At 38.0% G+C, this 57671-nt stretch carries 65 protein-coding genes and 1 pseudogene (2 of these 66 running past the window's edge); 52 read left to right on the top strand and 14 right to left on the bottom strand.

Translation table 11 applies throughout. From position 1 onward, the window contains the following. Both hcp and M0R16_02600 read left to right on the top strand, forming a co-directional pair. Nucleotides 1-628 carry the 3' portion of a hydroxylamine reductase gene (hcp, locus tag M0R16_02605; GenBank protein ID MCK9611773.1) on the top strand. 1019 nt of this gene lie to the left of the window's left edge, so 628 of the gene's 1647 nt are visible here — the last part of the coding sequence; its start codon lies off the left edge, out of view; the stop codon is at nt 626-628. A 272-nt stretch (nt 629-900) separates the two neighbouring features. Continuing rightward, nucleotides 901-1923, top strand: coding sequence for a branched-chain amino acid aminotransferase (locus tag M0R16_02600; protein ID MCK9611772.1), 1023 nt, complete (start codon nt 901-903; stop codon nt 1921-1923). Between the two features lie 13 nt (nt 1924-1936). Here the strand turns inward: M0R16_02600 and lpxD are convergent, their stop codons facing one another. The 3 genes from lpxD to htpG form a co-directional block, all read right to left on the bottom strand. After that, on the bottom strand, nt 1937-2989 hold the full coding sequence (gene lpxD, locus M0R16_02595; GenBank protein MCK9611771.1) for a UDP-3-O-(3-hydroxymyristoyl)glucosamine N-acyltransferase: 1053 nt from the start codon (nt 2987-2989) through the stop codon (nt 1937-1939). A gap of 145 nt (nt 2990-3134) precedes the next feature. After that, nucleotides 3135-4091 carry an alpha/beta hydrolase gene (locus M0R16_02590; protein ID MCK9611770.1) on the bottom strand — a complete coding sequence of 319 codons (957 nt, stop codon included), beginning with the start codon at nt 4089-4091 and terminating at the stop codon, nt 3135-3137. Between the two features lie 234 nt (nt 4092-4325). Further along, a complete protein-coding gene (htpG, locus tag M0R16_02585) occupies nt 4326-6230 on the bottom strand; it encodes a molecular chaperone HtpG (GenBank protein ID MCK9611769.1) in 1905 nt (634 codons plus the stop codon). Nucleotides 6231-6361: 131 nt separating this feature from the next. Here htpG and dacB point away from each other — a divergent pair, with 131 nt between their 5' ends. Together dacB and dnaK are read left to right on the top strand one after the other, a co-directional pair. Continuing rightward, on the top strand, nt 6362-7879 hold the full coding sequence (gene dacB / locus M0R16_02580; protein ID MCK9611768.1) for a D-alanyl-D-alanine carboxypeptidase/D-alanyl-D-alanine-endopeptidase: 1518 nt from the start codon (nt 6362-6364) through the stop codon (nt 7877-7879). 166 nt (nt 7880-8045) lie between these two features. Then, complete coding sequence (gene dnaK, locus M0R16_02575) at nt 8046-9965, top strand: molecular chaperone DnaK (protein MCK9611767.1); 1920 nt, start codon at nt 8046-8048, stop codon at nt 9963-9965. Between the two features lie 55 nt (nt 9966-10020). Here the strand turns inward: dnaK and M0R16_02570 are convergent, their stop codons facing one another. Both M0R16_02570 and coaD read right to left on the bottom strand, forming a co-directional pair. After that, complete coding sequence (locus M0R16_02570; GenBank protein MCK9611766.1) at nt 10021-11421, bottom strand: TlpA family protein disulfide reductase; 1401 nt, start codon at nt 11419-11421, stop codon at nt 10021-10023. A 39-nt stretch (nt 11422-11460) separates the two neighbouring features. Continuing rightward, nucleotides 11461-11931 carry a pantetheine-phosphate adenylyltransferase gene (gene coaD / locus M0R16_02565; protein MCK9611765.1) on the bottom strand — a complete coding sequence of 157 codons (471 nt, stop codon included), beginning with the start codon at nt 11929-11931 and terminating at the stop codon, nt 11461-11463. Between the two features lie 252 nt (nt 11932-12183). Here coaD and rpsL point away from each other — a divergent pair, with 252 nt between their 5' ends. From rpsL to eno, 34 genes and pseudogenes are all read left to right on the top strand, one after another. Beyond that, the gene (gene rpsL, locus M0R16_02560; GenBank protein ID MCK9611764.1) at nt 12184-12573 is read left to right on the top strand and encodes a 30S ribosomal protein S12; all 390 of its coding nucleotides are present in this window, start codon (nt 12184-12186) and stop codon (nt 12571-12573) included. A gap of 30 nt (nt 12574-12603) precedes the next feature. Then, entirely contained in the window at nt 12604-13071 is a 468-nt protein-coding gene (gene rpsG, locus M0R16_02555) for a 30S ribosomal protein S7 (protein ID MCK9611763.1), read from the top strand. 35 nt (nt 13072-13106) lie between these two features. Then, the gene (gene fusA / locus M0R16_02550; GenBank protein ID MCK9611762.1) at nt 13107-15215 is read left to right on the top strand and encodes an elongation factor G; all 2109 of its coding nucleotides are present in this window, start codon (nt 13107-13109) and stop codon (nt 15213-15215) included. Between the two features lie 16 nt (nt 15216-15231). Continuing rightward, complete coding sequence (gene rpsJ / locus M0R16_02545) at nt 15232-15537, top strand: 30S ribosomal protein S10 (GenBank protein MCK9611761.1); 306 nt, start codon at nt 15232-15234, stop codon at nt 15535-15537. A gap of 28 nt (nt 15538-15565) precedes the next feature. After that, nucleotides 15566-16195: a 50S ribosomal protein L3 gene (gene rplC, locus M0R16_02540; GenBank protein ID MCK9611760.1), complete on the top strand. Its 630-nt coding sequence runs from the start codon at nt 15566-15568 to the stop codon at nt 16193-16195. After that, nucleotides 16186-16815 (top strand): 50S ribosomal protein L4, encoded by a 630-nt coding sequence (rplD, locus tag M0R16_02535; GenBank protein MCK9611759.1) that lies wholly within the window; start codon nt 16186-16188, stop codon nt 16813-16815. The genes rplC and rplD overlap by 10 nt, the downstream gene beginning before the upstream one ends. An 11-nt stretch (nt 16816-16826) precedes the next feature. Then, nucleotides 16827-17117: a 50S ribosomal protein L23 gene (gene rplW, locus M0R16_02530; protein ID MCK9611758.1), complete on the top strand. Its 291-nt coding sequence runs from the start codon at nt 16827-16829 to the stop codon at nt 17115-17117. A 5-nt stretch (nt 17118-17122) separates the two neighbouring features. Beyond that, a complete protein-coding gene (gene rplB / locus M0R16_02525; GenBank protein MCK9611757.1) occupies nt 17123-17947 on the top strand; it encodes a 50S ribosomal protein L2 in 825 nt (274 codons plus the stop codon). Nucleotides 17948-17973: 26 nt separating this feature from the next. Beyond that, a complete protein-coding gene (gene rpsS, locus M0R16_02520; protein MCK9611756.1) occupies nt 17974-18246 on the top strand; it encodes a 30S ribosomal protein S19 in 273 nt (90 codons plus the stop codon). A gap of 28 nt (nt 18247-18274) precedes the next feature. Then, nucleotides 18275-18664: pseudogene (gene rplV, locus M0R16_02515) on the top strand (50S ribosomal protein L22). 231 nt (nt 18665-18895) lie between these two features. Further along, complete coding sequence (gene rpsC, locus M0R16_02510) at nt 18896-19615, top strand: 30S ribosomal protein S3 (GenBank protein ID MCK9611755.1); 720 nt, start codon at nt 18896-18898, stop codon at nt 19613-19615. A 35-nt stretch (nt 19616-19650) separates the two neighbouring features. Next, nucleotides 19651-20073 carry a 50S ribosomal protein L16 gene (rplP, locus tag M0R16_02505; GenBank protein ID MCK9611754.1) on the top strand — a complete coding sequence of 141 codons (423 nt, stop codon included), beginning with the start codon at nt 19651-19653 and terminating at the stop codon, nt 20071-20073. A gap of 10 nt (nt 20074-20083) precedes the next feature. Then, nucleotides 20084-20329 carry a 50S ribosomal protein L29 gene (gene rpmC, locus M0R16_02500; GenBank protein ID MCK9611753.1) on the top strand — a complete coding sequence of 82 codons (246 nt, stop codon included), beginning with the start codon at nt 20084-20086 and terminating at the stop codon, nt 20327-20329. A 6-nt stretch (nt 20330-20335) separates the two neighbouring features. After that, entirely contained in the window at nt 20336-20590 is a 255-nt protein-coding gene (rpsQ, locus tag M0R16_02495; GenBank protein MCK9611752.1) for a 30S ribosomal protein S17, read from the top strand. A 1-nt stretch (nt 20591) separates the two neighbouring features. Then, nucleotides 20592-20960: a 50S ribosomal protein L14 gene (gene rplN / locus M0R16_02490; GenBank protein ID MCK9611751.1), complete on the top strand. Its 369-nt coding sequence runs from the start codon at nt 20592-20594 to the stop codon at nt 20958-20960. A gap of 13 nt (nt 20961-20973) precedes the next feature. Further along, nucleotides 20974-21303 carry a 50S ribosomal protein L24 gene (gene rplX / locus M0R16_02485; GenBank protein ID MCK9611750.1) on the top strand — a complete coding sequence of 110 codons (330 nt, stop codon included), beginning with the start codon at nt 20974-20976 and terminating at the stop codon, nt 21301-21303. After that, nucleotides 21303-21857 carry a 50S ribosomal protein L5 gene (gene rplE / locus M0R16_02480; GenBank protein ID MCK9611749.1) on the top strand — a complete coding sequence of 185 codons (555 nt, stop codon included), beginning with the start codon at nt 21303-21305 and terminating at the stop codon, nt 21855-21857. Before rplX ends, rplE begins: the two co-directional genes overlap by 1 nt. Nucleotide 21858: 1 nt before the next feature. Further along, complete coding sequence (gene rpsN, locus M0R16_02475) at nt 21859-22128, top strand: 30S ribosomal protein S14 (GenBank protein MCK9611748.1); 270 nt, start codon at nt 21859-21861, stop codon at nt 22126-22128. A gap of 33 nt (nt 22129-22161) precedes the next feature. Then, complete coding sequence (gene rpsH / locus M0R16_02470; GenBank protein MCK9611747.1) at nt 22162-22560, top strand: 30S ribosomal protein S8; 399 nt, start codon at nt 22162-22164, stop codon at nt 22558-22560. Between the two features lie 17 nt (nt 22561-22577). Beyond that, entirely contained in the window at nt 22578-23129 is a 552-nt protein-coding gene (gene rplF / locus M0R16_02465; GenBank protein ID MCK9611746.1) for a 50S ribosomal protein L6, read from the top strand. A gap of 26 nt (nt 23130-23155) precedes the next feature. Beyond that, nucleotides 23156-23518, top strand: coding sequence for a 50S ribosomal protein L18 (gene rplR, locus M0R16_02460; protein ID MCK9611745.1), 363 nt, complete (start codon nt 23156-23158; stop codon nt 23516-23518). 6 nt (nt 23519-23524) lie between these two features. Further along, complete coding sequence (gene rpsE, locus M0R16_02455) at nt 23525-24043, top strand: 30S ribosomal protein S5 (protein ID MCK9611744.1); 519 nt, start codon at nt 23525-23527, stop codon at nt 24041-24043. 22 nt (nt 24044-24065) lie between these two features. Then, on the top strand, nt 24066-24245 hold the full coding sequence (gene rpmD / locus M0R16_02450; protein ID MCK9611743.1) for a 50S ribosomal protein L30: 180 nt from the start codon (nt 24066-24068) through the stop codon (nt 24243-24245). Between the two features lie 26 nt (nt 24246-24271). Next, nucleotides 24272-24718 (top strand): 50S ribosomal protein L15, encoded by a 447-nt coding sequence (rplO, locus tag M0R16_02445; GenBank protein MCK9611742.1) that lies wholly within the window; start codon nt 24272-24274, stop codon nt 24716-24718. 3 nt (nt 24719-24721) lie between these two features. Continuing rightward, on the top strand, nt 24722-26083 hold the full coding sequence (secY, locus tag M0R16_02440; protein MCK9611741.1) for a preprotein translocase subunit SecY: 1362 nt from the start codon (nt 24722-24724) through the stop codon (nt 26081-26083). Between the two features lie 15 nt (nt 26084-26098). Then, complete coding sequence (map, locus tag M0R16_02435; protein MCK9611740.1) at nt 26099-26890, top strand: type I methionyl aminopeptidase; 792 nt, start codon at nt 26099-26101, stop codon at nt 26888-26890. 8 nt (nt 26891-26898) lie between these two features. Continuing rightward, a complete protein-coding gene (gene infA / locus M0R16_02430; protein MCK9611739.1) occupies nt 26899-27117 on the top strand; it encodes a translation initiation factor IF-1 in 219 nt (72 codons plus the stop codon). A 7-nt stretch (nt 27118-27124) separates the two neighbouring features. Then, complete coding sequence (gene rpmJ, locus M0R16_02425; GenBank protein MCK9611738.1) at nt 27125-27241, top strand: 50S ribosomal protein L36; 117 nt, start codon at nt 27125-27127, stop codon at nt 27239-27241. 29 nt (nt 27242-27270) lie between these two features. Beyond that, nucleotides 27271-27651, top strand: coding sequence for a 30S ribosomal protein S13 (gene rpsM / locus M0R16_02420; GenBank protein ID MCK9611737.1), 381 nt, complete (start codon nt 27271-27273; stop codon nt 27649-27651). A gap of 33 nt (nt 27652-27684) precedes the next feature. After that, nucleotides 27685-28077, top strand: coding sequence for a 30S ribosomal protein S11 (gene rpsK / locus M0R16_02415; protein ID MCK9611736.1), 393 nt, complete (start codon nt 27685-27687; stop codon nt 28075-28077). Between the two features lie 23 nt (nt 28078-28100). Then, nucleotides 28101-28706, top strand: a complete 606-nt coding sequence (gene rpsD / locus M0R16_02410; protein ID MCK9611735.1) for a 30S ribosomal protein S4 — start codon at nt 28101-28103, stop codon at nt 28704-28706. 44 nt (nt 28707-28750) lie between these two features. Continuing rightward, nucleotides 28751-29743 (top strand): DNA-directed RNA polymerase subunit alpha, encoded by a 993-nt coding sequence (locus M0R16_02405; protein MCK9611734.1) that lies wholly within the window; start codon nt 28751-28753, stop codon nt 29741-29743. Nucleotides 29744-29748: 5 nt separating this feature from the next. Continuing rightward, entirely contained in the window at nt 29749-30402 is a 654-nt protein-coding gene (rplQ, locus tag M0R16_02400) for a 50S ribosomal protein L17 (GenBank protein ID MCK9611733.1), read from the top strand. Nucleotides 30403-30489: 87 nt separating this feature from the next. Then, nucleotides 30490-31785, top strand: coding sequence for a phosphopyruvate hydratase (gene eno, locus M0R16_02395; protein MCK9611732.1), 1296 nt, complete (start codon nt 30490-30492; stop codon nt 31783-31785). Nucleotides 31786-31808: 23 nt separating this feature from the next. Here eno and mtnP read toward each other — a convergent pair whose 3' ends face one another. After that, entirely contained in the window at nt 31809-32564 is a 756-nt protein-coding gene (gene mtnP / locus M0R16_02390) for an S-methyl-5'-thioadenosine phosphorylase (GenBank protein MCK9611731.1), read from the bottom strand. 97 nt (nt 32565-32661) lie between these two features. Here mtnP and moaC point away from each other — a divergent pair, with 97 nt between their 5' ends. After that, nucleotides 32662-33117, top strand: coding sequence for a cyclic pyranopterin monophosphate synthase MoaC (moaC, locus tag M0R16_02385; protein MCK9611730.1), 456 nt, complete (start codon nt 32662-32664; stop codon nt 33115-33117). Between the two features lie 15 nt (nt 33118-33132). Here the strand turns inward: moaC and M0R16_02380 are convergent, their stop codons facing one another. Then, nucleotides 33133-33732 carry a DUF2846 domain-containing protein gene (locus tag M0R16_02380; protein MCK9611729.1) on the bottom strand — a complete coding sequence of 200 codons (600 nt, stop codon included), beginning with the start codon at nt 33730-33732 and terminating at the stop codon, nt 33133-33135. A gap of 176 nt (nt 33733-33908) precedes the next feature. Here M0R16_02380 and rbfA point away from each other — a divergent pair, with 176 nt between their 5' ends. Both rbfA and M0R16_02370 read left to right on the top strand, forming a co-directional pair. Continuing rightward, entirely contained in the window at nt 33909-34247 is a 339-nt protein-coding gene (gene rbfA / locus M0R16_02375; protein ID MCK9611728.1) for a 30S ribosome-binding factor RbfA, read from the top strand. Nucleotide 34248: 1 nt separating this feature from the next. Then, complete coding sequence (locus tag M0R16_02370; protein ID MCK9611727.1) at nt 34249-35478, top strand: FtsX-like permease family protein; 1230 nt, start codon at nt 34249-34251, stop codon at nt 35476-35478. 5 nt (nt 35479-35483) lie between these two features. Here the strand turns inward: M0R16_02370 and M0R16_02365 are convergent, their stop codons facing one another. Continuing rightward, on the bottom strand, nt 35484-36734 hold the full coding sequence (locus tag M0R16_02365; GenBank protein MCK9611726.1) for an ABC transporter permease: 1251 nt from the start codon (nt 36732-36734) through the stop codon (nt 35484-35486). A 211-nt stretch (nt 36735-36945) separates the two neighbouring features. On the opposite strand from M0R16_02365, the gene purH reads away from it, so the two are divergent. From purH to M0R16_02345, 4 genes are read left to right on the top strand one after another with little or no spacing between them, the layout of a single operon-like run. After that, a complete protein-coding gene (gene purH, locus M0R16_02360; GenBank protein ID MCK9611725.1) occupies nt 36946-38463 on the top strand; it encodes a bifunctional phosphoribosylaminoimidazolecarboxamide formyltransferase/IMP cyclohydrolase in 1518 nt (505 codons plus the stop codon). 15 nt (nt 38464-38478) lie between these two features. Then, nucleotides 38479-39501: a rod shape-determining protein gene (locus M0R16_02355; GenBank protein ID MCK9611724.1), complete on the top strand. Its 1023-nt coding sequence runs from the start codon at nt 38479-38481 to the stop codon at nt 39499-39501. A gap of 54 nt (nt 39502-39555) precedes the next feature. Further along, entirely contained in the window at nt 39556-40398 is an 843-nt protein-coding gene (gene mreC / locus M0R16_02350; GenBank protein MCK9611723.1) for a rod shape-determining protein MreC, read from the top strand. Further along, nucleotides 40379-40888 (top strand): hypothetical protein, encoded by a 510-nt coding sequence (locus M0R16_02345; protein ID MCK9611722.1) that lies wholly within the window; start codon nt 40379-40381, stop codon nt 40886-40888. The genes mreC and M0R16_02345 overlap by 20 nt, the downstream gene beginning before the upstream one ends. 12 nt (nt 40889-40900) lie before the next feature. On the opposite strand, the gene M0R16_02340 is transcribed toward M0R16_02345, so the two are convergent. Continuing rightward, on the bottom strand, nt 40901-41332 hold the full coding sequence (locus tag M0R16_02340; protein MCK9611721.1) for a hypothetical protein: 432 nt from the start codon (nt 41330-41332) through the stop codon (nt 40901-40903). A 131-nt stretch (nt 41333-41463) separates the two neighbouring features. On the opposite strand from M0R16_02340, the gene M0R16_02335 reads away from it, so the two are divergent. The 6 genes from M0R16_02335 to M0R16_02310 all read left to right on the top strand — a co-directional run bounded on the left by M0R16_02335 (nt 41464) and on the right by M0R16_02310 (nt 52751). Continuing rightward, complete coding sequence (locus M0R16_02335; protein ID MCK9611720.1) at nt 41464-41970, top strand: hypothetical protein; 507 nt, start codon at nt 41464-41466, stop codon at nt 41968-41970. A 6-nt stretch (nt 41971-41976) separates the two neighbouring features. After that, on the top strand, nt 41977-44766 hold the full coding sequence (locus M0R16_02330) for a gliding motility-associated C-terminal domain-containing protein (GenBank protein ID MCK9611719.1): 2790 nt from the start codon (nt 41977-41979) through the stop codon (nt 44764-44766). A gap of 22 nt (nt 44767-44788) precedes the next feature. Next, on the top strand, nt 44789-48829 hold the full coding sequence (locus M0R16_02325) for a T9SS type A sorting domain-containing protein (protein ID MCK9611718.1): 4041 nt from the start codon (nt 44789-44791) through the stop codon (nt 48827-48829). 113 nt (nt 48830-48942) lie between these two features. After that, the gene (locus tag M0R16_02320) at nt 48943-49497 is read left to right on the top strand and encodes a hypothetical protein (GenBank protein ID MCK9611717.1); all 555 of its coding nucleotides are present in this window, start codon (nt 48943-48945) and stop codon (nt 49495-49497) included. A 16-nt stretch (nt 49498-49513) separates the two neighbouring features. Then, on the top strand, nt 49514-52312 hold the full coding sequence (locus M0R16_02315) for a gliding motility-associated C-terminal domain-containing protein (protein ID MCK9611716.1): 2799 nt from the start codon (nt 49514-49516) through the stop codon (nt 52310-52312). 109 nt (nt 52313-52421) lie between these two features. Next, the gene (locus M0R16_02310) at nt 52422-52751 is read left to right on the top strand and encodes a hypothetical protein (GenBank protein ID MCK9611715.1); all 330 of its coding nucleotides are present in this window, start codon (nt 52422-52424) and stop codon (nt 52749-52751) included. Between the two features lie 22 nt (nt 52752-52773). Here M0R16_02310 and M0R16_02305 read toward each other — a convergent pair whose 3' ends face one another. From M0R16_02305 to M0R16_02285, 5 genes are all read right to left on the bottom strand, one after another. Next, entirely contained in the window at nt 52774-53247 is a 474-nt protein-coding gene (locus M0R16_02305) for a GNAT family N-acetyltransferase (GenBank protein MCK9611714.1), read from the bottom strand. Between the two features lie 10 nt (nt 53248-53257). After that, the gene (locus M0R16_02300; GenBank protein MCK9611713.1) at nt 53258-53824 is read right to left on the bottom strand and encodes an HDIG domain-containing protein; all 567 of its coding nucleotides are present in this window, start codon (nt 53822-53824) and stop codon (nt 53258-53260) included. A 48-nt stretch (nt 53825-53872) separates the two neighbouring features. Next, nucleotides 53873-54799: a molybdopterin-binding protein gene (locus M0R16_02295; protein MCK9611712.1), complete on the bottom strand. Its 927-nt coding sequence runs from the start codon at nt 54797-54799 to the stop codon at nt 53873-53875. A 36-nt stretch (nt 54800-54835) separates the two neighbouring features. Next, a complete protein-coding gene (locus M0R16_02290) occupies nt 54836-55996 on the bottom strand; it encodes a beta-lactamase family protein (GenBank protein ID MCK9611711.1) in 1161 nt (386 codons plus the stop codon). Nucleotides 55997-56170: 174 nt separating this feature from the next. Continuing rightward, the gene (locus M0R16_02285) at nt 56171-56860 is read right to left on the bottom strand and encodes a hypothetical protein (protein MCK9611710.1); all 690 of its coding nucleotides are present in this window, start codon (nt 56858-56860) and stop codon (nt 56171-56173) included. Between the two features lie 466 nt (nt 56861-57326). Between M0R16_02285 and pfkA the strand changes: the two genes are divergently transcribed. After that, nucleotides 57327-57671, top strand: the 5' end (the start) of a protein-coding gene (gene pfkA, locus M0R16_02280; GenBank protein ID MCK9611709.1) for a 6-phosphofructokinase. 636 nt of this gene lie beyond the right edge of the window; 345 of the gene's 981 nt are visible here — the first part of the coding sequence; its start codon is at nt 57327-57329; its stop codon lies beyond the right edge, outside the window.

Here is a 57671-nt window from a genome sequence, read left to right as displayed (position 1 = left end):
TGAAAACGGAGGAAAAAAAGATTTTTCTGAAATCATTGAGCATGCAAAAAAATGCAATCCACCTACCGCCATTGAAAATGGTGAGATTATTGGCGGGTTTGCCCATGCTCAGGTAATTGCTCTTGCCGATAAAGTGGTGGAAGCCGTGAAAAGCGGATCCATACGTAAATTCATCGTTATGGCCGGCTGCGACGGAAGAATGAAAGACAGGGATTATTATACTCAGTTTGCTCAAAAACTCCCCAATGATACTATTATCCTTACTGCGGGTTGTGCCAAATATCGATACAACAAACTTCCGCTTGGTGAAATCAATGGTATTCCAAGGGTATTGGATGCCGGGCAATGTAATGATTCTTATTCGTTAGCAGTGATTGCACTAAAACTAAAAGAAGTGTTTAATCTTAACAATATCAACGATTTACCCATAGTTTATAACATAGCATGGTACGAGCAAAAGGCAGTAATTGTTTTATTATCACTTCTTTACCTCGGTGTCAAAAATATTCATCTGGGGCCCACTCTTCCCGCTTTTCTGTCACCGAATGTTGCAAAAGTTTTGGTTGAGAACTTTAACATTTCAGGAATTACAACACCGGATGAAGATATCAAAATACTGCTGAACTAAACACATTATCATTTGGTTATTTATTCAAAGCAGCAGTCTCAGCATTGTTGTTTATTTCATTTGGCCATCACTGTTTTCCCAGTTGATTTGCCCTCCAATTTCCTATCGCCAAACAGATAATTTTTAACGACAAGCTAAGTAAAAGAAACTATAAAATCAAATTGTGAACTTTCTATGTAAATTTGTGTATTACAAAAATTTTTATCGCAATTTTCGTTTTTTGCATTGAGAATATGCATAAATTAGCACACGTTTATTAAAAATCTAAAGTTATGATAAATATTGACTGGAAAAATTTGTCATTCGGTTATCAAAAAACCGATTATAATGTACGCTGTTACTGGCGTAATGGAAAATGGGGAAAAGTGGAAGTTTCTTCCTCCGAATCAATTAATATTCATATGGCAGCCACTTGCCTGCATTATGGGCAGGAAGCATTTGAAGGCATGAAAGCCTTCTGTTGTAAAGATGGGAAAATTCGTGTTTTTCGCTGGGAGGAAAATGCAAAAAGGTTACAGCGTTCTGCTGCCGGAATAATGATGCAAGCCGTACCACTTGAACTTTTTAAAGAAGCTCTGGAAAAAGTTATTAAACTTAATACTGCTTATATTCCCCCATACGGAACAGGTTCTTCGTTATATATACGCCCCCTGCTGATTGGTAGCGGAGCAAAAGTGGGCGTTCAGCCTTCCGATGAATACTTGTTTATGATATTCGTTACGCCTGTCGGGCCTTATTTTAAAGAAGGATTTAAACCCGTTACTGCGCAAATTATCAGGGATTATGACCGTGCAGCCCCTCTGGGAACCGGAACTATAAAAGTGGGTGGAAATTATGCAGCAAGCCTTATAGCCGGTCAGCGAGCCCACGACGAAGGTTATTCCACAGCATTATTTCTCGATGCCAAAGAAAAGAAATACATTGATGAAGCCGGCCCGGCAAATTTCTTTGCTATAAAAGGCAATAAATATATCACTCCGAAATCGGCATCTATATTACCTTCCATTACAAATATGAGTTTACGTACTCTTGCTGAAGATATGGGCTTGGTGGTCGAACAACGGCCTGTTGCTGTCGAAGAACTCAGCGATTTCGACGAAGTGGGCGCCTGCGGCACCGCGGCAGTAATTTCGCCTCTGAAAAAGATACAGGACCGCGATACGGGAAAGGTTTACGAATATTGTAAAGACGGCAATGCCGGCCCGGTTTCCACAAAACTATATAACCGGTTACGCGCCATACAATACGGCGAAGAACCCGACAAGTTCGGATGGAACCTTGTAATTGAAGAGTAAAATATTACTTACATTACTGCTGAGCTGAAAGTTTTTCTTTCAGCTCTTTTATTTCCTTTTCCATCTCGTCTAAGCGTTTGATGTGCTTCGAAAGGTTGCGGAAATGAACATAAGCACGGCGGTACTCGTTGATATCGAAAGCCGGAGAGCCTTGAACGACAGCATTTTCTGTATTAATGCTGCTGTTGATTCCTGATTGTGCCTGTATCTTCACACCATCAGCAATGTTAACGTGCTGCACCATGCCAGCTTGTCCGCCAATCATGCAATTTTTTCCGATTTTTACAGAACCTGCAATACCCACCTGAGCGACAAGTATGGTATTTTCTCCGATGTCCACATTATGAGCAATCATCACTAAATTGTTGATTTTACACCCTTTGCGAATGATGGTTGACCCAAGCATGGCACGGTCTATACAGGTGTTAGGACCTATATCCACATTGTCTTCTATCACCACATTTCCTGTTTGCGGAATCTTCTTGTACGACTGGTCGTCCTGCTGTATATAACCGTAACCTTCAGCACCTATTACTACACCCGACTGCAGTTTGCAATTGCTGCCTATCACATTATCGGAATAAATGCAAACCGTGGCATACAGGGTGGTGTTGTCTTTAATCTTCACATTATCGCCTATATAGCAGAGGGGATAAATTTTCACGTTATCACCAATCTCTACATTTTCTCCTATAAAAGCCATATCGCCAATGTAACAGTTCTTGCCAATTTTTGCGCTGGGAGAAATACTTGCCTTTGCAGAAATCCCATTTTTGTTTTCTTTTATCTGGTTATACATTTCAAGCAAGGTTGAGAAAGCATCATAAGGGCTGTCCACGCGTATCATGGTGGCGCTGACAGTTTGCTCAGGGACAAAATCTTTTGTGACAATAACAATGCTAGCCTTTGAGTTGTAAACATAGTGCGTGAAAGCGGGGTTTGACAAAAATATCAGCGAGCCCTCTTCGCTTTCTTCTATCTTGGCAAGTTTCCAAACTGTTGCTTCGGGATTGCCTTCCACGGTTCCTTTAAGAACCTGAGCTAATTGTTGTGCGGTAAATTTCATGAGAAATGGTTTGATGAAGCAAAAATAATTGCTTTATTTGAAATAGAGGATTGAAATTTTAGAAGTTTTCAATAGCAAGCTGTTTATTAGACATTTGAAACTTTACAAAATAATTGTTATGATACAGAAAACAGGTTAATTAATTTCAACTACCCGTAATCAATGAACATATCTGAGACATGGCTTGTTTTGATTCCTTTAAAGAAACAAGCATCACCCAGTCGTGAAACATTTTCGGATATTCAAAATAATTCATCGGAACACCCTGCTGCACTGCCATGGATTTCAGCTTGCGGCAATCGGCAATTAATATATCGTATGTACCAATAAATATGCTGATACGGGGAAGGCCTTGCAATGAACCGTAAACGGGGCTAATCAAATAATCAGCAGGGTCGGATGTGCCGGCCCAGGTCTTGCCGGCCAATATTAAATTGTCGGCTCGCAAGGTAACATCTTTCTTCTGTATGTCTTTAATTTCAGGGTTTGTCATTGTTACGTCCAGCCATGGCGATAAAAGAATGAGCTGTTCCGGCAGTTTGTTTCCTTCAAGTTTTTGTTGTTGGGCAAAAGCAAGGGCAAGTCCTCCACCTGCTGAATCGCCCATAAAGATGATGTTTTCAGCGCCTGCCCTGGACAACAAGCTTTTGTAAACGGCAGAGAGCATGGCAAAGGCCTCAGAGTAATTGGAAGCAGGCGCCAGAGGATAATCGGGTACTATAAAAGTACAATGAGTTTCACGCACAATCTTTGCAACAAAATTCCAGTGCTGGCTAAAAATATTATTAATATACGCACCTCCATGAAGAAACAAAACGTATTTACCCGCTTTTTTATCTTTGTGTGCAAAAGTATAAACATTGCGTCCTTGAACTTTTATTGTGTCAATCTGAAATTCTTTCACTATTTTTTTGGGGATGGGCGCTGCATCAGACACATAGTCCTCTCTGGCAAGTTTCCGAGGGATGCTGTTTTTTGGCAAAAACAATTTTGCTGCACATTTTAAAATGCGTGCACCAAAACCTTGAGAAACCTGATGAGTGTAGTGGTAAGATGAGTCTGTAACCGCTTGGGCATCAACTTTAAGTATAAATGAAAACATACTTAATGCAACAACTGTAGTTATAATGTATAACTTTATTTTTTTAAAACTATAAGCGGTTTTAAAAATCGGGCTTTGCATTTTTAAGGGCTTGCATTTCAGCTTGATGTCAAACTATTTACAAACTTAAAAAAATATACAGACACGATGCTCAATATTCAAATATCAGTTCAAATGGCTTGCGGCAAAATAACTACTTGTGATTTTCATCCAAAAATACAAAATAGTAATTCGTCAAACTATCAGCGATATGCTCCTTTTTATAAAACCCGTCAGATCTTCGCCTTTCAGCAGGTTCTGCGCCAGTTTTGCCAGGTCAAAAAACTGTTTTATTAAATCGTTCTGTTTGCTTTCTTCCGCTTCATTGAGAATTTTCAGCATAAAATCATTATTGGTATTTACAACCAGATTGTACATTTCGGGATAGTTGCTCATAAATGGCATACTGCTTCCAATGGCTGCCATATCTTTCATGCGTCTTAAAAATTCAGGCTGAACAATAGTAAAAGGCATATCATCGGATTGCAGGGACTCAAAAACAACCTGAAATTTTTCTTTTGGAATATTACGTTCTATAATTTCTTTCAGTTTGTTTTTTTCATCTTCGTTAATTTTCGAAATAGCGGCCTCTTCTTTTTTCACTAATTTATCTAATGTGTCCGAGTCAACCCGGGCAAAAGAAGAATTGTCCATCTTATGTTCAATCATATTAACAAAATGCATGTCAAGCGGACTGTCCATCACAAGTACATCATAACCGCGTTCGTATGCCGCACTGATAAAACCATGCTGTTCTTCTTTATCAGAAGCATAAAGATATACAAGCTTTTTGTCTTTATCAGTCTGCAAAGGTTCGATATGTTTTTTATACTCTTCTATCGTAAAATACTTATCTTTTGTATTTTTAAAAAGGAAGAATTTTTCGGCGCGTTCATAAAACTTCTCATCCGTTACCATGCCGTAAATAATAAATATTTTCAGGTCATCCCATTTCTTTTCAAAATCTTCGCGCTTATTTTTAAACAACTCTTCCAGTTTATCGGCCACCTTTTTCATGATGTGTGATGAAATCTTCTTGACATTGGGGTCGCTTTGCAGATAGGACCGGGAAACATTCAACGGAATATCGGGCGAGTCAAGAACGCCATGCAGCAGTGTTAGAAAATCTGGCACTATGCCTTCGACGGAATCGGTAACAAAAACCTGATTACAATAAAGCTGTATCTTGTCCCTCTGAACTTCAAAGTTGCGTTTTACCTTGGGAAAGTAAAGAATTCCTGTAAGTTTAAAGGGATAATCCACATTAAGATGAATATAAAACATCGGCTCTTCAAAATTCATCGGGTAGAGTTCATGGTAAAAGCTGTTGTAATCCTCTTCTTTCAGGTCAGCAGGTTTTTTGGTCCAGGCAGGGCTTACATTATTTATAATGCGCGGGTTTTCGACTTCCACGGATTTATCGTTGCCATCTTTATCCTTTTCTCCCTCAACTTTTTCCCATGTTTTTTGCATGCCAAACTGTATGGAAACCGGAAGAAATTTACAGTATTTCTTTAAAATCTCAAGCACACGCGATTCCTGTGCGTATTCTTCCGAGTCTTCGGAAAGATATAGAATAATCTCTGTTCCGCGCGGCTGATTCTTTATTTCCGTCATTGTGTATTCCGGGCTGCCATCGCACACCCATTTCATGGCTTTAGTGTCGCCTTCATCCTGATATGTTTTTGTGCGAATTTCCACTTTCTTTGAAACCATAAAAGCAGAATAAAAACCCAGCCCAAAATGGCCTATCAGAGCTTTCTGGTCGGTTTCGCTTTTACCCATATAGGTTTTCACAAATTCCTCGGCACTCGAAAACGCTATCTGGTTTATATATTTATCAAGCTCTTCTGCTGTCATCCCTATTCCGCGGTCAATCACACTCAGTGTTTTTTTCTTTTCATCAACTTTTACCTGTATGGTAAGGTCACCTAATTCATCTTTGTATTTTCCAAGCGATGAAAGAACTTTAAGCTTTTGAGTAGCATCAACGGCATTAGAAATCAGCTCCCTAAGAAAAATGTCGTGGTCGGAATACAGGAACTTTTTAATAATGGGGAAAATGTTTTCGGTCTGAACATTTATCTTTCCTTTTTGCATAACACTATGTTTTTTTTGATTTCCTGCGGTTGTTCAAACAATGTGCCATTGAAAATGCACTGACAAAATGACCTTGATAATAAAAGGACAGCATTCGTTGTGAGTAAGACAAATTAACTATTTTTGTAAATATGCTGTACATTTTACGAAAAAACAAATGGATTGCCAGTATCTGTTTTTTTATAATAGCTATTTTATTTTCAAAGGCTCTGTTTTCACAGCTAAATGAAGTTGCTGCTGAAATTAAGGCACTTGACAGTGAAATTGAGCTATTAAAAAAAGATGCCTGCCTAAAAAATTCAAGCTGGAGTATATGTGTAACAGAAATTTCCGCCAACACCCTGATAGCTGGTTTTAATTATAATATTGTGCTTGAGCCCGCTTCTGTGATGAAAATTGTTTCAACTTCGGCAACCCTTTCCATATTAGGTGGCTCATACCGCTTTAAAACCAGGCTGGAATATTCGGGAGATATAGATACTGCAGGAACTTTGCACGGCAACCTATACATCACCGGCGGTGGCGACCCTACTATAGGCTCTCAGCGTTTTAATAATAATGTATCTGCCGACAGTGTGTTTGCAAAGTTTTACAAGGCAATGCAAACAAATAACATCAAACAGGTAAAAGGAAACATCATTGCCGACGCGTCCGTTTTCGAAGACAACCCCGCCTCATACAGCTGGTTGTGGGAGGATATAGGAAATTATTATGCATCAGGGGCTTACGGGCTAAATATTTTTGAAAACAGCTACCGCCTGTATTTTAATGCAGGAAATGCCGTGGGTGAAAAGGCCACCCTTACCGAATGTAACCCTGAAATGAAAAATATCAGTTTTATCAATCATGTTACGACAGGGGCAGCAAACAGCGGTGATAATGTGGTAATTTTCGGCGGACCATACACCAACGAGCGTCTACTGGAAGGCACGGTGCCCCTTGGAAAAAAACATTTTGATGTGGATGGCTCCATACCTGACCCGCCAGAGTTTTTTGCCGAATTGTTTTATGAATACCTTTCTGATAAGGGTGTGAGATGCAACGGATACAATACACTGCGTAAGTTAAACTGGTCAGAAAAACATGACAGTTCTCAACGCAAAACACTTTCGGAACATTTTTCGCCTGAACTGAGTGAAATAGTCATTCCTACTAATATTAAAAGTATAAATCTGTTTTCGGAGGCCATGTTAAAAATGGCAGGGAAACTGAAAAAAGGAACGGGCAGCAGCGATGCTGGCATCGAAGCCATAAAAGATTTTTTAAATTCAAAAAAGATTGACCTCAAAGGTTTTAATATGGAAGATGCCTGCGGCCTGTCGCGAAAAAATAAAATAAGTACCAGACAATTATGTAATATTCTCCGAGCCGTTAAGAATGAAAATAGTTTTAACGCTTTTTATGCATCACTGCCTGTTGCCGGGAAATCCGGAGGTATGGCTGCCATGCTGAAAAGCACAACAGCGGAAAATAATCTGCGGGCGAAAACAGGGAATATGGATAAAATAAAGTCTTATGCGGGTTATGTTAATAATGCTTCCGGAAAAGAACTTGCTTTTGCAATAATTTTCAATAACTACACCTGTTCCAACGCTGAAATAAAACAAAAAGCAGAAAAACTCATGCTGCTGATAAGCCAGACAAAATAAATTCTGCCTTTTTGTCATTTATTTCTGACATGATTTTAATGTTTATCAGGTTATTTTATGCCATTATTGCCCGATATTAAACTTTCATTCTGTTGGCATAAACCTTGACAATTGACTTCTGTCAATAAAAAAATCAGAAAATAACAAAAGAAAGGAATAAAATATCATGGCAAAAATTATTGGAATTGATTTAGGTACCACCAACTCTTGCGTTTCAGTAATGGAAGGGAATGAACCTGTTGTAATTCCCAACAGCGAAGGCAAACGTACAACCCCGTCCATTGTGGCATTCACCAGCAACGGTGAACGTAAAGTTGGAGACCCTGCAAAACGCCAGGCGATAACTAATCCAAAAAATACGGTGTATTCAATTAAACGTTTTATGGGCGAAACTTTCGACCGTATGACGAAAGAAATAGGCCGTGTTTCCTTCAAGGTAGAACGGGGCGAAAACAACACACCACGTGTAAAGATCACCGACAGGTTATACACGCCACAGGAAATATCTGCGATGGTGTTGCAGAAAATGAAAAAAACTGCTGAAGATTATCTCGGACATGAGGTACACGATGCTGTGATAACGGTTCCTGCATACTTCAGCGATTCGCAACGCCAGGCAACCAAGGAAGCGGGAGAAATAGCCGGACTTAATGTAAAAAGGATTATAAATGAACCTACTGCTGCTGCACTGGCTTACGGTCTTGACAAAAAAAGCCATGACCTGAAAGTTGCCGTGTACGACCTTGGCGGAGGTACATTTGATATTTCCATACTGGAACTGGGCGATGGTGTTTTCGAAGTTAAATCCACAAATGGAGATACCCATCTCGGCGGCGACGACTTCGACCACAACGTAATAGAATGGCTGGCCCAGGAATTTAAAAGCGAAGAAAATATTGACCTCCGTAAAGACCCGATGGCTCTGCAGCGCCTGAAAGAAGCTGCAGAAAAAGCAAAAATAGAACTTTCAAGTTCCACAGAAACCGACATCAACCTGCCGTATATCACTTCCGTTGACGGAGTTCCCAAGCATTTGGTAAGAAAACTTACACGTGCCAAATTTGAACAACTTTGCGACGAACAGTTCCGTGCAACTATTGAACCCTGCCGCAAAGCATTAGCTGATGCAAACATGAAAGCTTCAGATATTGATGAGGTTATACTTGTTGGCGGCTCAACACGTATCCCAAAGATTCAGAAAATGGTTGAAGAGTTTTTCGGTAAGGTTCCTTCAAAAGGTGTAAACCCTGATGAAGTGGTTGCCGTTGGAGCAGCCATACAGGGAGGTGTCCTGACGGGAGAAGTAAAAGATGTGTTGCTGCTGGATGTTACACCACTATCGCTTGGCATTGAGACACTTGGCGGCGTGATGACCAAACTTATTGAGTCGAATACAACCATTCCAATAAAGAAATCAGAAACTTTTTCTACAGCATCTGACAGCCAAACATCCGTGGAAATACATATACTTCAGGGCGAAAGGCCCATGGCCTCGGGCAACAAGAGTATTGGGCGTTTTCATCTTGATGGAATACCCCCTGCCCCTCGCGGAATTCCTCAGATAGAAGTTACCTTTGACATTGATGCCAATGGCATACTTAACGTTTCTGCCAAGGACAAAGCTACAGGCAAATCACAGCAAATCAGAATTGAGGCCTCTTCGGGCTTAAATGATGCAGAAATAAAACGGATGAAAGACGAAGCCGCTGCTAATGCTGAGTCAGACAAAAAAACCAAAGAACATGCCGACAAGTTAAATGCTGCCGATTCGATGATTTTCACCACCGAGAAACAACTGAAAGAATACGGAGATAAAATCCCTGCAGCTAAAAAAGAACCTATCGAAAGCGCATTGAAAGAATTAAAGGATGCTTACCAGAGCAAAAATATCGAACTCATTGATGCCGCTCTGGCAAAAATAAATACGGTATGGCAGGCTGCCAGCCAGGATATGTACAATGCTTCGCAGCAGGGACAAGGGGCTGCACAGGATGCCGGCCAGCAACAAACTCAAGACCCGGGGAACAACAGCAGCGGAAATGACAATGTTACGGATGTTGATTTTGAAGAAGTAAAAGATAAATAATCCGGCTTTCAAACGAATGAAAAGAGACTTGTTAATCACAGGTCTTTTTTTATACCTAATTCCCTGATTTTATCAGATTATTTAACACAAATTCTATGTTATCGCTGGGCTTTGGTGCAGGACACTTTATTATTTTTCCATTCTTATCAATTAAGGCAAAAGCGGGATATGCGTAAACAGAATATGATTCCAGCAAATCATAATCGCTGTTAAGGTGCAAAAACAACCAGTTGTATTTATTATCGTGTGCAAAATGGTAGGCTTTCATAAACTCACGGTCTGCAGAAACACTGATGAAAACGACCTCATTTCCATAATTTTCACGAAGCTTTTTCATCAGCTCCATTTCTGCTTTACAATCCAGGCACCAGGAGGTAAAAAAATTAAGATATACATAATGCCCAATAAAATCACTAAGCTTCACATAAGAGCCACTTGTACTTTTAAGTTCAAAATCCGGTGCAGGCATGCCCTTGTTCAGCCTTGTCAGATTCTGTAAAATACTGCCTGCAATGTGCTTGTGCTGTTCAAATTTACTTTTCATTGCAATATTTTCCAGTATTGCCACAACATTATTTTTGCTGAAGTCCTTGTTGGCATAACACACATTGAGAAGATATACAGCAACCAATTCCCTGAATTTTTCATTTTTCAGCAAACTGTCTTTTCCAAGAACATCCATCAATTCAAAATAACTTTTGTTGGAATTTACAGGGATATATAAATCGCTCATCAGCACCGGGCGGCTTATGTCATTAAAGTAAGCTTCAAAAAATCCGCTAAAAAAAGATAAATATTCAACATTATCATAAAGGGGTGCTTTTTGATAAAGATAATCCAGAAAAAGTTTGTCAGGACTGGAATACGATGTAAAATGCTTAAGCGAAGCCAGACGGTATTTCAGGTAATCTGAAAAAAACGGGTGCTGAACTCCGGCAAAAGTATCATTGACTGCTATTAAAAAAGTATCCACCTTCGATAGGATTTGTTTTTTATTTAGAAGGTAAACATTTTCACGTAAGAAACTGTTATACATGATGTTCAGTTTTTGCACCAGGGAGTTCAGCTCATTTTTATCTTCAGTAAGCACCCTGACGAAGCATGTAAAAGGGCTCAAGGTATAGTTCACCTTGTCAAATTTTTCATTAAAAACAAGATTTTTTATTTCAACATTATAAGTTTTGTTGGGTTCAAGGTATATCTCGCCGGAGTAATACTCAATGTGTATCACTGCCATAGATGTCCCGTTGATGTTGCCTTTTATAGTAAAACAGCCCAACGAATCAATAACATTTTTTGCTACAGGGACCTCATTCATCGAGAAAAAATCGGAGTATTGTTTCAAGAGTATAGTTTTCCCCTCAGCACCCTTTGCAACTCCGGAAATAGTTACATTTTGTGCACCGGCATTGCTGGCTGCTATCAGCAAAATAAGAAAAAATAAATATCGAAGCAAGCACATAATAATATTAATGTAACGGGAAGAGTTGGCTAATTATTTTATATCTGGTAATTGTATTTTTTCAGGGATAAACTGTTTAATATCCCCACCGTTTCTGTATATATCGCGCAATACTGATGAACTCAGGGCATTGTATTCGGGCAGGGCAAGCATAAAAACAGTTTCTATCTCAGGATAAATTTTTTTATTCATCTGCCCTATACTACGTTCAAATTCAAAATCAGCAGATGTTCGTAAGCCGCGAATAATATATTTAAGGTTGTGTTTTTTGCAAAAATCTGTTGTAAGCCCTTCATAAAAAGTAACATTGACCTGCGGATAAGGTGCAAACACATCCTTGAGCCATTGCATGCGCAACTCAACGGGAAACAGGTACTTTTTTTCTGCATTGAACCCAATGGCCACTGTCACCGAATCAAACAGATTCAAGCTGCGAAGCACCACGGATTCGTGTCCTTTGGTGATGGGGTCGAAGGAGCCGGGGAAAACGGCAGAATTTATCATGACACATAAGTTTTAACAAAATTAAAAAATCTTATGAAAAACACTAATATATTTCTTAATATCCGAAACTAAACTTGAACATATTTTAATCCAAAAGATGTTTTATAAAAACTTCCTTAAAAAGAATACAATATGCCACCTTTTTTGTAGTAAAAAATATTTTTTCACAAATTCATTGTTAATAAAAAATAAAGTTTTACCTTTGCAGTCCCAAAAAAAGAGGGGAAAGTATTATATTTTAAAACGGTTGATATGCCTACAATACAGCAGTTAGTTCGCAAAGGACGCAAGAAATTAACGTATAAAAGCAAATCCAGAGCTTTGGATTCCTGCCCGCAGAAGCGTGGTGTATGCACCAGAGTTTACACTACAACACCTAAAAAGCCAAATTCGGCGATGCGTAAAGTGGCAAGGGTTAAACTGACAAAAAGCAACAAAGAAGTAAATGCATACATTCCGGGCGAAGGCCACAACCTTCAGGAACACTCCATCGTTCTTATCAGGGGCGGCAGGGTAAAAGACCTTCCCGGTGTTCGTTATCATATCATCCGCGGAGCATTGGACACCTCGGGTGTGGATGGCAGAAATCAGCGCCGTTCCAAGTATGGCACCAAACGTCCCAAAGCAAAAAAAGCGAGTTAATAAGAAATTAATGAAATTGTTTAATATAAAATGAGAAAATCAACTCCAAAGAAACGGATAATTCTCCCTGACCCAAGGTTCAATGATACACTGGTAACAAAGTTCGTCAACAACATTATGCTTCGGGGCAAGAAGAATATTGCCTTTGATGTTTTTTACGATGCGATAGATATCGTGTCGGAAAAAAGCGGCGAAGACGGACTTGAAGTATTTAAAAAGGCACTGGCTAACGTAACCCCTTCCGTTGAGGTACGCAGCCGCAGAATCGGTGGTGCCACCTTCCAGATACCCTCAGAAATAAGGCCCGGAAGAAAAATGTCTATAGGTATGAAAAACCTGATAAAATATGCCCGTTTACGCCACGAGAAATCCATGTGCCAAAAGTTAGCCGCAGAAATATTAGCCGGCTATAAAGAAGAAGGTGCCGCCTTTAAGAAAAAAGAAGATACGCACCGTATGGCCGAAGCTAACAAGGCATTTTCTCATTTTAAGTTTTAAAACTTAAAGGTGCGTAGAAGGGTATAATATATATAATGTCAGAAAACTTAACTTATATCAGAAATATTGGCATTATGGCACACATAGACGCGGGTAAAACCACGACTACTGAGCGAATTTTATATTATACCGGCATCAATCACCGTATGGGCGAAGTTCATGAAGGAAACACAACCATGGACTGGATGGAACAAGAGCAGGAACGTGGCATAACTATAACCTCTGCAGCTACTACTGTTTATTGGAAAACCAACAACACGCCCTATAAGATTAATATCATTGACACGCCCGGACATGTTGACTTCACTGTGGAAGTGGAACGCAGCCTTCGTGTGCTTGATGGTGCTGTTGCTTTATTCTGTGCTGTGGGCGGTGTTGAACCACAGTCGGAAACTGTCTGGCATCAGGCTGATAAATACCATGTGCCGCGTATCAGTTACGTAAATAAAATGGACCGCTCCGGCGCTGACTTTTTTCAGGTTATCAACCAGATTAAAGATAAACTCGGTGCACGCCCCGTTGTAATACAAATACCCATAGGCGAGGAAGATAATTTCCGCGGTATTGTTGACCTTGTCAGAAATAAAGCTTTTGAATGGGACGAAGATTCGCTCGGATTAAACTTCAATGAAGTGCCCATTCCTGAAGACCTCAAAGAAATTGTACATGAATACAGGACCAAACTTGTGGAAGGTGCCGCCGAAGAAAACGAAGCTCTTTTAGAAAAATTTTTGCAAGACCCCGACTCCATCAACAGTGAAGAAATCATCTCTGCCCTCCGCAAAGCTACAATTGAAATGAGAATCACACCTGTACTATGCGGATCATCATTCAGAAATAAAGCCGTACAACAGCTACTTGATGCTATAATTCTTTATCTACCCAGTCCAGTTGATTTACCGGCAATAACAGGAATAAATCCTTTTACCGAAAAAACCGAAGAACGTCATTCCGATACCACTTTGCCTTTCAGCGGGCTGGCATTTAAAATTACTTCCGATTCCTATTTTGGAAAACTTGCTTTTTTCAGAGTTTACTCCGGCACACTTTCGATAGGCAGTATTATATACAATGCAAGCACTGGTAAAAAAGAAAGAATTTCCAAAATCATGCGCATGCATGCAAACAAGCAGAAACAAATAAATACCATTGAAGCAGGAGATATAGGTGCCCTGGTGGGATTCAAAGAGATAAGAACCGGAGATACCCTTTGCGATGAAAAACATCCCATAATTCTTGAATCTATAATATTTCCGGAACCTGTTATCAATATTTCCGTTGAACCTAAAACCACGGCAGATATTGACAAACTCAACAATTGCCTTAGAAAAATAGCAGAAGAAGACCCCACTTTTTCCATAAAATATAACGATGAAACAGGGCAAACTATCCTCAGCGGTATGGGAGAACTTCATCTGGATATCATTCTTGACCGCATTAAAAGGGAACATAAAGTAGAATGCAACCATGGAATTCCACAGGTTGCATACAAAGAAGCGATAAAATCTGTTGTCCGCCACCGGGAAATATATAAAAAACAAACAGGAGGCAAGGGACGTTTTGCCGATATTGATTTTGAAATCTCCCCCGCTGACACAGGAGTTAAGGGCCTGCAGTTTATTGATGAAGTAAGCAGCGGCAATCTTACTAAAGAATTTATCAGGGCTACACAGAGAGGCTTTGAAGCTGCCCTCGCTAATGGAGTGCTGGCAGGATTCCCCTTTGAATCTGCAAAAATCCGCCTTCTTGACGGCTCATTTCACAACGTGGATTCCGATGCACTGGCTTTTGAAATTGCCGCACGCTTTGCTTTTAAAGAAGCCTGCAAAAAAGCCGCATGTGTTCTGATGGAACCAATAATGAGACTCGAAGTTGTTACTCCCGAAGAATATGTAGGTGATGTTACAAGTGACCTGAACAAACGCCGGGCTCACATGGAAAATGTAACAGCAAAAATTGGCTTTCAGATAGTGAAAGCAACAGTACCCTTAGCAGAAATGTTTGGTTATGTTACTGCATTAAGAACCATCACATCGGGAAGGGCTATTTTTTCAATGGAATTCTCACATTACTTTGAAACTCCAAAAGAAATTTCTGATAATGTAATATATAAAATAAAAGGATATTTACCAATTATACCATAAACAAAAAAAAAATAAAGTGAATCAGAGGATTAGAATAAAATTAAAATCGTACGATCACAACCTGGTTGACAAATCGGCCGAAAAGATTGTTAAAACCGTTAAGTCAACCGGTGCGGTGGTAAGCGGACCCATTCCCCTGCCATCCAACAAAAAAATCTACACTGTATTGCGTTCAACTTTTGTTAACAAAAAGTCGAGGGAGCAGTTTGAATTATCCACTTACAAAAGACTGCTTGACATATACAGTACTACATCAAAAACCATTGATGCGCTTATGAAACTTGAGCTGCCCAACGGTGTTGAAGTAGAAATTAAAGTATAGTGATTTACCATAGCTAAAACAAAAAACAATGTCAGGGTTAATAGGAAAAAAGATTGGAATGACCAGCGTATTTGACGAAGCAGGGAACAACATCCCGTGTACCGTTATTGAAGCAGGCCCCTGTGTAGTAACACAGGTTTTGACAAAAGAAAAAGACGGTTATGATGCCATACAGCTTGCTTTCGATGAAAAGAAAGAAAGCCGCACCAACAAGCCGATGAAAGGCCATTTTGCCAAAGCAGGCACCACGCCAAAGAAAATTATTGCAGAATTTTCGAGATTTGAAGAAGGTTACAGAAAGCATTTTGGCGAAGTGCTGCATGTGGATGTGTTTATTGAAAGAGAGTTTATTGACGTGGTTGGCATCTCTAAAGGGAAAGGATTTCAGGGAGTTGTTAAGCGCCATAATTTCAGTGGTGTTGGAGAAAATACTCATGGACAGCATGACCGCTTGAGGGCACCAGGCTCTGTTGGAGCATCATCATACCCCTCACGTGTTTTTAAAGGAATACGAATGGCTGGCAGGATGGGAAACCAAAGAGTAAAGGTCATCAACAGCCAGGTTGTTAAAATCATCCCTGAAAAAAATCTTATTATCGTAAAAGGCTCGGTTCCCGGCCCTAAAGGTTCATACTTAAAAATAGAAAGATGGAGCTAGTAGTACATAAAATTGATGGAAGCAAATCTACCAAAAAGGTAGTACTGGACGATGCCATTTTTGGCATTGAGCCTAATGACCATGCTATTTACCTTGATGTGAAACAGCACCTTGCAAATAGACGGCAAGGAACTCACAGTTCAAAGGAACGTTCACAGATGTCAGGGAGTACCCGTAAGCTTAAACGCCAGAAAGGTACAGGCGGAGCTCGTTCAGGTGATATAAACTCCCCTGTGTTTTCAGGCGGGGCCAGAGCATTTGGTCCCCAACCCAGAGTTTATAACTTTAAACTGAACAAAAAAATCAAACAACTGGCACGTAAATCAGCACTGACATACAAAGCCAAAGAAGATAAAATACTCATACTGGAAGATTTCAGTTTCGAAGAAGTCAAAACAAAAAAATATCAGGAGCTTTTAGGCAACCTTAAAATGTCTGAAATAAAAACACTCATGGTATTGCCTGAAAGCAACCCTATCATTTACATGTCATCACGGAATATTCAAAAAACCAAGGTAATTTGTGCTTCCTCACTAAGTACCTATGACATCATGAACGCAGGCAATATTCTGATAGTTGAAAGCTCTATGCAGAAAATAAATGAAATGTTTCAAAAATAAATAACAGAACCATGAATGTTATAATTAAGCCTATCATAACAGAAAAGATGACCGGAATGAGTGAAAAACTCAACCGTTATGCTTTTATTATTGATACAAAGGCAAATAAATTGCAGGTTAAAAAAGCAGTCGAAGAATTATATGATGTTAAGGTAGATTCTGTAAACACAATGAATTACCTGGGAAAATCAAAATCAAGATATACCAAGGCCGGTTATATCTCAGGGAGAAAAAATTCGACTAAAAAGGCTATTGTTACATTAGCAGAAGGTGAAAAAATAGATTTTTATAGCAATATTTAATAAAAATGGCATTAAAGAAATTAAATCCCACAACACCAGGGCAGCGTTTTAAGGTAATCAGTGCTTTTGACGATATCACTACCGACAGACCTGAAAAAAGCCTTTTAACAAAAATAAAAAGAACCGGTGGCCGCGACAATACTGGAAAAATGACCATGCGTTATATTGGTGGCGGACATAAAAAACTTTACCGCATCGTAGATTTTAAACGGGAAAAAGAAAACATTCCTGCAATGGTAAAATCAATAGAATACGATCCAAATCGCAGTGCGCGTATAGCATTATTATCCTATTCCGATGGTGAAAAAAGATATATCATAGCCCCTCAGGGCCTAAAAATAGGCCAAAAGGTTATTTCAGGGAAAGGTGCTGCGCCGGAAATAGGCAACGCCCTGTATCTTAGCGAAATACCTTTCGGAACCATAATTCACAATATCGAGATTCGCCCCGGAGAAGGTGGTAAGATGGCCCGTGGCGCTGGTACATTTGCTCAACTGATGTCGAGAGATGGAAAATTTGCTGTGATTAAATTACCTTCCGGCGAAACCCGCCTTATACTTCAAACCTGTAAGGCGACTGTAGGAATGGTATCAAATCCCGACCATGGACATGAAAAATCAGGCAAAGCAGGCCGTTCCAGGTGGCTGGGGCGCCGCCCGCGTAACCGTGGCGTTGCCATGAACCCTGTTGACCATCCTATGGGCGGTGGCGAAGGAAAAGCTTCAGGAGGACATCCGAGAACAAGAAAAGGAATGCCAGCGAAAGGATACAAAACCCGCAATAAGAAAAAAATGTCGAATAAATATATTATCGAAAAAAGAAAGAAATAATTCATAACCCAATTAGTTGAAAATTTATGAGCCGTTCATTAAAAAAAGGTCCTTATATAAGCGTTAAACTGGAAAAAAAAGTTGCTCAGTTAAACGAATCAAAAAAGAAAACCTCGTTAAAAACATGGTCAAGAAATTCGATGATATCTCCTGACTTTGTAAGCCATACTATATTGGTACACAACGGGAATAAATTTATTCCGGTTTACATTACTGAAAATATGGTAGGTCATAAACTCGGAGAATTTGCTCCTACCCGAATTTTTAGGGGACATGCCGGAAATAAAGATAAAAAATAAATAATTAAGCTTCAAAAAAGATAATATCATGGGAGAAAGAAAACGTATTAGTGCAGAAAAGGCTAAGGAAGCGAAAAAAACACAATATTTTGCTCGCCTAAACAATTGTCCCACATCACCGCGAAAAATGCGTCTTGTGGCGGACCAGATAAGGGGTATGAATGTTGACAAAGCATTGTTTTTGTTAAAAACATCCTCCAAAGAAGCCTCAGGCCGCCTGCACAAACTTCTGCTTTCAGCTATATCAAACTGGCAGGCAAAAAACGAAGGCGTACGCATCGAAGACAGCAACCTGATTGTGAAAAAAATATTTGTGGACAGCGGAAGGCAGTTGAAACGTATTCAGGCAGCCCCTCAGGGCCGAGCACACAGACTTAAAAAACGCTCCAACCATGTTACGCTTTTTGTTGACAGCAGAGTTTCTATGGTTTCTGTTGATGAACCCGTTGTAAGCAAAGAGGTTTCAGAAGAAGTTAAAACCACTCCTGTTGCAGAAAAAATCAAAAAAACAAGTACTTCAAAACCAAAAGCTGAAAAACCTAAAACTGAAAAACCAGTAGTTGCAAAGAAAAAAACTGAAAAAACCAAATCAGAAAAGCCAAAAAACGAAAAAAAAGAAACAAAATAATAATTAAAATAAACACACTAGATGGGACAAAAAACAAATCCGACAGGTAACAGATTAGGAATCATAAGAGGATGGGATTCCAATTGGTTTGGAGGAAAAAGTTTTGAAAACAAACTAATTGAAGACCGGAAAATAAGGAATTACCTGAATGCCCGTTTATCCAAAGCGAGCATATCAAAAATTATTATTGAACGCACGCTGAAACTTATTACCGTGACGATACATACAGCTCGCCCCGGGACAATTATTGGTAAAGGAGGACAGGAAGTTGACAAACTGAAAGAAGAATTAAAAAAAATCACCAGTAAAGAAATACAAATTAATATAAATGAAATCAAACGCCCTGAGGTAGATGCACTGCTTGTTGCCGCCTCAATTGCCAAACAGATTGAAGGAAGAATTTCATACAGGCGGGCCATCAAAACTAATATTGCCTCAACCATGCGCATGGGTGCCGAAGGTATTAAAGTCCAGGTTTCAGGACGTATTGGTGGTGCAGAAATGGCACGTACAGAACAATACAAAGAAGGCCGTATTCCATTACACACGCTTCGTGCAGATATTGATTATGCCTTATCAGAAGCGCATACAACCTATGGACGTATCGGTATAAAAGTATGGATTTGTAAAGGTGAAGTTTACGGAAAAAGAGAAATCGTCCCCACATCTTCAAGCATGAAAGTAAACAAACAGGAATCCCATAGCATGAAAGAACAGGGAAGAAGGAGAAGAAGAAAATAATAAACATAAAATACGCACATTAAAAACATACTGTAATGTTACAGCCAAAGAAGACGAAATACAGAAAGATGCAGAAGCAAAAGATGAAAGGTAACGCACATCGCGGACACCAGATTTCTTTTGGCTCTTTTGCCATTAAAACACTTGATGAATGTTGGATTACCGGAAGACAGATTGAAGCTGCCCGTCAAGCCATCACACGTCACATGAAACGTGAGGGACAGTTGTGGATCAGAATATTCCCCGATAAGCCTGTGACCAAGAAGCCCGCAGAAGTACGTATGGGAAAAGGAAAAGGTGCGCTAGAATATTATGTAGCACGAGTTACTCCTGGCAGAATTATTTTTGAAATTGACGGAGTGCCTTTCAACATAGGTAAAGAGGCCTTGCGTTTAGGAGCACAAAAACTTCCGGTACATACAAAATTTGTAATAAGAAGAGATTATTCTGAAGCATAAAAACAAAAACATGAAACAGCAAGTTATTACGGAACTTTCAACACCTGAGCTTCTCGAAAGACTCGTAGAAGAAAAAAAACAACTGTTGAAACTGAAAATGAACCACGCCATTTCGCCCCTTGAAAATCCTATGAAAATAAAGGATTATCAAAAAACAATAGCGCGCATGCTTACCGAACTTAAAAAACGAAATATGCAGGGTGGAGATGAAAAAACAGTAACAACTAATGTCAACAATAAAACAAAAAAGAAATAAGCCGTCATGGAACGTAAATTAAGAAAAGAAAAAATAGGTATCGTTGTCAGCAATAAAATGCAGAAGACAATTGTGGTGAATGTTGAAAGAAGGGTTAAGCATCCAAAATACGGGAAATTCGTTAAGAAAAGCAATAAATTTATGGCCGAAGATTCCAACAACGAATGTAACATCGGAGATACCGTGAAAATTGCAGAAACAAGGCCTTTGAGCAAAAACAAATGCTGGAGGTTAGTAGAAATTTTAGAAAAGGTTAAATAACATGATACAGCAAGAATCAAGATTAATTGTTGCAGATAACAGTGGCGCCAAAGAAGTTCTGTGCATCAGGGTACTTGGTGGTACAAAAAGAAGGTATGCCTCCCTTGGCGATAAAATCATTGTAACTGTAAAAAGCGCAATGCCGGCAGGAAATATTAAAAAAGGAACCGTGACTAAAGCTGTTATTGTCAGAACAAAAAAAGAAGTAAGAAGAAATGACGGCTCTTATATACGTTTTGATGACAATGCAGTGGTGTTGCTAACTCCTACAGACGAATTGCGCGGCACACGTATTTTTGGCCCGGTAGCCCGCGAATTAAGGGAAAAACAATATATGAAAATTATTTCACTGGCACCTGAAGTGCTATAAAAAATAAATAACTATGCAACCTAAAATTCATATTAAAAAAGGCGATAGTGTCACTGTGATTGCAGGGGATTCAAAAGGCCAGCAGGGTAAAGTTCTCAAGGTTTTGGTTGAAAAAAACAAGGCCATTGTTGAAGGCATCAATATGGTGTCAAAACATACCAAACCCAATGCCAAAAACACTAAAGGCGGTATCATTAAGAAAGAAGCTTCCATACACATTTCCAACTTGATGATAAACGATTCAACAGGAAAACCAACTCGTATCGGAAAAAAAACTGACGAGAAGACAGGCAAACTTGTCAGGTATTCAAAAAAATCTGAAAAAAAGGAGATAATTAAATAATGGACTACAAACCAAGACTCAAGGAAAAGTACTTTAAAGAAATTGTTCCGGCACTGAAACAACAATTTCAGTACAAAAATACAATGCAGGTACCCAAACTGTTAAAAATCAACATTAATCAGGGCATTGGCTCTGCCATAGCCGATAAAAAGCTTATTGAGTCAGGAATAGATGAAATGTCAATGATAACCGGCCAGAAAGCAGTAGCAACCAAATCAAGAAAAGATATTTCAAACTTCAAACTCAGAAGGGGAATGCCTATTGGAGTGAGGGTTACCTTACGTAATGAAAAAATGTACGAATTTCTGGACCGCCTTATTGCCGTTGCTATTCCACGTATCCGCGACTTTAGGGGTATCAACGATAAAGGTTTTGACGGCAGGGGAAACTTTTCTTTCGGTATTCCCGAACAGATTATTTTCCCAGAAATCAATATCGACAAGGTTAGTAAAATGAATGGAATGAATATTACACTGGTTACTTCAGCGAAAAACGACCAGGAAGCTTATGCATTATTAAAAGAATTCGGAATACCATTTAAAAATCAAAAATAATATGGCAAAAGAGTCAATTAAAGCCCGTGAACTAAAACGTGAAAAAATGTGCGCCAAATTCAAGGAAAAAAGGCTTGAACTGAAAAAAAGCGGTGATTACGCAGCATTGCAACAATTGCCCAAAAACGCATCACCGGTAAGACAACACAACCGTTGTAAAATTACAGGCCGACCCAAAGGGTATATTCGCCAATTTGGCATTTCACGTATTAACTTCCGTGAAATGGCCCTAGCAGGGCTGATACCTGGTGTCAAAAAAGCAAGTTGGTAAAAAATATAGTAATAACAGATAAAAATTTGAATAATGAACACTGATCCTATTTCGGATTATCTGACCAGAATAAGAAATGCTGTGATGGCTAACCACAGAATGGTGGAGATTCCTGCTTCAAACCTAAAAAAAGGTATAACAAAAATTCTATTTGAAAAAGGATATATACTAAATTATAAATTTGAAGACACACCCAGACCCGGCACTATAAAAATTGCACTGAAGTACCATCCTACTACAAAAGCCCCCGCTATTTCCACTATTGACAGAATTAGCAGCCCGGGATTGCGAAAATATGTCAACGCAGACCAACTTCCACGAGTTTTAAATGGACTGGGGATTGCAATAATATCCACCTCACAAGGTATAATGACCGATAAAGAAGCCCGCAAGCTGAATGTCGGCGGAGAAGTAATTTGTTATGTTAGTTAATTAAAGGAGATTAAAGTATGTCACGTATTGGAAAATTACCGATTGAAATACCGCAAAAAGTCCAGGTTACATTATCAGACGATAATTTGGTCACAGTCAAAGGACCAAAGGGAGAATTAAAACAAAAAATTGACCCTTCCATAAAACTTAAAATTGAAAATAACCATATTATTTTGGAAAGAGAGAGCGATGCTTTTAAGGCAAAACACGGCCTTTACCGTGCACTTATTTCAAACATGGTAAAAGGTGTATCGGATGGATTTACCATCACTCAGGAACTCGTTGGTGTTGGATACAAGGCTGATGCTAAAAATAATCTTCTCGAGCTTTCGCTGGGGTATTCGCATAACATATTTTTTCAAATGCCGGTAGAAGTTAATGTAAGCACAGTAAACGAAAGGGGAAAACCGCCTACAATCATACTCGAATCAGTAAATAAACAACTTATCGGACAAGTTGCGGCAAAAATACGCTCTCTCAGAAAACCCGAACCTTACAAAGGAAAAGGTATAAGATTTAAAGATGAAGTTATCAGAAAGAAAGCCGGTAAATCGGCCGTTCAGAAATAGTATATCAAAAATAAAATGATAAAGTAATGGCTACTAAAAACACCAAAGACTACAGAAGGTTAAGAATCAGGCACCGCATCAGAAAAATTGTCAAGGGCACAACAGAACGTCCGCGTTTGTCAGTGTTCAGAAGCAATACTCATATTTATGTACAGTTAATTGACGATATTACAGGAAAAACATTGCTGACAGCTTCATCCAAAGATGAAGGCATTGTGGAAGTAAAATCTGACAAAAAAGAAAAAGCGAAACTGGTAGGTCAAAAAATTGCCCAAAAAGCCGTTGAGGCCGGCATTACTGCTGTTGTATTCGACAGAGGCGGATACTTATATCACGGAAGAGTTAAATCATTAGCTGACTCAGCCAGGGAGGCTGGATTAAAATTTTAAAAATATATGTCAAACGCAAACATTAAAAGAGTTAAATCAAGCGAAATCGAATTTAAAGACAGGCTGGTAAGCATCCAAAGGGTAACGAAAGTAACCAAGGGGGGCAGGACATTCAGTTTTTCAGCCATTGTTGTTGTTGGTAATGAAAATGGCGTAGTAGGTTATGGCCTTGGAAAAGCAAAAGAAGTAACTGCAGCCATTGCAAAAGGAATTGATGATGCTAAGAAAAACCTGATAAAAGTTCCGGTTTATAATGCCACAGTTCCTCATGAACAATACGGCAAATACAGCGGAGCATATGTCTTCCTGAAACCTGCTTCACCAGGTACCGGTGTTATCGCAGGAGGTGCAATGCGTGCTGTATTGGAAAGTGTAGGCGTTAAAAACGTACTTGCAAAATCAAAAGGTTCATCCAACCCTCACAGTGTTGTCAAAGCAACTATGGATGCCTTGATGCAAATGAAAGACCCTTACACTGTCGCACAACTAAGAGGTGTGTCTTTAGAAAAGGTTTTTAAAGGATAATTCTTGAAAATAATAAACACTCATGAAAAAGTTAAAAATAACACAAATTAAAAGCGGTATTGGCAGGGAGGCTTATCAGAAAAAAACTCTGGCAGCATTAGGCATCAGAAAAATGAACCAGGCTGTTGAAGTAGAAGCTACGCCACAGGTCGAAGGCATGATTAATACCGTAAAACATTTATTGAAAATAGAAGAAATTTAATTAATAAAATCTATAATTTTAACACAATGGATTTAAGTAATCTGAAACCCGCAAAAGGCTCGATAAAAAAAAGTAAACGTATTGGAAGAGGACAGGGCTCGGGAAAAGGCGGAACATCCACAAGAGGAAACAAAGGCGCCAAAGCCAGATCAGGATATTCTAAAAAACTGGCATTTGAAGGCGGTCAGATGCCATTAATAAGGAGAATCCCGAAATACGGATTCACTAATACAAAAAGAGTGGAATACAGCGGAATTAATATTGATACTATTCAAAAACTCGCTGAAGAAAAAAACCTGACTTCCATAGACGTAAATACACTTATTGAAAACGGACTTGCTTCCAAAAGAGACCTGATAAAAATACTTGGCAGAGGTGAATTAAAATCAAAACTAGATGTTACAGCCCATGCATTTTCGGCATCAGCCATAAAAATTATTGAAGCTCAAGGTGGAACAGCAACAAAAATATAATAAATGAAAAGGCTAATAGAAACTATTAAGAACATCTATAAAATTGAAGACCTCAGGAAGAGAATTCTTTATACCTTAGGTATCATCCTTATTTATCGTCTTGGTTCTTTTATTGTTTTGCCTGGCATAGACCCCAACATGCTGGATGCTTTGCAGAGGCAGTCGGAGGATGGCCTGTTAGGCCTGCTCAATATGTTTTCAGGAGGTGCATTTTCCAATGCATCCATCTTTGCTTTAGGAATTATGCCTTACATATCCGCTTCTATCGTGGTACAATTACTGGGAATGGCAATACCATATTTCCAGAAACTTCAGAAAGAAGGAGAATCTGGCCGAAAGAAAATTAACCAGATAACACGCTTTCTGACGGTACTAATTACCGGGGCACAGGCTCCTGCATACATAGGTAATATTACCAGCCAGTTACCCAGTGAAGCTATATACCCCTTTATGCCAGAAACCGCTCCGGGAACATTTTTCTGGCTATCTTCAGTAGTTATACTCATTTCCGGAACTATGTTTGTGATGTGGCTGGGCGAACGTATCACCGACAAAGGGATTGGTAATGGTATTTCGCTCATTATCATGATAGGTATTATAGCAAGGCTGCCTTTTGCTTTAGTAGGAGAATTTATTTCCCGTATTGAAGAACAAGGTGGCGGGCTGATAATTTTTGTAGTTGAACTTGTTGTATTGGTTCTTGTAATACTTATGTGTATTTTACTGGTTCAGGGCACCCGAAGAATACCTGTACAATATGCAAAACGAATTGTGGGGAACAAACAATACGGCGGAGTACGTCAATATATACCTCTTAAAGTTAATGCGGCTGGAGTAATGCCCATAATTTTTGCTCAGGCAATCATGTTCATACCCATTACTATTGTGGGATTTGCCAATGTAGAATCTTTGTCAGGTGTTGCACGCGTTTTTTCTGACTTTAACGGTTTCTGGTACAACTTTACTTTTGCATTATTTATTATAGCTTTTACATATTTTTATACTGCTATAACCATAAATCCGAACCAAATGGCTGAAGACATGAAAAAGAACGGAGGTTTTATCCCCGGTATTAAACCCGGGAAAAAAACAGCTGAATTTATTGATAACGTCATGTCGAAAATTACACTCCCAGGTTCTATATTTTTAGCCTTTGTTGCCATCATGCCCGCATTGGTACGTTTAATGGGTGTCAGCACACAGTTTGCTCAGTTTTATGGAGGCACTTCGCTGCTTATTATGGTTGGGGTTGTGTTGGATACATTGCAACAAATTGAAAGTTACTTACTTATGCGCCATTATGATGGTCTGACAAAATCAGGCCGAATTAAAGGCCGCTCTTCCGTTGGATACGGACAGAGTTAATAAAAAATCAGATGTATGATAATTCAGAAATCTGAAGAAGAAATAGAGTTATTAAAAAAGAGTTCTTTGCTTGTTGGTAAAACCTTAGCTGAAGTTGCAAAGTTTTTGAAACCTGGAGTCCAAACAATATTTCTCGACAAAATTGCCGAAGAATATATAAGGGATAATAAAGCGAAACCAGGATTTAAACACTACAGGGGATATCCTGCTACATTGTGTATTTCAGTAAATGACCAGATAGTACATGGTATTCCTGGAAAAAAAGAGATTAAAGAGGAAGATATTGTTTCAATAGATTGTGGAGTAATATTAAATCAATATTATGGAGATTCTGCCTACACTTTTGCCATGGAAAAAGTTAAGAATGAAGTTCTTAAGCTAATGAAAGTTACAAAAGAATCGCTATATAAAGGTATTGAAAAAGCGCTATCCGGCAATCGTATTGGAGATATAAGTTTTGCAATTCAAAACTATGTGGAAGGTTATGGGTATTCAGTAGTTAGAGAGCTTGTCGGGCATGGTTTGGGAAAAAATCTACATGAAGAACCCCAGGTGCCCAACTTTGGTAAAAGAGGCACTGGTCCAAAACTCACAGAAGGAACCGTTATTTGTATTGAACCGATGATTAATCTCGGGAAGAAAGAAATTATTCAGGAACCTGACGGATGGACAATAAGAACAAAAGATGGAATGCCTTCAGCACATTATGAACATGCTATTGTGGTCAGAAAAAATCAATGCGAAGTTTTATCAACCTTTGAATATATTGAAGAAGTTAAAAATGATTATATAAAGTTTATTAATTAAAAAACAGCATGGCAAAACAAAGTTCAATTCAACAAGACGGAACCGTTCTGGAATCTCTTGGAAACGCTATGTTTCGTGTTGAGTTGGAAAACGGTCATATAATTATTGCCCACATATCAGGTAAAATGCGTATGCATTATATTAAGATATTGCCCGGCGATAAGGTGTGTGTTGAAATATCACCTTATGACCTCACAAAAGGAAGAATCACATTCAGATATAAATAAAATAAAGATGAAAGTAAGAGTATCCATTCGCAAAAGAACCCCTGACTGTAAAATCATCAGAAGAAACGGAAGGATTTATGTTATTAATAAAAAGAATCCTAAATATAAACAAAGGCAGGGGTAATATTTAAAAACATTATTAAACAATAATATATGGCAAGAATTGCAGGTATTGATTTACCAAAAAACAAAAGAGGCGTAATCGGATTAACTTATATCTATGGTATAGGCAAAAGTATGGCGCAACAAATCCTTGACGAGGCCGGAATTTCTCATGACAAAAAGGTATCCGAATGGAACGATGCCGAACAAACAAAAATCCGTAACATTATCACTGAAAAAGTTAAAGTGGAAGGCTCTCTTAAATCAGAGATGCAGATGAACATAAAGCGCCTGATGGATATTGGATGCTACCGGGGCATAAGACACCGTTCCGGGTTGCCAGTCAGGGGACAGAGCACAAAAAACAATGCCCGTACCCGTAAAGGCAAAAGAAAAACCGTTGCCAACAAGAAAAAAGCAACCAAAGGATAAAAATTAATACAAACAGAAAAGAAATAATAAATTATGGCAAAAACTACCGCGAAAACTGCAAAGAAAAGAGTAGTAAAGGTTGATGCAATAGGGAGAGCATACGTCTTTGCATCGTTCAACAACATCATAATATCCCTTACAAATGCCAATGGGCAGGTTGTTGCCTGGTCGTCGGCAGGTAAAATGGGATTCAAGGGTTCAAAAAAGAATACACCTTACGCCGGACAGACGGCCGCGAATGACTGTGCCAAAACAGCATTTGATGCCGGGTTACGAAAAGTTAAGGTATATGTTAAAGGCCCCGGTGCTGGAAGGGAGTCGGCAATACGCTCTCTAAATGCAGCAGGTATTGAAGTAACTGAGATTATTGATGTTACTCCATTACCACATAACGGCTGCCGCCCACCAAAAAGAAGAAGAGTTTAATTTTTAAATAATATTTATCATTTATGGCAAGATATATTGGCCCGAAAACAAAGATCGCAAGAAAATTCAAAGACCCCATTTATGGTCCTGATAGGTCGTACGAGAAAAAAAATTACCCTCCCGGACAGCACGGCATGGCAAAAAAACGCAGAAAACAATCTGAGTACGGAGTTCAGTTGCAGGAAAAACAGAAAGCAAAATATACTTACGGCATTCTGGAAAAACAATTTAAAAATACCTTTGAAAAAGCTTCCCGTAAAAAAGGCATTACCGGCGAAGTGTTGTTGCAATTCATCGAAGCACGCCTTGATAATGTGGTGTATCGCCTCGGCATTGCTCCCTCACGAAATGCAGCAAGGCAGTTGGTTTCTCACCGCCATATTGAAGTAAACGGAAAAGTTGTAAGTATTCCATCATTTTCCCTAAAACCAAATGATATTGTTAGCGTCAGGGAAAAATCAAAATCTCTGGAAATTATCAGTGACTCCCTGGTGAAACATACTAATCGATTCAACTGGCTGGAATGGGATGAGGAAAAAATGACCGGAAAATTTATGAGCTATCCCCAGCGCGATCAGATTCCCGAAAATATCAATGAGCAATTAATCGTTGAATTATATTCGAAATAAGAAGAATGAACGAAATAAGAATTAATTAAATTCAAAACAAAATTATGGCAATATTAGCTTTTCAAAAACCCGATAAAGTTATCATGCTGGAGTCGGATGAATATTTCGGCAAGTTCGAATTCCGCCCCCTTGAACCAGGATACGGAACAACCGTCGGCAATGCCCTGAGAAGAATTCTCCTTTCTTCGCTTGAAGGCTTTGCTATTACTAACATTAAAATCGAAGGCGTTGACCAGGAATTTTCTTCGATAAAAGGTGTTCTGGAAGACGTACCTGAAATAATACTCAACCTTAAAAAAATATGTTTTAAAAAACAGATAGAATCTTATCTTACCGAAAAAGCTGTTATAACTATTACGGGCAAAGAAGTGTTTAAAGCCGGTGATATTAATGCTTTTTTATCGGGATTTCAGGTTCTCAATACCGATGAGGTTGTTTGCCACCTCGAACCTAATGTGAAGTTGATTATTGAAATAACCATTGACAAGGGAAGAGGTTATGTGCCTGCAGATGAAAATAAACTGTCAAACGCACCATTAGGTACCATTGCAATAGACTCTATTTTCACTCCTATCCGTAACGTAAAATATGTGGTGGAGAATTTTCGTGTTGAACAAAAAACCGACTATGAAAAGCTGTTGTTTGAAATTACCACCAACGGCTCTATACATCCGAAAGAAGCTTTAAAAGAAGCAGCAAAAATTCTCATCCATCACTTTATGCTTTTCTCAGATGAAAAAATTACCATTGATACAGAAGAAAAAGCAATTGTTGAAGAATTTGATGAAACATCACTTCATATGCGTCAGCTCTTAAAGACAAAACTCGTTGACCTTGACCTTTCGGTACGTGCACTGAATTGCCTGAAAGCTGCTGATGTGGAAACCTTAGGAGACCTTGTATCCTATAATAAAAATGACCTTCTGAAATTCAGAAATTTCGGGAAAAAATCATTGACCGAACTGGAAGACCTTGTTAAAGCAAAAAGCCTACAGTTTGGTATGAACATTTCCAAATACAAATTAGATAAGGATTAACAGAAATGAGACACAACAGAACTATCAATCATTTAGGAAGAAAAGCTGAGCATAGAGATGCCATGTTATCCAATATGGCTTCTTCGCTTATAAAACACAAACGAATCACCACTACTATCGCTAAAGCAAAGGCGCTGAGAAAATACGTGGAACCTTTGATTACCAAGTCAAAAGAAGATAATGTGGCTTCTCGCAGAATTGTTTTCAGTTATTTGGGAGACAAAGAAGCCGTAAAAGAACTTTTCAGAGAAGTATCACAAAAAATTGCCGACCGTCCCGGCGGATATACACGCATACTGAAAACCGGCAAACGACTTGGTGACCAAGCCGATATGTGCATTATTGAGCTTGTGGATTATAACGAACTGATGTTAGGAGAAAAAGAAACAAAAGCTACCAAGACAGGAAGAAGGCGTCGCGGTTCCGGTAAAAAAACCATCGCTGAAAAAACTGAAAAGAAATCACCGGAAAAGCAGATACAAGAAAAGACAAAAGAAATTGTTGATAAAAAAGAAGATGAGAAAATTGATATTTCCGATAAAAAAAACGAAGATATCATTGACGAAGTAAAAACAGCAGAGACTTCAGAAAACAAACCCGAATCAACTGAAAATAATAAAGAAACAGAAACAACGCCCCCTACTGAAGAGGAAAAATAATTATTGAATATCTTTTTATTTTGAAGGATAAAGTATAACTTTGCTTTATCCTTTTTTATTTTTAGAAATAATCAAAACAAATTATTTATGAGCAGAATAACCAATATCTTAGCCCGCCAAATTCTTGATTCAAGAGGAAACCCTACTATCGAAGTTGATGTACTTACCGAAACAGGAATAATTGGTACTGCAGCCGTGCCTTCTGGGGCATCAACCGGTAGCCATGAAGCTATTGAGTTGCGTGATGGTGATAAAAAATCATATCACGGCAAAGGAGTATTAAAAGCCGTCCAAAATGTTAATAAAACTATTGCAGAGGAACTGAAAGGAATGTTTGTTACCGAGCAAAGTCTTCTCGATAAAACCATGATAGATATTGACGGTACTCCAAATAAAGCAAGCCTTGGAGCAAATGCTATTTTAGGAGTATCACTTGCATGCGCCAAAGCAGCAGCTCAGTTGTCAGGGCAATCACTTTACAGATACATTGGGGGTATTGATGCTCATATACTCCCCATACCAATGATGAATATTTTGAATGGAGGTTCTCATGCCGATAACAGTGTTGATTTTCAGGAATTTATGATTATGCCTGTTGGAGCTGATAATTTTGCTGATGCTATCCGAATGGGCACTGAGATTTTCCATAAACTTAAAGAAGTGCTCAAAAAAGCCAATTATTCAACCAATGTTGGAGATGAAGGTGGCTTTGCCCCCAACCTGAAATCGAATGAAGAAGCCTTGCAGTTCATAATGAAAGCTATTGAACAAGCTAATTACAAACCGGGCGAAGATGTATATATCGCTCTTGACCCCGCAGCATCTGAATATTTTGATACCAAAGAAAATTTGTACCACCTAAAAAAATCATCAGGAGATAAACTTACCCCTGCCGAAATGGTTGATTTCTGGAAGGACTGGGTATCAAGATATCCCATTATTTCTATAGAAGACGGCATGGCTGAAGACGACTGGAAAGGCTGGGCCTTAATGACCAAAACCATAGGAAATAAAATACAACTTGTGGGTGATGACCTTTTTGTTACGAATACCGAAAGGTTACAAGAAGGTATTGATAAAAAAGTTGCCAATTCAATACTTATCAAAGTGAATCAGATAGGCACGCTTACCGAGACAATAAATGCTGTTAAACTGGCATATAATAACGGGTACACTGCCGTGATAAGTCATCGTTCAGGTGAAACCGAAGATACCACCATAGCTGACCTTGCCGTTGCACTCAATACAGGTATGATAAAAACAGGCTCTGCCTGTCGAACAGAACGTATCTGTAAATACAATCAACTTTTACGTATTGAGGAAAATCTTTACGGCGCCGGCAAATATTTAGGAAAAGATTTTAAGTTCATAAATAAGGGTTAAACTCAAAAATCACCAGGTTTTTTTCAGCAAATTACTTTAAAGTTTTCAATTATCTTTACAAGTAAACGTGTAACATTTTCAACATTTTTCCGGAACACGGCCAGCACGGCTTCCCAGCTTACGGGGTCTTCGTCGGTCTTCCAGCAGTCATAATCGGTGCTTAAGGCAATAGCTGCATAAGGCATACCGGCTTCGTTGGCAAGCATACATTCCGGCGCGGTACTCATGTTTATCACATCCGCACCCCACTGTCGAAACATGTTCGATTCGGCACGTGTTGAAAAACGCGGTCCTTCAATAGTGACTACTGTTCCCCTCGAATGATATTTCAGCTTCAGTTCGTCAGCAGCTTTTATTATCTGCCGGCGGAGTTCCTCTGAAAAGGCTTCGGCCATAGCTGTATGTATGGGGTTTTGCGGTTTAAATGAATCGTGAAAAGTATTATTGCGAAATCTTGTGAAATCAATAAACTGGTCAAGAATTACCAAATCTCCCCTACCAATTTCTTCGCGCAGGCTGCCACAAGCAGTCGTAACGATAATGTGTGTGCAACCTATTTGTTTTAATGCTTGGATATTAGCGCGATTATTTACATGAGTGGGAGTAATTGTATGCTCATTGCCATGCCTTGATAAAAATACAACAGGAACATCCAGAATACTACCTTCAATCAATGCTGAACTTGGTTTGCCATAAACCGTCTCAACAATGTGTTCAGCTGAATTTTTAAATATATCCAGTTTTTCGAGGCCTGAGCCTCCTATGATAGCTATTTTCATTATGAATATTGTTTATTGCAAATGTATTAAATCATTTTAATTTTATACTAAAGGACAGAAGTAAAATGATTAATTTTGAGTGCATAAATAATTTCTCATGCCAAAATTATCACACACAAATAAAGCGGGCAAAGCCAACATGGTGGATGTGGGGCATAAACCTCTCCAGATAAGACTCGCCATGGCAAGCGGAAAGATATTGCTTCAGAAAGAAACATTGAAGCTAATAAAAGAAAATGAAATAAAAAAAGGCGATGTGCTCACATTAGCAGAAGTAGCCGGCATACAGGCCGCCAAACAGAACGCGCAACTGATACCACTTTGCCACCCGCTGATGCTGACTAAAGTTGAAGTGAAATGCGCTATACTTAAAGATGGAATTGAAGCGAAAAGTATGGTGAAATGTATTGGCCAAACCGGCGTGGAAATGGAAGCGCTGACAGCCGTTAGTATTGCCCTGCTAACAATTTATGATATGTGTAAGGCTGTCGATAAGAAAATGATTATCACAGATATTAGGTTACTCAGTAAAGAAAAAAAAGATATTCCTTAATGTTATAAAAGAAGATTATTTTCTCATTTTTTCTGTTTCATAAGCACCCGTTGTTTCCGAAACAAACTCCAGTGTCGGCCTGCCAACAAACCATCCCGTTGCAATACCACATTTTATATAATATGTTTTACCGGCTTCCAGATTCATACTGACCGTTACTTTCGGAGGCTCTGTCATTGCTGAAAAAGTAACCATACCCGGATTCATTTCAGTTTCAAAATAGGTGTTATTTGAAACTTTTGTTAAGAGTTTTGTTTCTACATAAACATCATAAACAACTGTTACTCCCTTTGGTGAATTTACCCGATAAATAATTACTCTGGGTTTTTGTTGGGAAACCGGTGGAATAACAGTAACGTCTTTGGACTGCGTAACATTCTCTGCTGTAAAAACTTCTTTTGAACCGTTTTCATATTTTATCATAAAAATATCCGATTTTAAAATAGTATAAAGCGGGCCGTCAGGATTATCAAAAAATTTATATTTTACCTCCCAAACTCCAACTTCCTGAACTTTCGCTTTGATTTCATCACCGTTTTTCATGATAATAAAATCTTGCGCATTAAGGGTATTCAAAAAAAAGAAACTGATAAGTAATAAAAGAAACTTTTTCATACTTTAATTTTTATAATTAATTTGAATAAATAAAATAGTTGGTTGATTTTATGGTATTGTTATGTAAAGATATGAAGTTGACAAAAATTATGCAAAAAATTTTTAACCACGACACTGAGGTAACAAACAATATTGCATCTAAAACAACATTATAAAATATTATTACCTTTGTTCCTATGGACAACATACGATTAAATAAGGTGTCGCGCCTGCTTCAAAAAGAACTGGCCGAAATATTTCAGCTTGAAGCAAAAAAAATTGCCACAAATGTCATGATAACAGTTACTGCCGTTAAAATAACCAAGGACATGTCGATGGCAAAGGTTTTCCTCAGTCTTTTTGGCATCAAAGACAAACCCGCATTATTTATTACCCTTAAAGCAAATACCAAAGAGATAAGGCATTCTCTTGGCATGCGTGTAAAAAACCAGTTACGGATTTTACCGGAGCTTGAATTTATTCATGATGACTCGCTGGATTATATTGACCATATCGATGAACTCCTGAAGAAATAAATTGAATTTATATTTTTACATAGCACGAAGGTATCTATTTGCAAAAAAAACGCATAACATTATCAATATTATATCAGCTATTTCCGTTGGAGGTGTTACTATTGGTACGGCAGCACTGATTATTGTTTTATCTGTTTTTAATGGTTTTGAGGGCTTAGTGGTAGGAATGTTTAATTCATTCAATCCCGACCTGAAAGTATCTCCGTTAAAAGGAAAAACATTTCAGGAGAAAGAAATTGATTTTAAAAAAATATATCAAGTTAGCAATGTAAGCCATATTACAAAAGTAATTGAGGAAAATGCTCTGATAAAATATCACGAGAAACAATACATTGCCTCAATCAAAGCTGTCAGTGAAGATTTTCACCAAACTAGCCGGATTGATTCCATGATAGTTTCCGGAGATGCCGCGCTGGAATATGCCGGAAAATACTATGCTTTGGTAGGACAAGGGATTGCTTATTATTTGGGGTTAAGCCTGAATGACTATGACAATCCTTTATCAATATATGTTCCACGGCATTTGGAGGGTAATCAAATTGACCCCCTGGAAGCGTTTAATTCACAATTTATTCAGCCCTCAGGAATTTTTTCCATACAACAGGAATATGACCAAAAATATGTAATCGTGCCGCTGCGTTTTGCCAGAACACTGCTCGAATATGACAATGAGCTCAGCGCACTTGAAATTAAGATTAAGAATATTAATTATTTAAAAAATACTGTAAAAGAACTGGAAAGTATTTTTGGAAATAACTTTACTGTTAAAGATCGATATCAACAGGAAGAGTTACTTTTTAAAATAATGAAATCAGAAAAGTTAATAGTTTTTCTAATATTGTCATTCATTCTTCTAATAGCAACCTTTAATGTTATCGGTTCATTGAGCATGCTGATACTTGACAAGAAAAAAGACATCTCTGTGCTTAAAAGTATGGGTGCGAGTAAACAAACAATACGAAATATTTTTTTCACAGAGGGAATGATGATTACACTCTTTGGAGGGTTGTTAGGGATGTTACTAGGCGGAATGGTTTGCTGGCTTCAGCTGCAATTTGGGTTCATCAAAATGAATACCGGAGCTACTTTTATAATTGAAGCTTATCCTGTTAAAATCCTTTTTCAGGATTTTTTGTATGTGCTGTTGATTGTTTTAGTTATTGGTTTTTTTGCTGCCTGGTATCCTGTCAAATACATATCGAAAAAACATCTGGAAGCAAGGCTGGCTTAAAAATTTTAGTTGCCTGCACGGATTGCCACTACAGGGTCAAGTTTTGAAGCCATATGTGCAGGAATATATCCTGAAATTATTCCAATAAACAACGACACGGTAATTCCAAGAATAATGTTCCCCGCTGTAATGATTAGCTCCATATCAAACACTCCCGATACTATCAATGTGCCTAAATAAACAAGCAACAACCCCAGTAAACCGCCAACAATGCAAAGAATAATAGCTTCAAATAAAAATTCGAAAAGGATGAAATAGCTTTTTGCGCCCAGTGATTTTTGAATCCCAATTATGTTGGTACGTTCTTTTACTGAAACAAACATAATATTGGCAATTCCGAAACCGCCAACCAGAAGTGAAAAGCCCCCAATGAGCCACCCGGCAATTGACAACACGCTAAAAATACTGTCGAAACCTTTGGTCAGGATATCTGTTTCATTTATAGCAAAGTTATTTTCCGCCCCGGGCTTTAATTTTCGTATTGAGCGCATGATCCCTGTAACTTCATTGATAACCTCCGCATTACTGTATGCCGCCTTTGACTTAATAACCAGCATAGGGTTGAACATCTCATTATTAACATTTATTACACTTCTGGCAAAATTATATGACATCATCACCTGATTGTCAGAAGTATTGCCAAATAAGTCTTTGCCTTCTTTTTTAAATACTCCAATGACTTCGAGTTTGCGGCCAAATATCTTGATATCTCTTCCAACAGCTTCCTTAGTATCAAAAAGATTTTCGGCAACAGTGCTACCAATAATGACAACATTTTTTCCACCAGCTGACTCCATAGGAGTGAAATACCGGCCATCTGACAAGTCAACTTTAAATACTTTTTCGTAATCATGAGAAACACAAGAAACAGATATATTATCAATGCTTCTGTCAAGATGTTTTATGGTTTCTGAAGTGTTTATCATGAATGTTGCCGCTTCAATAGTACTGCTTCTCTTGAGCAACTCTGGCATTTCATTGTATTTTGCTATAGGGCGATTTAAATATTTCCACCAGGGATAATCTTCTCCAAAAGACCATGGCCATTTTTCAATAAACAGTACATTATTACCAAGCGACTCAATGCCTTTGCGAATTGTTATTTCCATAGAGTCCACAATGGTAAATACCGTTATTACGGCAAAAATTCCTATTGTAATCCCAAGTAAAGATAAGGATGTGCGTAGCTTATTTGCAACAACTGATTGAATTGCAAACAAATAGCTCTCACGAAGCAATTTTAGAAAAAGTATCATTTTTCAATAGAAAACAGTAACAATGCTGTTTTTTTTTCGTTTAAAATTTAGTTCAAAGAAATAATTTTTTATCAAAGTGTAAAAATATAAAAATACCCCAAAGAAAAATATTATTTATTATTACTTGGACATTAAAAAAATAATTACTTACTAAAAACATAATATTCCCCTGAAAATATAGACCTTTGCAATAAATTACCGAAACCATCACATGAAGAAAATTACCAGCGCACTAATTTCTGTTTACCATAAGGCCGGCCTTGACAATATTATAAAAATTCTCACGAAATCAGGCATTACAATATACTCCACCGGAGGTACGCTTGACTACATTAGAAAATTTTGCCCGGATGCTATTGCAGTTGAAACATTAACCGGATTCCCGTCACTTTTCGGTGGAAGAGTGAAAACATTACATCCCAAAGTCTTCGGTGGAATACTTTTTCAACGTGATGATGAACAAGACATAAAACATGCTGAGGATTTCAACATACCTCCTATTGACATTGTTATTGTTGATTTGTATCCTTTTGAAAAAACACTTGCCTCGAGAGCTTCCAAAAATGAAATTATCGAAAATATTGATATTGGGGGAATTTCGCTGATACGTGCCGCAGCAAAAAATTATAAGGATGTGGTGGTAATATCATCATCAGAGCAATACAGCAAGTTAGAACAACTTTTGACAGAGAAAAACTGTCACACAGAGTTAGAGGATAGAAAATACTTTGCCGCACAAGCTTTTCATACTTCATCACATTACGATACAGTTATTTTTAACTACTTCAACGCGGATAAAATCATTTCTACATTTAATCAAAATCATACAAATTCTATTAAACTCCGGTATGGAGAAAACCCGCATCAACAGGGTGTTTTCTATGGCAACATCAGCGAAGTGTTCGAACAGCTCCACGGCAAAGAAATTTCATATAACAATCTTGTAGATATTAATGCCGCTATAAACCTTTTAAACGATTTTCAGGAAACTACTTTTGCCATACTTAAACATACAAATGCTTGCGGCGTTTCCAGCCGTGAAAATCTCACAGATGCTTGGAAAAAAGCCCTTGCCGGCGACCCTGCTTCTGCCTTTGGAGGCGTATTGGCCACAAACCGAATTATTCATGCAGAAACTGCCGAAGAAATAAACAAGATATTCTTTGAAGTGCTGATTGCTCCTGATTACCATCCTCAGGCACTTGAAATATTATTTCAGAAAAAAAACCGTATTATTTTAAAACTTAAAAACTTATCGTTTCCTTCAAAACAATATAAATCTCTTTTAAATGGTGTTATTGAACAAGATAAAGATGACAAGGTTGAAACCACAGATGACCTCAAAGTGGTAACGAATACATCTCCATTACCTCATGAGTTAGATGATTTACTTTTTGCCAATAAAATAGCAAAGCATACCAAGTCAAATACGATTGTTTTGGCAAAAAACCGTCAGCTTTTAGGGAACGGAACCGGGCAAACATCCAGGGTGGATGCTCTGCGGCAAGCCATAATCAAAGCAAAGGAATTTGATAAAGATTTACAAGGTGCTGTTATGGCTTCCGATGCTTTCTTTCCTTTTGCTGATTGTGTGGAAATAGCCCACAAAGAAGGTATTCGTGCTGTGATACAACCTGGTGGCTCCGTAAGAGATTCAGAGTCCATTGAGTATTGTAATAAAAACTCCATTTCAATGGTATTTACGGGAATTAGACATTTTAAACATTAACCAAACAAATTTGCTATGGGATTATTATCTCTTTTTACAAAAGAAATTGCAATTGACCTGGGAACAGCCAACACCATCATCATTCACAATGATAAAATCGTTGTGGAAGAGCCGTCCATCATTGCTGTTAACCTGCTTACCGGGAAAACTGAAGCTGTTGGGAAAAAGGCACAAATGATGCATGGAAAAACACATCAAAACATTCGTACAATAAGGCCTTTGCGTGATGGTGTGATCGCCGATTTTCATTCTGCAGAAATCATGATTAAGGAATTTATTAAAATGCTCAGCCCAAAAAGGTCATTATTTCCTCCGGCATTAAAAATGGTTATAAGCATTCCATCAGGAATTACCGAAGTGGAAGAACGCGCCGTCAGGGATTCTGCCGAACAGGCGGGTGCAAAAGATGTAAGGTTAATACATGAACCCATGGCTGCTGCGATAGGTATTGGAATTGATGTGCTGGAACCTAATGGAAATATGGTTATTGACATAGGTGGTGGTACAAGCGAAATAGCCGTTATTGCTCTCGGAGGAATTGTAAATAATAAATCAATACGTGTGGCCGGCGATGATTTTAATGCCGATATTGAAGAATATGTGCGTAAACAACATAATATTAATATTGGAGAGCGCACGGCAGAAACTGTAAAAATTGAAGTAGGCGCCGCACTTCCTGATATTGATAATCCCCCCCCGGATTTTCCTGTTCACGGGCGTGACATGCTGACCGGAATCCCAAAAGAAATAATGGTTAATTCTGCCGAAATTTCTCATGCATTAGATAAATCAATCACCAAAATAGAAACAGCCGTACTAAATGCTCTTGAAATGACACCTCCGGAACTTTCGGCTGATATTTATCGCACAGGAATTTATCTCGCAGGAGGCGGGGCTTTGTTACGGGGTCTCGACAAACGCCTGCATCTTAAAACCAAACTTACAGTTCATGTTGCCGAAGACCCGTTGAAAGCTGTTGCCCGTGGTTCTGCTATCGCATTGAAAAATTTCGATAAGTTTCCATTCCTAATTAAATAGATTTTTGTTATTTCGCCTTATTAATGCCGTATAAAGTACCGGCTAAAATATTTTATGCGACCACTATTAAACTTTTTAATTAAGTACTATTATTTCTTTCTTTTTATTTTACTGGAAGTATTGGCAGTTTATCTTATTGCAAGAAACAACTATTATCCTCAATCTGTTTTCATTTCCTCAGCAAATGCTTTCTCAGGTAAAGTTTACAATTCCTATAATAATATCACAAACTATCTTTCATTAAAAAGCACGAATAAACTACTTGCTGAAGAAAACGCTGTTCTTCTAACAAAACAAATTAGTTCATTCAGGAAAACCACTAATAAAACCTTCGTGGTAAACGACACTCTTTATCAGCAACAATATGAATATACAAGCGCTGAAGTGATATCCAATACAGTAACAAGAGCAAATAATTACCTTACTTTGAACAAAGGATTAAAACAAGGAATAAGAAAAGACATGGGTGTGATAACTTCTTTAGGAGTTGTGGGCATTGTAAAGGATGTTTCTACGAATTTCTCAACGGTTACTTCCCTTCTCCATTCACAATCAAAAATATCCGCCAAAATCAAAAAAAACGATTATGTTGGCACTATTACATGGGAAGAAAAAAATCACAGAATAGCTATGCTTAATGATATTCCGACCCATGTTACCATCAAGCCCGGTGACACCATTATTACCAGTGGATATTCGCTGATATTTCCTGAAGGAATAAATATTGGAACGATTTTATATTCCCAAAAAGACCAAGGAAGTAACTTTTATAAAATTACCATTCGCCTTTTCGCTGATTTCAATAACTTGTCGTATGTATATGTTGTAAAATCATTAATGAGAGAAGAATTGCAAAACCTTAAAGCTAAAACGCAAAATGACGAAACTGATTTTTAACAACATATTGCGGTTTATTATACTTGTGATATTACAGGTTTTAGTGTTTAACAATATCCATGTATTCTCTTATCTCTCCCCCTTTATTTACATCATTTTTGTTTTTCTGTTACCTTTTAATACACCTCGATGGATTCTACTTTTGTCAGGGTTTTTTATGGGACTTTGCCTTGATTTTTTTTCAAACACAGGGGGCGTTCACACGGCAGCGACCATATTAATTGCTTTTATCAGACCCTGGGTTCAAAATATAATAACTCCAACACATGAATACGAAACTGGTATGCAACCCGGTATTAAAGGACTTGGATTTAAATGGTTTTTTCTTTACACATTAATACTTACCAGCATTCATCATGTTTGCTATTATTATCTTGAAATTTTCAGTTTTGATAATTTCTTCAGGACTTTGAAATTCGCTTTATTGAATGTGGCGTTCAGTATGTTTTTTATCCTTATTTTTCAATACCTTTTTTATAAAAGAAAATAAGTATAATCTCAATTATTTCTTCATACTCTCAATATCATCCTCAAGGCGATCGTCAAATTTCAGGTTTTGTATCTGCCAGATAGTGTTGGGTTTATATAATATGAACGTAAATTTGATGGGCTGTCTGTCGTATTTCAGCATATAATTCAGCATTACATAACTTTCAGAAAGTACTTTCTTCTCTATCAGCTCGTAACCATAAAATTGTCCAATCATGGCAATTCCTTTTTTTAGTTGTATTTTAATATTTTCCTGAACGGTTCTGTCTGAGTTTAACCATTTATTTGTTGCAAAAACATAGTCAACAGCATCATCAGTGCTCTGTTCCTGATAAATTTCAAAAAACCGTTCTGTAATAATTTCAGGATTTTCCTGTGATATGGCAGTTTTTACAAAAAGTACAAAGCAAAATGAGATAATTACGAAAAAATATTTTTTACACATGTTAAATGATTTTAATTTACAAAGTTAGTTTTTTTATTCGTAGCATTACATTAATGTATTTTTTCTACTTTTACCCTTTATTTTGAATTTTATTTATAAATTTGCTTACCAATATGCTTAAACCCATTATAATGAAAATAAAAATTCTCTCAATACTGGCAATTTTAATACCATTTTGTTGTCTTTCACAAGAAAATAATTCCAATAATAGATTTTTCAAAGCCACTATACAGAATATTATCATGGATATTCCCGAAGGATTTGCTGCCGTAGAAAATCAACCTGGTTTTTTACACAAAGGAAGCGCTTCCACAATTATGGTCAGTGAAATTAACAACAGCCCTGTGAGTTTCACATTCAACCATCTTAACCCTGAACAATTTGAAAAAGATGGCAGCACACTTGTTAATACAGAAAAGATCAAAACACTTTCGGGTTCTGATGCGTTGTTGTATACTCTGAAGTTTATGGTGACAAACAAAGACGATATCAAAAATAACATAGAATTTGAACGCTTGATATTATTTACCGGAGACGAAAACACAACTATTTGCCTGGTTGCAAATTATCCTACTCTAGTAAAATCTCTCATATCAGAACCTATAAAAAAATCTTTATTTTCTGTAGTTTTTAAATAAAATTTCATGAAAAAAATATATATCTTTTTTATTTTATTGCCATTATTCTCAAACATTCTTGTCGCCCAGACAGAAACTGAGACTTATCATGTACGATGGCACACAGAAGACCAGCATATGTGGGGGCCCAACGGCTCTCTTTTTACCATGGACACTTCCGTAAACCTTTTTGATGTAAATGAAGCCGATGTAATAACAGCCGGAGATGTTGTAGATATTTTCGGAGGAGATTTTGGGGCCATGCTTACTATAGATTACTGGCTGAGACTCGGGACTAATTTTGTTATTGAAGGGTTTTCTACAGGTTCTGTTGATGTAAATTATCCCACCACCATAAACCTTACTTATCCTGATAGCATGGCCTTTAACCCAGGTCAGACCATTGCTATCGAGTCTAATTATACAGTTGATACCGGATGGTACCTTAACACTTTCTTCCCAACCACCGGACATATCAGGTGGGATTTTTATTTCGGATTTAATATTGATGTTGATGCGACGGTTTGTATCTGGAGTTGTACGTCTTTTGATGTCTTTGAAGTTGGTATTCCTCTTGACACTACAGTACTTTTTGATATTTCCAATAATAACGGGATTGCCTCAATAACTTATCCTTGGTATGACCCGGCTATTGGATTTTATATGGCTCACGACACCATACTTCCGTTAGTTTTTAATAATTTGGGAGGCATTGGCTTTAGTGGGGTTATTACTCTTCCTTTCGTAATCACAAATGACTGGCTCGGAACCGACAAATGCCTTTATGCAAAAGGCGACAGTGCATTTATGTGGTTCGACCTCGACATACTCCAGTTTATTGGAGCTTTTGATCCCAGCCTTGACTCCGTTTTAGACCTTCTTAACGGAACAATAGATATTGGAGGTGGAATAACCGTTGATTACAGTTTGCTAACCATGAATCTGGTAGCTGCAAATTACATGGTGCAGGATTTCTATTTTTGCCCAACTATCTGGGCAAACCTGACATTTCCTATGAATTTTGCTTATACAGAAACTATTCCAGGCACCGGAACCGTTGTGAGTTCCGGCAATAATAACAGTATTACGTTTCAGGTTGACCACAACCTGAACCTTGATCTGCCCTGTAATATGCCCAATCATTTACCGGTATATGTCAAATTCGCCATGGATAATAGTTTCAGGAATCACACATGGGATAGTATTGCCTTTACATTCGTCATTACTGCTTTTACTTTTACCCTTAACCTCCCATCTTTCCCCATTATGCCCGATTTCTGCATACCTGAATATTGTCTTAATGTTCCTGTACCCTGCCCTGAAAAATCAAACCCTGACACCTGCTGGCAGGAAATCTGTTTTTCTGAAATTTGCACCCCACCGACAACTCCTCAGCCGGATATTAGTTATACAATAGGCCCATTGATAGATTTAAGCATACCCCTGGGTTATATACCCATAACTTTTTTTGATGATACATGGGAGCTTAAAGAGTTTCTGCCCGACCAAACCAATCAGGACTATTTCGACACTATTATGCAGGCACCTTTTCACATGTATCCGAACCTGCCATTCCATACCGAAATAGACGGGCCCAACGTAATTTGTTTCGGCGACACTGATGCTGTTGTAACAGTATATGCTATCAACGGAACACCGCCTTATACTTACGTTTGGAATACCGGGCGCGTTATTACCACCAGCGCCACATCTGACAGTATAACTGTGGGAGTCGGAACGTATCAGGTAACAGTTACTGATGTGAACGGTTGTTACGATTCCGAACAACTTATTATTTACTATATCAACCCGGAAATTTTTATAACACTTACAGGAACTGATATTAATTGCGCGGGTGATAGCACGGGTATGATAGTGGCTGATGTATGGGGAGGTACTCCCGGCTATACTTACACATGGTCACCCTTTGGAGGAAATAGCGATACTGCATCAAATCTGCCTCACGGAACTTATATACTTTTCATTGTTGACTCCGTTAACTGCAATAAATCAGATACCATTACTCTTATTGAATTACATCCTTTGCCTCCTGTAAACTTCACTGCAGATATTACCGAAGGTTGTCAACCGTTGGTTGTAAACTTTACAGAATGGAGTCCTGATGAAGGGCAAACTTATGAGTGGAATTATTATGACAGCACTGCCCATGATTCCACAAAACTAACAACACATATCTATCAGACTTATGGAACTTTTGATGTTTCCCTTACCGTTGTTTCCATTTACGGCTGTGACAGCACTATGTATAAGCCCGGCTATATTATAGTTCACCCAAAACCTATAGCTGAATTTACTCCCGACCAGACATTGGTTAAGAAGACCGAAAACCCGACATGGACCGTTTACTTTACCGATCATTCTACTTTTGATGATTACTGGTCATGGGATTTCGATGACCCTGGCTCGGGAGTTAACAATTATTCCGACCTTGAAAATCCATCACACTCTTTTTCTGCAGAAGACATTTATCACGTACAGCTTATTGTTACTACTGTATTCGGTTGCAAAGACACAGCTTATGCCCGAATAGAAGTTATGGACGATGTACTTCAATACGAAAACATTTTCACTCCAAATAATGATGGATATAATGATTATTTTGAAATCAAAAACATCGAAAAATATCCGGATAACAAACTGACGATATACGATCGTTGGGGAATTGTAGTATTCAGCGCTTATCATTATCGCAATACATGGAATGCTGAAGGAGTACCTGATGGTGTTTATTATTTCATTTTTGATTCAGGTATAGGTAATAAGCCAGTTGAAGGAACTGTAACAATAATCAGATAAATTAAATCTAATGAAAAAAAATATGATGAAACTTACTTTAAAAATTTTTGTTACTGCACTATTTGTCGTTTTCAGTAGTCAAGTAAAAGCATCCGTTATCTATGCCAGCGGATTACTCACATTTAACACATTTTGGTCGGCCGATACAGTAATTGTAAACGGGGAACTAAGTATCAATGCCGGTGTTACACTTTCCATTGACCCCGGGACAAAAGTAATTTTTCAAGGGCATCATAAAATTATTGTTTATGGTCAGATATTGGCTATTGGAGACGAAGACAGCCCGATTACATTTACTATCAATGATACAACCGGGTTTTCCAATATGAGCTCCAATGCCGGAGGATGGTATGGCATACGCTTTACCGGCAATACTTCTTCTGACACTTCAAAATTCGTGTTTTGTAATTTTTCATATGGTAAAGCCAATGGTACGGGAGATGATGCCAACGGGGGGGCTATATTTTTAGATGAATTTTCAAATATCTTAGTTTCAAATTGCATTTTTGAAAAAAATGCATCAAAAACTTATGGGGGAGCAATCTATATCCGTAAATCCGACGGTATTATTAAAGAAAACATTTTTAAAGAAAACAAGAGTGCAAACGGAGGGGGTATTTTTATCTTTTTTGGAACTACTCATATTTATAATAATATTTTCAACACAAACTTTGCCAGTACTGCCGGTGGCGGTATGTTTTGTTCCGACACCACAACATCGCGGATACATGGAAATCTTTTTCAGCGAAATATGGGATATCTGGGTGGAGGAATTGGATGCTTTTATTCTTCGCCCGAAATAAACAACAACACTTTTGTTTATAATAAAGCTACCAACGGAGGTGCAATATCATGCATTTTTTCAAGCCCTGTTTTTTACAATACAATCATGTATTATAATACAGGTTCAAGTACCGGGAACCAGGTGGCTCTTCTTAATCCGGGCTGCGACCCCGATTTTTATTATTGTAATATACAAGGCGGCACGACTGCTTTTGGTGGCGGAGGCGTTTCAACATATGCAGGTGATTATATAAATAACATTTCGGCTGCCCCTCAATTTGAAGATACTAATGCTAATAACTTTCTGATAAAACAAACATCCCCATGTATGGATGCCGGCACACCTGACACTGCTGGATTAAAACTACTCCCTTATGACCTTTCAGGAAATCAACGAATCAATATGGGTAGAATTGATATGGGCGCTTATGAGAGGCAACAAGTTGTCAGTTTTTGCGGCACTATTTCTGAAAATACATCATGGAATGCAGACACCGTGAAAATAACCTGCGATATAACTATTGACGACGATATTACTTTAAACATTGAGCCTAAAGTTTATATAGAATTTCAGGGAGTTTATGGAATATATGTCAATGGAAGAATTCTCGCCAATGGCACAGAAGCTGATAGTATCATATTTACTTCTAAAAATCAGACTAATGGATGGAAAGGTATTATTTTTGAGAATACAGCTTTGGCAAATGATACTTCAAAATTTAATTATTGCAGTTTCTCTTATGCAAAAAACAGCAGCCTCCAAGGTGGAGCAATTTCTGTAATAAATTTCTCAAAAATTAAAATAGATCATTCATTCTTTTCCAATAATTCCGCACTGGATGGCGGGGCAATTTTTGCTGACAGTTCAGACATTCAAATTAAGCACACCAAATTCAGAAACAATTCAGCAAATAATACCAATGGAAAAGGCGGAGCAATATATTGTTATAATGGGGCAGATATATACACATTGAATTGCGAATTTATAAACAATACAGCTTTTTCAGGAGGGAGCATCTATTCTGAAATAACGCAATCAAAATTCATCACCAGCATTTTTGCAAACAACACCTCTACAAATGGTGCCGGCATTTTCTGCGACTCATCTGATATCAAAGTGATAAATTCTATTATTGTGAACAATACAGCCGCGACAGAAGGAGGCGGACTGAAAATACACAAAAGTAACCCAGATATTACCAATACTACAATTTCGCACAACAGCAGCGATATTGGCGGTGCCGTTTTACTTTCCGAATCATCACCCGTGATCACCAACTGTATTTTGTATTACAACACAGCGTCTGACTCTGGCAACCAGGTTTATATCAACGATACCCTTTGTGTCCCGGAATTTCAATACTGTGATGTTTCCGGTGATACTACTGATTTTGCTTATGCATATGTTGACACATTAGTCTTTGCTGGTATTTATCTTCATAATATTGATACCATACCCGCATTTATGGAACTGCCCGGTGGTGTAGGTTCCGGGTTTTCCGGAATAAATGCTGACTGGTCGCTGGATGGTTGTTCGCATCTTTATAACAATGGAACAACGGACACAACAGGCTTACATTTGCCAGCTTATGACTTTGGTGGCAATACGAGAATTTTTGGCGGACGAATTGATATAGGAGCCTATGAATTAATTACTCCTCATATTATATCACAACCACAAACAATAACTGTTTGCGAAGGTGATTCTGCTGTGTTTACCGTTGAAGTTGAATCAAGTAACCCTGTTACATATACGTGGGAGTACAGTTACACATACGGAGCAACATGGCTGCCTGCTCCCGGCGCAACAAACAGCCCTGAGTATATTATTCCAAGCGCAACACACACTACAATAGAACATTATTACCATTGTATAATTTCATCAAACTGCTTACAAAATATTACATCACAATATGCTATATTGCATGTCAAAACTGCACCGGTTCTTAATTCACACCCATCTGATCTTACAATATGTCAGGGGCAGTATGCTAGTTTTTCGGTAACAGCCGAAGGTTCAAATATTACATATCAGTGGCAACAGCAAACAGCTGGTGGAAACACCTGGGCTAACTGTACAGGCCCCACTGCCACACAAGCCACCTATCAGATCAGCAACACCCCAACAGCACTCAACGGTTATAAATATCATTGTGTTATTTCCGGAGCATGCCCTCCGACTCTAACTTCAGATTCTGCTGTGTTAACTGTCAAGGCATTACCAACAATCCAGAGTCAGCCATCAAACCAAAGTAATTGTCAGGGGTTCAATGCTTCATTTAGCCTGATTGCCAGCGGAACAAACATTACTTATTTGTGGGAAGAGAGCACAGATGGCGGAGTATCCTGGGATACAGCATCTGGCACAAGTAATACAAATTCATACCAAATAACAGGCATTACACCCTCAATGAGTGGTTACAAATACCGTTGCACAATATCCGGAGATTGTACACCTTCTGTGACTTCCAACGTGGTCACTTTAACTGTTTATTCCAGCCCGGCTATCACTTCACAACCCGTATCCACACATGTTTGTGTAAACTCTGATACAACTATAAGCGTAACTGCAACAGGAGGAAACCTCAGTTACCAGTGGGAGAGAAAACTTCCTAGTGAACAGTTATGGTCAAACGCCCCGGGGCCAAGCGCTGCTTCTGCAAATTACCAAATCAACGATGCAGCTATGAATTTAAATGGAGCCTGGTACCGCTGCAAAATAACAAACAGTTGCCCGCCATCTGACACGACGGATAGTGTACAGCTTTTTGTCCACCCATTGCCAAATGTTTATATAGGGACAGATCAATCTATTTTATTATATGGGGATCCAATTGTCCTTGATGCGGGAGCTGGCTTTAGTACTTATCACTGGTCAACTGGTGTACAAACTCAAACAATTACCATATACGGAACAACAGCCGGAGTGGGGGCACATATGTATGTCGTCACAGTATCAAATAGTTACGGATGTAAATCTTCTGACAGTATTGTAATCACAGTGGTTGATAACACAGGAATTGGAACTTCTGAGGATAATTCTTACTACAACATTTATCCTAACCCTACAAGTGACGAGCTATATATTGATTTTAAAGAAATATGTAATGATTGTGAAATAATAATTACAAATGCTCAGGGACAAACCCTTGATTATAATTATTTAGTTTTAACTAATAATCAGCGTGTCATTGATTTCCGTGGCCATGCTAAAGGTGTTTATATCTTAACATTAAAACTTAATGAAACCATATATAAGCATAAAATTTTATATTATTAAAAAATAAAACTATTAAACACCCATTTATCTTATTTTTTTAACGTTATACAACTAATTACAATTCTGTATTGTCATAAATTATAATGTAAATTAAGCAATATAATCAAACATTTATGCATACAATAACCCAAAAAATTATAAAAACATCGTTATTAATTATCTTTTTTATTCTCCTGAGTTCTAAATGTCTTTATTCTCAGGGATTTACACAAGAACAAAAAGATTCCATTCTTAATGCCTATGTAACTGTTCCTAACAGCAATATCCAGATTGTACCTCCCGCTTATTTTAAAGCTTTTGTAAACGATGGTGTTTTCGGGTTTATGCATGAAGGTGCGGCTTCTTCAATCTCCATTCAGGAAATTTCAGGAACTCCCTATCCAATTGTCGCACAAAGCCTCACAAAAGAATATCTGGAATCCCAAAAGATGAAATTGATTACAAAAGAAAATATTAAAACAAAAGCGCAAAAAGAAGCGGTGATATTTCTCGTAAGTTTTCCGGTTAAAAGTAAGGACAGCGAACAGGAAATGGAATATGAACGCATGATGCTGTTTACAGGTGACTATAACCGTACAATATGGATTAACGCAAACTATCCTGCTGTAGCTCGAAAAGTTTTATTCGCACCTTTGAAGGAAAGCTTGTTGTCTGTAAAATTTGACTAAGGGATATTAATAGTGTATGAAAAAATATATTCTTCTTGTTTTTTACTTATTATTGTTAATACCCGGTATTAACAAAAAAGTGTTTTCGCAGACACATACCGTAACACACAATGTTGACTGGGTTACACAAAATCAAAACATGTGGGGCCCCGACGGCGACCCTTTCTCCATTGACATGGATATAACCCTGTTTGATATCAGTTTTGATGAAGATTTGACTTTTGGAGAAATTTTTGATACATGGTTAGGTGATTTTGGAGCTGAGTTTAATTTAGATATGTGGCTGGAAGCATCTTCAGTATTTGGTATTCATGGGTTTACATCAGGTTCTGTTGACGCAAAATACCCGGTAACAATTGACCTTACATTTCCAGATAATTATACTTTCAATCCCGGTCAATGGATTACCATTAATACAGAATATGCCGTCAGACCAGGATGGGATCTTACTACACACTTTCCAACAACCGGCATTATTCAGCTTGATTTGTTTTTCGGTTTCGGTGTTGACTTATCGGCAACTGTTTGCATTTTCAGTTGTGTAACTTTTACTATCATTGATATTGAAGTGCCAACAGATTCCATTAATATTTTCTACCTTAATTCCATTACAGGAGAAGTTGCTTATCCCTGTTGGGACGGATTTTTCTTCACAATTTGCCATGACGATTTACTTCCTATCATCATTGAGGATTGGTGGAACATAGGATTGACTGGATGGATTGATATTCCATATGTTGAAACCCACGACTGGCTCGGAGCTGATAAATGTATATACGCCAGTGGTAACGATCTGTGGCTACATTTGAATCTGGACATTATTGATTTTTTATGTGCTATTTTTCCAGCCATACAACCCTATGTCGGATGGTTAAGCGGCACACTTGATATCGGAGGGGGGATATCAATTGACTATACCCTACTTGCATTAAATTTTGGAATAAATGAACATATGGTACAGGATTTCACCCTCTGCCCCACCGTATGGACCAGATTCACATTCCCTACAAGTGTCCCGTGGACTATTACCGACCCTGGTAACGGAGACGCGTTAGTGAATTCTGGGAACTCTGCTGTTATAGATATTCAGGTTGACTACGACCTTAACTTTAAATACCCCTGCGACGGCTACCCGATATGGGATATGGGCATACAACATTATCTGACCAATGATTTTACCAACCACACATGGGATAGTATGGCATTTTATTTTAATATTACTGCGTTTGAATTTTGGATTAATCTGCCATCTTTTCCTATACTCCCCGATATTTGCATACCTGAAAATTGTATCCTTATTCCTACGCCCTGCCCTGAAAAATCAAATCCTGACACTTGTTGGCAAACTGTTTGCACTCCGGAAATTTGTACGCCTGCTGTTGTTTTACCACCCACAGACCCGACAATTCACATAGGCCCGTTAATCAACATTACACTCCCTCTGGGATATATTCCTATTACCTGGTTTGATGAAACATGGCAACTGGGTGGATGGACTCCAAATCAGACGGGTATTTACGATACCATCATGCCCGACGAGCAAATTATTCCTAATCCGCCCATGACCATGGACGCAATGATAACGAATGATATTATTTGTTATGGAGACACAAACGGTGTAATAACTGCTTTTGTTGAAAACGGAACGCCCCCATACACTTATATATGGTCAACAGGAGACTCGACCACAACAAACAACACCAGTAATTCCATCTCCAATTTAGCTGCCGGATGGTATTATGTAACCGTTTACGATTCAGGGCCATGTTATTTTTACGATTCTGTTTTCATCACCAATATTGACCCACCTTTATACATCTGGCTTGAACCCAAACATGTTACATGTTTTGGAGGTTCAGACGGCAAAATCACCGCTCATGTTACCGGAGGCACACCGGGATATGTTTACACATGGTATCCTTTTGGCGGCAGCGATTCTGTGGCCAATAACCTTCCAGCGGGAACCTATTCTGTGGTTGTAACAGACCTTTATAATTGCGATATTAGTGACACTACAACACTCATCGAATTATGGCCCTTGCCCGAAATCAATATAGAAGCAGATCCTCTTGAGGGTTGTGAGCCGTTGATCGTTCAATTTTATGAAACCACAGCCGACTCAGGACAAACCTATCTGTGGAATTTTGGTGATGGAGATACCTCAACATTAAAATATCCTGTTCATATTTATGAAGATGAAGGAATTTATGATGTAACCATTTATGTCACCTCAAATCACGGGTGCCTGGATTCTGTCACAAACTACGATTGGATAACAGTTTACCACAAGCCTCACGCTGATTTTATGCCGGTATATAGCGGAAATGATATTTTAGATTCCTGGATATTCCTTGACAACCTGTCAGATAATACTTATTGGAGTTACTGGGCTCTGGGCGATGGCGAATATTCAAACGAAACAGACCCACTTCACCATTATGTTGATACGGGTTATTTCCACGTTGTACTTTACATAGCAACAGAACACGATTGCCGAGATACTGCTGAAAGAGATTTATATATAAGAGAAAGTATTACTTTTTATGCACCCAATGCCTTTACCCCTGACAACAATGGCGAAAACGAAGTATTTCTTGTTAAAGGAACAGGAATACTTGAAAATACATTCAATATGCTGATTTTTGACAGGTGGGGCAAAAAAGTCTTTGAATCGGACGACATAGAAAAAGGATGGGATGGAAAAGTTAACGGGAAACTCCTCAGAGAATCCGGTGTTTACACATGGGTTGTAACCTATAAAGACATAACAAAACGCAAACACAAGCAAAGCGGTTCTGTCCTATTATTGCGCTAATTCAATAATTATTCGTGAAAATGTTTTTTCACATTACACTTTTTTATTAAATCGGTATACTATTTGATAAATGCATGCGTTTTGCATAAATTAAATATCAAAGTATAAAATGGAAAATAAAAAAAAGGTTATTGTACATATCAATAACGCCTCTCCCGAAATAAAAGAGGCACTATATAACAAATACCCCGATGGGTATCAATATCACGTTTTTAAGGTAACAAAACCAAATAACGATTTTTTTTATGCGGTTACTGTTGATACTGCCAGTGCAAGTTACCTTATAAAGGTTGATGTAAAAATTGACAATACAACCGAAGAAAAACTTTCAGAACAGTTATTTGCCAAGGACGATATCCCTGACACTCCTATCAAGGATACGGATGATGACACAGAAATTCCCGATAAAGAGCCTGAAGAGGATGTGGATGATTTATAAAGGATAATCCTTATTAGTACATTTATATATTTAAATCCTTCAACTGATTTTCAGTCAATTTTCCATTAAGCCAGTTAGCATCTATATCTGCAGAGTACTTTTTGTAAAAATTAATCGCTGGTTCATTCCAGTTTAAAACCTGCCAGTGCAAACGTTTAGCTTCTATTTTTTTTGCTTTTTTAATCACTTCCGCAAAAAGAGCATGTCCTATTTGATGCCTGCGGAATTGTTCTTTTACAATAATGTCTTCAAGATAAAGACATTTCCCCTTCCATGTAGAATAGCTGATGTAAAAAAATGCCATCCCTGCAACTTCTTTCCCTTGAAAAGCCAGCAAAACTTCAAAAACCGGCTTGTTTCCAAATCCATCCTTTTCCAGATCGCGGGCTGTTACAGTTACTTCCTGAGACGCCCGTTCATATGTTGCCAGTTCTTTTATCATGGCAATTATTTGGGGAATATCTTCTTTTTTAGCTTTACGTATTTTTACTTTCATAACAAGGGCTTTATAATCCAATTTCGGCAGCTATTTCCTGCATTGTATTGACCGAAATTTCAGCAAATTCGGCTATGGGCAACCCTATCAGTTCGCATTCCATAATGGTTTCCCTTTTTACCGATGCAGCAAAGGCTTTCTCTTTCATTCGTTTTACTACAGATTTTGATTTCACTGCAAAAAGTTTTTTTTCAGGATAAACAAGAGTTGTTGCAATGATAAGCCCGGTAATAGTTTCTCCGGCAGCCAGCGCATGATGGAAAACGGTTGTTCGCGGTTGTTGGGCCGAAACTTCATTGTGAAGACTAATTGCTTCAATTATTTCGGGGTCAACACCATGATTTATCAATATATCTATTGCAACTTGTCCGTGTGTTTTTGGGTCAGCATTAGTAATTTCAACATCAATATCATGCAATAGGCCTGCTATACCCCATTTTTCATCATCCTCGCCCAGCCTGCGTGCTAAGGCTTTCATCACCGCTTCGGAGGCAAGACAGTGATTAATCATGTTTTCTTTTTTTATATACTCCTGAAGCAGTTCAAATGCTTTTTCTCTAGTTATTCCTGATGACATATTCAATTTTTATTGATTGGGTAATATAAATTCTTAATTCTGATAACATCAATGATAATCAAGACTATGTAACATGTAAATCAAATGCTCAAGCATATTAGTAATTTCATTCATATATTCTTCGACGGCTTTTACGCTGCCCGGCAATGTAAACACCAATGTTTTCCCAACAACACCCGCAATGGAACGGCTTACAAGAGCATTGTATTTTTGTTGACCGTACTTCAAACGTATCATATCCATAATGCCCGGGATTTCTTTTTCTAATAAGGATTTTACAATATCAGGAGTAAAATCTTTAGGTCCAATACCCGTGCCGCCTGTAGTAATAATAATATCATATTTGTTTATTGCTTGTGCCACCAACTGTTCAAGCAATTGAGCATCGTCGGGTATCAAAGTGTTTTCGATATTGGATTGTCTTTTTTTAGAGCTAAAAAATTTTTCTGCCATTTCAGAAATTTTTGGCCCGCTCAGGTCTTTATAAACACCCTGGCTTGCCCTATCGCTAAGTGTTATAACATAAACTTTAAAAACTTTTGGTTTATAAACCCCTGTATCCTCTGGATGTATAACACCCCCGTGTAAAACCCTGCAAAAAATACCTTCTTTAGGCATAACACAATTCCCTACTTCCCTGTAAATTGCACAGGAATCCCCATGACATTTTTTTCCTATCTGTGTTACTTCCAATATAACATCATTAATTTCAAAACGGTCCAGCGGGGCAGTATCAACCAGATTTATACCTGAAACAGTAAGATTCTCGGCAAATTCTCCAAAATTGATTTTTCTTCCCGCTTGGTTTTCAAATTTGGTAATACTTTCAGATGACAACATACTAATTTGCCTGTGCCAGTCGCCAGAATGTGCATCATTTTCAATGCCTGTGGATGTAATTATTACCTTTTTTGCCGGATGTTTAATCGTCCCCTTTTCTTCTGATATATTTACAGATTCAACTTTAATTTTCATATAAATTTATTGTAAAGTCAATATTCTTAGGTCATTTTATTTATTGTCCGACACGTAACCAATATTCCCAAATTCTTTCAATATATGCATCGCTATATAATCACATGCTGAAAGCCCGTTTTTTTCTGGGCTTTCTTTACCCAACCTCACACTTACCATATTCTCATCCGGAAAAATCATAATATATTGCCCTAATATGCCTCTAGCAAGATAAAAGGTTTTGTTTTCGATAGTTGAAAGCCACCATGAATAGCCGTAATGTTCAAATTTATTTCCGTTTTCATCGACCAACGAGGCAGGCTCAAACGATTCTTCTACGTATTCTTCCGAAATTATTCTTTGTCCATTATAAACACCACCGTGCAGATAAAGCAAACCTATACGTGAAAAATCCCTGGCGTTCGAATTGAAACAGCAAAAAGCTTTTTCGAACCCCTCTTTTTTGTCAAGACTCCACAAGGCATCATTCTTTGCTCCCAAAGGTTTCCATAGTTTTTCAGACGCATACTCGCTAAGTTTCATGCCAGTAACCTTCTCGAGAATATAAGCCAGAACCAGTTGATTTGAACTTTGATAGACAAATGTTTTCCCGGGTGTATTTATAACCTTCAATTGTAAAAGTATTTTTTTTAGGTTACGACCATAATAGGCTTTGGTTGTCTGACCAAATAAGCTCTCATATTCTTCGCACCAATCAAAACCTGCACTCATGGTCAGCAGATGCTTTATGCTGAGTTGCTCATTCAAGCCGCCAGCGTATTCAGGTATAAAATCAGAAACTTTTTGGTCAACGCTTTTAATCTTCCCTTCATCAATTGCAATACCTATTAATATGCTTACAATACTTTTAGCTACCGAAAACGAATTTGATATGGTACTGCTATCATGCCCATCCCAGTATTCTTCATAATAAACCGAATCGTTTTTTAAAACCAGCAAAGCAATTGTTCCGGATTCCAGCAAATATTTCCTGAACTCATCGGATAAGTTTATTTTATTATAACAAACTGCATTTGGAATGGGAATATGTTTCCCTGCTTTAACTACCCTGTTTTCAAACAAGTTGTAATCATCAATCCCAGCATACTGATAAATCATTGCCTTATAAACATAAGCATTCCCACTAACGACAACAATAAGATTTACTATAATTATCAAGCCGGTAATCCATAGTAATATCTTTTTAATAAGTTTCATATGCTTCTTATTCACAAAAATGGTATTGCATATTTTTCAGGAACTTTAAATGCCTGAGTAATAAATTGCAAAAATAAATGAATTATGCTAAAAAAGCATCTTGCCTTGTATCGCTTGTAAAAAGACAACTTGGATTATTTCTTTAAGAAGCAAAATCAACTCAGGAAGAAGTCATTACAACGCATCCTGGACAACCTGATTAAGGTCTTTAACCTGTTTATTCAATACGACACGGCATTTGGTAAAATTCTCAACCGGCCATCCATACCAAAGGACATAATTTCCGTAATTATCTTTGGAATTATAAGCTGCTGTTGTCTGGTCGTCAAACGACCATATCATGGTATCATTTTCATCTTCAAACCAAATACCTACATCCATAAACTTGTGATACACAACAAAGTCAAGGTAATCCTGAGAGATTCCAAGCATATCTAATAATGTCGTAAGCGATTTTTGCCCCGGCAAGCCCTCAAGTTTCATTTCCAGCGTGAATCGGTCAACGATTCCACCTGCCACAAAATACTCTCCTCCGCTGAAATCCAAACCCGCATAATTAAACACCTGGTCAATATCGGATGCAATTTGTGTGTATTTATTATCACCATATACGATAAACATTGTTAGGGGGGCTGCAGTTGAAATAACGGTATTATCACTGCTTAAGTGAAAAGCAGTAATAGGAAAATTAATTTTCCCTGCATGGTCAACTCCCGCTTCATCATAAACATGTGTTACCGTCCATACACCTTCCATCAATGTTTTTGTAGGTGTTTCATCTTTAAAACATGACGATAAAAAAAGGATAGTAATTAAGCCTGTTATAGCGGTTAATTTTGTTAAAATTCTGGATTTTTTCTTCATATTAATGAAATTAATAATGTAAAATTAAGAAAAATAAAACAGTTTCTGCAATAAGTATTCCAAAAAAATTAAATTAAAGCCCGATGTAGTTTTGAAATAAATTAATGATTGTTATTTGTTGAAAGGTACTATTTTAAAATTGTATTATTAGTAAAACCTGGATGTTGCTGTTATTATTAAATTTTTGGGGTTACAACAGATATTACATTATTAAACTATTCGACCCCGATGGGGTCGTAGCTTTTTGTATCTTTTTTAAAAATATACGATGCCAACAACATCATTTTAAAAACCTAAACCTATTTTCATGACTTTGTAGAAGTCACATGTTTATAAAAAAAATAACCCCTTAATAAAAAAACGACTCCAGAGGAGTCGAATATCTTTCTTTTTTTAAAAGTTTTTTTTTCAACAACACTCAAACTAATAAAGGTAAACTTTACCTTTGCTTATCTGAACAAAACATATGAAAGCATTCAAAAAAATCGGGGTGCTTACCTCCGGCGGCGATGCACCCGGCATGAACGCAGCCATACGCGCTGTTGTCCGAACGGCAATTTATAATAAACTTGATGTATGCGGAATCAACCGCGGATATGAAGGACTAATCAGCGATGAAACTCAACCTATGTACCGCCACTCAGTAGCCAACATCATCCAGCGTGGTGGAACTATGCTTAAAACTGCCCGCAGTGAATTTTTTAAAACGGAAGAAGGGCTTGAAAAAGCTTATAACTGTCTTATAAAAAACAATATTGATGCCCTTGTAGCTATTGGCGGTGATGGAACATTCAGAGGGGCTATGGCATTA

It is taken from the genome of Bacteroidales bacterium (assembly GCA_023228145.1).
Classification (GTDB): Bacteria; Bacteroidota; Bacteroidia; order Bacteroidales; family CAIWKO01; genus CAIWKO01.
This window is presented reverse-complemented; position numbering and strand designations above follow the sequence as displayed.

Bases quoted from the DNA above. Each gene is read 5' to 3' on its own strand.
- M0R16_02335 (MCK9611720.1), top strand. From the start codon at position 41,464: ATGAAAATAAAAATTCTCTCAATACTGGCAATTTTAATACCATTTTGT.
- dacB (MCK9611768.1), top strand. From the start codon at position 6,362: ATGCTGTACATTTTACGAAAAAACAAATGGATTGCCAGTATCTGTTTT.
- rpmD (MCK9611743.1), top strand. From the start codon at position 24,066: ATGAAAAAGTTAAAAATAACACAAATTAAAAGCGGTATTGGCAGGGAG.
- M0R16_02590 (MCK9611770.1), bottom strand. From the start codon at position 4,091: ATGTTTTCATTTATACTTAAAGTTGATGCCCAAGCGGTTACAGACTCA.
- rplW (MCK9611758.1), top strand. From the start codon at position 16,827: ATGAATGTTATAATTAAGCCTATCATAACAGAAAAGATGACCGGAATG.
- map (MCK9611740.1), top strand. From the start codon at position 26,099: ATGATAATTCAGAAATCTGAAGAAGAAATAGAGTTATTAAAAAAGAGT.
- rplO (MCK9611742.1), top strand. From the start codon at position 24,272: ATGGATTTAAGTAATCTGAAACCCGCAAAAGGCTCGATAAAAAAAAGT.
- M0R16_02380 (MCK9611729.1), bottom strand. From the start codon at position 33,732: ATGAAAAAGTTTCTTTTATTACTTATCAGTTTCTTTTTTTTGAATACC.
- M0R16_02365 (MCK9611726.1), bottom strand. From the start codon at position 36,734: ATGATACTTTTTCTAAAATTGCTTCGTGAGAGCTATTTGTTTGCAATT.
- rpmJ (MCK9611738.1), top strand. From the start codon at position 27,125: ATGAAAGTAAGAGTATCCATTCGCAAAAGAACCCCTGACTGTAAAATC.
- lpxD (MCK9611771.1), bottom strand. From the start codon at position 2,989: ATGAAATTTACCGCACAACAATTAGCTCAGGTTCTTAAAGGAACCGTG.
- rplC (MCK9611760.1), top strand. From the start codon at position 15,566: ATGTCAGGGTTAATAGGAAAAAAGATTGGAATGACCAGCGTATTTGAC.
- rbfA (MCK9611728.1), top strand. From the start codon at position 33,909: ATGGACAACATACGATTAAATAAGGTGTCGCGCCTGCTTCAAAAAGAA.
- coaD (MCK9611765.1), bottom strand. From the start codon at position 11,931: ATGATAAATTCTGCCGTTTTCCCCGGCTCCTTCGACCCCATCACCAAA.
- M0R16_02285 (MCK9611710.1), bottom strand. From the start codon at position 56,860: ATGAAGAAAAAATCCAGAATTTTAACAAAATTAACCGCTATAACAGGC.
- eno (MCK9611732.1), top strand. From the start codon at position 30,490: ATGAGCAGAATAACCAATATCTTAGCCCGCCAAATTCTTGATTCAAGA.
- rplR (MCK9611745.1), top strand. From the start codon at position 23,156: ATGGCTACTAAAAACACCAAAGACTACAGAAGGTTAAGAATCAGGCAC.
- rpsQ (MCK9611752.1), top strand. From the start codon at position 20,336: ATGGAACGTAAATTAAGAAAAGAAAAAATAGGTATCGTTGTCAGCAAT.
- fusA (MCK9611762.1), top strand. From the start codon at position 13,107: ATGTCAGAAAACTTAACTTATATCAGAAATATTGGCATTATGGCACAC.
- M0R16_02315 (MCK9611716.1), top strand. From the start codon at position 49,514: ATGAAAAAATATATTCTTCTTGTTTTTTACTTATTATTGTTAATACCC.
- M0R16_02340 (MCK9611721.1), bottom strand. From the start codon at position 41,332: ATGTGTAAAAAATATTTTTTCGTAATTATCTCATTTTGCTTTGTACTT.
- htpG (MCK9611769.1), bottom strand. From the start codon at position 6,230: ATGCAAAAAGGAAAGATAAATGTTCAGACCGAAAACATTTTCCCCATT.
- rplD (MCK9611759.1), top strand. From the start codon at position 16,186: ATGGAGCTAGTAGTACATAAAATTGATGGAAGCAAATCTACCAAAAAG.
- rpsS (MCK9611756.1), top strand. From the start codon at position 17,974: ATGAGCCGTTCATTAAAAAAAGGTCCTTATATAAGCGTTAAACTGGAA.
- M0R16_02330 (MCK9611719.1), top strand. From the start codon at position 41,977: ATGAAAAAAATATATATCTTTTTTATTTTATTGCCATTATTCTCAAAC.
- M0R16_02305 (MCK9611714.1), bottom strand. From the start codon at position 53,247: ATGAAAGTAAAAATACGTAAAGCTAAAAAAGAAGATATTCCCCAAATA.
- rpsM (MCK9611737.1), top strand. From the start codon at position 27,271: ATGGCAAGAATTGCAGGTATTGATTTACCAAAAAACAAAAGAGGCGTA.
- rpsC (MCK9611755.1), top strand. From the start codon at position 18,896: ATGGGACAAAAAACAAATCCGACAGGTAACAGATTAGGAATCATAAGA.
- moaC (MCK9611730.1), top strand. From the start codon at position 32,662: ATGCCAAAATTATCACACACAAATAAAGCGGGCAAAGCCAACATGGTG.
- rplN (MCK9611751.1), top strand. From the start codon at position 20,592: ATGATACAGCAAGAATCAAGATTAATTGTTGCAGATAACAGTGGCGCC.
- rplQ (MCK9611733.1), top strand. From the start codon at position 29,749: ATGAGACACAACAGAACTATCAATCATTTAGGAAGAAAAGCTGAGCAT.
- rpsN (MCK9611748.1), top strand. From the start codon at position 21,859: ATGGCAAAAGAGTCAATTAAAGCCCGTGAACTAAAACGTGAAAAAATG.
- dnaK (MCK9611767.1), top strand. From the start codon at position 8,046: ATGGCAAAAATTATTGGAATTGATTTAGGTACCACCAACTCTTGCGTT.
- rplP (MCK9611754.1), top strand. From the start codon at position 19,651: ATGTTACAGCCAAAGAAGACGAAATACAGAAAGATGCAGAAGCAAAAG.
- infA (MCK9611739.1), top strand. From the start codon at position 26,899: ATGGCAAAACAAAGTTCAATTCAACAAGACGGAACCGTTCTGGAATCT.
- M0R16_02310 (MCK9611715.1), top strand. From the start codon at position 52,422: ATGGAAAATAAAAAAAAGGTTATTGTACATATCAATAACGCCTCTCCC.
- rplX (MCK9611750.1), top strand. From the start codon at position 20,974: ATGCAACCTAAAATTCATATTAAAAAAGGCGATAGTGTCACTGTGATT.
- M0R16_02290 (MCK9611711.1), bottom strand. From the start codon at position 55,996: ATGAAACTTATTAAAAAGATATTACTATGGATTACCGGCTTGATAATT.
- M0R16_02295 (MCK9611712.1), bottom strand. From the start codon at position 54,799: ATGAAAATTAAAGTTGAATCTGTAAATATATCAGAAGAAAAGGGGACG.
- M0R16_02320 (MCK9611717.1), top strand. From the start codon at position 48,943: ATGCATACAATAACCCAAAAAATTATAAAAACATCGTTATTAATTATC.
- rplF (MCK9611746.1), top strand. From the start codon at position 22,578: ATGTCACGTATTGGAAAATTACCGATTGAAATACCGCAAAAAGTCCAG.
- rplE (MCK9611749.1), top strand. From the start codon at position 21,303: ATGGACTACAAACCAAGACTCAAGGAAAAGTACTTTAAAGAAATTGTT.
- M0R16_02300 (MCK9611713.1), bottom strand. From the start codon at position 53,824: ATGTCATCAGGAATAACTAGAGAAAAAGCATTTGAACTGCTTCAGGAG.
- rpsH (MCK9611747.1), top strand. From the start codon at position 22,162: ATGAACACTGATCCTATTTCGGATTATCTGACCAGAATAAGAAATGCT.
- rpsD (MCK9611735.1), top strand. From the start codon at position 28,101: ATGGCAAGATATATTGGCCCGAAAACAAAGATCGCAAGAAAATTCAAA.
- M0R16_02345 (MCK9611722.1), top strand. From the start codon at position 40,379: ATGACGAAACTGATTTTTAACAACATATTGCGGTTTATTATACTTGTG.
- rplB (MCK9611757.1), top strand. From the start codon at position 17,123: ATGGCATTAAAGAAATTAAATCCCACAACACCAGGGCAGCGTTTTAAG.
- rpmC (MCK9611753.1), top strand. From the start codon at position 20,084: ATGAAACAGCAAGTTATTACGGAACTTTCAACACCTGAGCTTCTCGAA.
- M0R16_02600 (MCK9611772.1), top strand. From the start codon at position 901: ATGATAAATATTGACTGGAAAAATTTGTCATTCGGTTATCAAAAAACC.
- mreC (MCK9611723.1), top strand. From the start codon at position 39,556: ATGCGACCACTATTAAACTTTTTAATTAAGTACTATTATTTCTTTCTT.
- M0R16_02325 (MCK9611718.1), top strand. From the start codon at position 44,789: ATGATGAAACTTACTTTAAAAATTTTTGTTACTGCACTATTTGTCGTT.
- M0R16_02355 (MCK9611724.1), top strand. From the start codon at position 38,479: ATGGGATTATTATCTCTTTTTACAAAAGAAATTGCAATTGACCTGGGA.
- secY (MCK9611741.1), top strand. From the start codon at position 24,722: ATGAAAAGGCTAATAGAAACTATTAAGAACATCTATAAAATTGAAGAC.
- rpsL (MCK9611764.1), top strand. From the start codon at position 12,184: ATGCCTACAATACAGCAGTTAGTTCGCAAAGGACGCAAGAAATTAACG.
- rpsE (MCK9611744.1), top strand. From the start codon at position 23,525: ATGTCAAACGCAAACATTAAAAGAGTTAAATCAAGCGAAATCGAATTT.
- purH (MCK9611725.1), top strand. From the start codon at position 36,946: ATGAAGAAAATTACCAGCGCACTAATTTCTGTTTACCATAAGGCCGGC.
- rpsG (MCK9611763.1), top strand. From the start codon at position 12,604: ATGAGAAAATCAACTCCAAAGAAACGGATAATTCTCCCTGACCCAAGG.
- M0R16_02405 (MCK9611734.1), top strand. From the start codon at position 28,751: ATGGCAATATTAGCTTTTCAAAAACCCGATAAAGTTATCATGCTGGAG.
- mtnP (MCK9611731.1), bottom strand. From the start codon at position 32,564: ATGAAAATAGCTATCATAGGAGGCTCAGGCCTCGAAAAACTGGATATA.
- rpsK (MCK9611736.1), top strand. From the start codon at position 27,685: ATGGCAAAAACTACCGCGAAAACTGCAAAGAAAAGAGTAGTAAAGGTT.